Origin of the sequence: Streptomyces sp. DH12, assembly GCF_020873895.1 — a bacterium.
GTDB lineage: Bacteria > Actinomycetota > Actinomycetes > Streptomycetales > Streptomycetaceae > Streptomyces.
Genome location: NZ_JAHWGT010000035.1, coordinates 1 through 56304, shown reverse-complemented (window position 1 = coordinate 56304; position 56304 = coordinate 1). Strand labels below are relative to the sequence as shown.

General features: G+C 70.2%; 52 protein-coding genes, 1 tRNA gene and 1 pseudogene. 36 read left to right on the top strand and 18 right to left on the bottom strand.

Annotated elements, in window-relative coordinates; translation table 11 throughout:
• The first annotated feature begins 108 nt into the window (after window positions 1-108).
• From LPA54_RS26590 to trpA, 12 genes are all read left to right on the top strand, one after another.
• On the top strand, window positions 109-1947 hold the full coding sequence (locus LPA54_RS26590) for an albusnodin/ikarugamycin family macrolactam cyclase (protein WP_228982228.1): 1839 nt from the start codon (window positions 109-111) through the stop codon (window positions 1945-1947).
• Window positions 1931-2227: a PqqD family peptide modification chaperone gene (locus LPA54_RS26585; RefSeq protein ID WP_228982226.1), complete on the top strand. Its 297-nt coding sequence runs from the start codon at window positions 1931-1933 to the stop codon at window positions 2225-2227. The genes LPA54_RS26590 and LPA54_RS26585 overlap by 17 nt, the downstream gene beginning before the upstream one ends.
• A 5-nt stretch (window positions 2228-2232) precedes the next feature.
• A complete protein-coding gene (locus LPA54_RS26580; RefSeq protein ID WP_228982270.1) occupies window positions 2233-2646 on the top strand; it encodes a lasso peptide biosynthesis B2 protein in 414 nt (137 codons plus the stop codon).
• Window positions 2647-2729: 83 nt separating this feature from the next.
• The gene (locus LPA54_RS26575) at window positions 2730-3743 is read left to right on the top strand and encodes a protein-L-isoaspartate O-methyltransferase (RefSeq protein WP_228982224.1); all 1014 of its coding nucleotides are present in this window, start codon (window positions 2730-2732) and stop codon (window positions 3741-3743) included.
• A 3-nt stretch (window positions 3744-3746) separates the two neighbouring features.
• Window positions 3747-4208: an NUDIX hydrolase gene (locus LPA54_RS26570; RefSeq protein WP_228982222.1), complete on the top strand. Its 462-nt coding sequence runs from the start codon at window positions 3747-3749 to the stop codon at window positions 4206-4208.
• Window positions 4201-4545: a DUF6087 family protein gene (locus LPA54_RS26565; RefSeq protein ID WP_228982220.1), complete on the top strand. Its 345-nt coding sequence runs from the start codon at window positions 4201-4203 to the stop codon at window positions 4543-4545. Before LPA54_RS26570 ends, LPA54_RS26565 begins: the two co-directional genes overlap by 8 nt.
• The gene (locus LPA54_RS26560; protein ID WP_228982218.1) at window positions 4542-4700 is read left to right on the top strand and encodes a hypothetical protein; all 159 of its coding nucleotides are present in this window, start codon (window positions 4542-4544) and stop codon (window positions 4698-4700) included. The genes LPA54_RS26565 and LPA54_RS26560 overlap by 4 nt, the downstream gene beginning before the upstream one ends.
• A 1355-nt stretch (window positions 4701-6055) precedes the next feature.
• Window positions 6056-6601 (top strand): hypothetical protein, encoded by a 546-nt coding sequence (locus tag LPA54_RS26555; RefSeq protein ID WP_228982216.1) that lies wholly within the window; start codon window positions 6056-6058, stop codon window positions 6599-6601.
• Window positions 6602-6882: 281 nt separating this feature from the next.
• Window positions 6883-8124 carry an MFS transporter gene (locus LPA54_RS26550; RefSeq protein ID WP_228982214.1) on the top strand — a complete coding sequence of 414 codons (1242 nt, stop codon included), beginning with the start codon at window positions 6883-6885 and terminating at the stop codon, window positions 8122-8124.
• Between the two features lie 61 nt (window positions 8125-8185).
• Window positions 8186-9463, top strand: coding sequence for a hypothetical protein (locus LPA54_RS26545; protein WP_228982212.1), 1278 nt, complete (start codon window positions 8186-8188; stop codon window positions 9461-9463).
• A 65-nt stretch (window positions 9464-9528) separates the two neighbouring features.
• Entirely contained in the window at window positions 9529-10686 is a 1158-nt protein-coding gene (locus LPA54_RS26540) for an MFS transporter (RefSeq protein ID WP_228982211.1), read from the top strand.
• Between the two features lie 232 nt (window positions 10687-10918).
• On the top strand, window positions 10919-11779 hold the full coding sequence (gene trpA, locus LPA54_RS26535; RefSeq protein WP_228982208.1) for a tryptophan synthase subunit alpha: 861 nt from the start codon (window positions 10919-10921) through the stop codon (window positions 11777-11779).
• A 162-nt stretch (window positions 11780-11941) separates the two neighbouring features.
• Here the strand turns inward: trpA and LPA54_RS26530 are convergent, their stop codons facing one another.
• From LPA54_RS26530 to LPA54_RS26510, 5 genes are all read right to left on the bottom strand, one after another.
• On the bottom strand, window positions 11942-12115 hold the full coding sequence (locus LPA54_RS26530; protein ID WP_228982205.1) for a hypothetical protein: 174 nt from the start codon (window positions 12113-12115) through the stop codon (window positions 11942-11944).
• Window positions 12116-12117: 2 nt separating this feature from the next.
• On the bottom strand, window positions 12118-12522 hold the full coding sequence (locus tag LPA54_RS26525; RefSeq protein WP_228982202.1) for a hypothetical protein: 405 nt from the start codon (window positions 12520-12522) through the stop codon (window positions 12118-12120).
• A gap of 12 nt (window positions 12523-12534) precedes the next feature.
• Window positions 12535-12744 carry a hypothetical protein gene (locus LPA54_RS26520; protein ID WP_228982201.1) on the bottom strand — a complete coding sequence of 70 codons (210 nt, stop codon included), beginning with the start codon at window positions 12742-12744 and terminating at the stop codon, window positions 12535-12537.
• Window positions 12745-12802: 58 nt separating this feature from the next.
• Window positions 12803-14119 (bottom strand): DUF1173 family protein, encoded by a 1317-nt coding sequence (locus LPA54_RS26515; RefSeq protein ID WP_228982199.1) that lies wholly within the window; start codon window positions 14117-14119, stop codon window positions 12803-12805.
• Between the two features lie 190 nt (window positions 14120-14309).
• Window positions 14310-14561 (bottom strand): DUF2786 domain-containing protein, encoded by a 252-nt coding sequence (locus tag LPA54_RS26510; RefSeq protein ID WP_228982197.1) that lies wholly within the window; start codon window positions 14559-14561, stop codon window positions 14310-14312.
• A gap of 286 nt (window positions 14562-14847) precedes the next feature.
• Between LPA54_RS26510 and LPA54_RS42480 the strand changes: the two genes are divergently transcribed.
• The 3 genes from LPA54_RS42480 to LPA54_RS26500 all read left to right on the top strand — a co-directional run bounded on the left by LPA54_RS42480 (window position 14848) and on the right by LPA54_RS26500 (window position 17015).
• A complete protein-coding gene (locus LPA54_RS42480) occupies window positions 14848-14976 on the top strand; it encodes a hypothetical protein (RefSeq protein WP_267487652.1) in 129 nt (42 codons plus the stop codon).
• A gap of 11 nt (window positions 14977-14987) precedes the next feature.
• Window positions 14988-15587 (top strand): hypothetical protein, encoded by a 600-nt coding sequence (locus LPA54_RS26505; RefSeq protein WP_228982195.1) that lies wholly within the window; start codon window positions 14988-14990, stop codon window positions 15585-15587.
• Window positions 15588-15815: 228 nt separating this feature from the next.
• On the top strand, window positions 15816-17015 hold the full coding sequence (locus LPA54_RS26500; RefSeq protein WP_228982193.1) for a zinc-ribbon domain-containing protein: 1200 nt from the start codon (window positions 15816-15818) through the stop codon (window positions 17013-17015).
• A 76-nt stretch (window positions 17016-17091) separates the two neighbouring features.
• On the opposite strand, the gene tgmC is transcribed toward LPA54_RS26500, so the two are convergent.
• Genes tgmC through LPA54_RS26485 form a run of 3 tightly spaced genes read right to left on the bottom strand, consistent with a single transcriptional unit; the run spans window position 17092 to window position 19554 of the window.
• On the bottom strand, window positions 17092-18291 hold the full coding sequence (gene tgmC, locus LPA54_RS26495; protein WP_228982192.1) for an ATP-grasp peptide maturase system methyltransferase: 1200 nt from the start codon (window positions 18289-18291) through the stop codon (window positions 17092-17094).
• Entirely contained in the window at window positions 18288-19277 is a 990-nt protein-coding gene (gene tgmB, locus LPA54_RS26490) for an ATP-grasp ribosomal peptide maturase (protein ID WP_228982191.1), read from the bottom strand. Before tgmB ends, tgmC begins: the two co-directional genes overlap by 4 nt.
• A 4-nt stretch (window positions 19278-19281) precedes the next feature.
• The gene (locus LPA54_RS26485; protein ID WP_228982190.1) at window positions 19282-19554 is read right to left on the bottom strand and encodes a putative ATP-grasp-modified RiPP; all 273 of its coding nucleotides are present in this window, start codon (window positions 19552-19554) and stop codon (window positions 19282-19284) included.
• A gap of 159 nt (window positions 19555-19713) precedes the next feature.
• Between LPA54_RS26485 and LPA54_RS26480 the strand changes: the two genes are divergently transcribed.
• From LPA54_RS26480 to LPA54_RS26445, 8 genes are all read left to right on the top strand, one after another.
• Window positions 19714-21078, top strand: coding sequence for a Tat pathway signal protein (locus tag LPA54_RS26480; protein ID WP_228982186.1), 1365 nt, complete (start codon window positions 19714-19716; stop codon window positions 21076-21078).
• Window positions 21079-21091: 13 nt separating this feature from the next.
• The gene (locus LPA54_RS26475; protein ID WP_228982185.1) at window positions 21092-21406 is read left to right on the top strand and encodes a DUF6087 family protein; all 315 of its coding nucleotides are present in this window, start codon (window positions 21092-21094) and stop codon (window positions 21404-21406) included.
• A 357-nt stretch (window positions 21407-21763) separates the two neighbouring features.
• Window positions 21764-22726, top strand: coding sequence for a recombinase family protein (locus tag LPA54_RS26470; protein ID WP_228982184.1), 963 nt, complete (start codon window positions 21764-21766; stop codon window positions 22724-22726).
• Window positions 22723-22875, top strand: coding sequence for a hypothetical protein (locus tag LPA54_RS26465; RefSeq protein WP_228982182.1), 153 nt, complete (start codon window positions 22723-22725; stop codon window positions 22873-22875). The genes LPA54_RS26470 and LPA54_RS26465 overlap by 4 nt, the downstream gene beginning before the upstream one ends.
• 82 nt (window positions 22876-22957) lie before the next feature.
• Window positions 22958-23680 carry a GNAT family N-acetyltransferase gene (locus LPA54_RS26460; RefSeq protein ID WP_228982180.1) on the top strand — a complete coding sequence of 241 codons (723 nt, stop codon included), beginning with the start codon at window positions 22958-22960 and terminating at the stop codon, window positions 23678-23680.
• Between the two features lie 59 nt (window positions 23681-23739).
• Entirely contained in the window at window positions 23740-23934 is a 195-nt protein-coding gene (locus LPA54_RS26455; RefSeq protein WP_228982178.1) for a hypothetical protein, read from the top strand.
• Window positions 23935-24407: 473 nt separating this feature from the next.
• Window positions 24408-24686, top strand: a complete 279-nt coding sequence (locus tag LPA54_RS26450) for a hypothetical protein (protein ID WP_228982176.1) — start codon at window positions 24408-24410, stop codon at window positions 24684-24686.
• Between the two features lie 35 nt (window positions 24687-24721).
• Window positions 24722-25252, top strand: a complete 531-nt coding sequence (locus tag LPA54_RS26445) for a hypothetical protein (RefSeq protein WP_228982174.1) — start codon at window positions 24722-24724, stop codon at window positions 25250-25252.
• Window positions 25253-25348: 96 nt separating this feature from the next.
• Here the strand turns inward: LPA54_RS26445 and LPA54_RS26440 are convergent.
• Window positions 25349-25425, bottom strand: a tRNA-Met gene (locus tag LPA54_RS26440).
• Between the two features lie 294 nt (window positions 25426-25719).
• Here LPA54_RS26440 and LPA54_RS26435 point away from each other — a divergent pair.
• Complete coding sequence (locus LPA54_RS26435) at window positions 25720-26409, top strand: hypothetical protein (RefSeq protein WP_228982168.1); 690 nt, start codon at window positions 25720-25722, stop codon at window positions 26407-26409.
• 70 nt (window positions 26410-26479) lie between these two features.
• Here the strand turns inward: LPA54_RS26435 and LPA54_RS26430 are convergent, their stop codons facing one another.
• Window positions 26480-27760: an integrase gene (locus LPA54_RS26430; protein WP_228982165.1), complete on the bottom strand. Its 1281-nt coding sequence runs from the start codon at window positions 27758-27760 to the stop codon at window positions 26480-26482.
• Complete coding sequence (locus LPA54_RS26425) at window positions 27757-28188, bottom strand: hypothetical protein (protein ID WP_228982163.1); 432 nt, start codon at window positions 28186-28188, stop codon at window positions 27757-27759. Before LPA54_RS26425 ends, LPA54_RS26430 begins: the two co-directional genes overlap by 4 nt.
• 636 nt (window positions 28189-28824) lie before the next feature.
• On the opposite strand from LPA54_RS26425, the gene LPA54_RS26420 reads away from it, so the two are divergent.
• The 4 genes from LPA54_RS26420 to LPA54_RS26405 all read left to right on the top strand — a co-directional run bounded on the left by LPA54_RS26420 (window position 28825) and on the right by LPA54_RS26405 (window position 33272).
• Entirely contained in the window at window positions 28825-29223 is a 399-nt protein-coding gene (locus LPA54_RS26420) for a hypothetical protein (RefSeq protein WP_228982162.1), read from the top strand.
• On the top strand, window positions 29220-29537 hold the full coding sequence (locus LPA54_RS26415) for a ribonuclease E inhibitor RraB (RefSeq protein ID WP_228982160.1): 318 nt from the start codon (window positions 29220-29222) through the stop codon (window positions 29535-29537). Before LPA54_RS26420 ends, LPA54_RS26415 begins: the two co-directional genes overlap by 4 nt.
• The gene (locus LPA54_RS26410; protein ID WP_228982159.1) at window positions 29534-31816 is read left to right on the top strand and encodes a hypothetical protein; all 2283 of its coding nucleotides are present in this window, start codon (window positions 29534-29536) and stop codon (window positions 31814-31816) included. The genes LPA54_RS26415 and LPA54_RS26410 overlap by 4 nt, the downstream gene beginning before the upstream one ends.
• Window positions 31817-32537: 721 nt before the next feature.
• Window positions 32538-33272 (top strand): hypothetical protein, encoded by a 735-nt coding sequence (locus tag LPA54_RS26405; protein WP_228982157.1) that lies wholly within the window; start codon window positions 32538-32540, stop codon window positions 33270-33272.
• A 536-nt stretch (window positions 33273-33808) separates the two neighbouring features.
• On the opposite strand, the gene LPA54_RS26400 is transcribed toward LPA54_RS26405, so the two are convergent.
• From LPA54_RS26400 to LPA54_RS26375, 6 genes and pseudogenes are all read right to left on the bottom strand, one after another.
• Window positions 33809-34963, bottom strand: a complete 1155-nt coding sequence (locus LPA54_RS26400) for a ParB/RepB/Spo0J family partition protein (RefSeq protein WP_228982155.1) — start codon at window positions 34961-34963, stop codon at window positions 33809-33811.
• The gene (locus LPA54_RS26395) at window positions 34960-36135 is read right to left on the bottom strand and encodes a ParA family protein (protein ID WP_228982153.1); all 1176 of its coding nucleotides are present in this window, start codon (window positions 36133-36135) and stop codon (window positions 34960-34962) included. The genes LPA54_RS26400 and LPA54_RS26395 overlap by 4 nt, the downstream gene beginning before the upstream one ends.
• Window positions 36136-36844: 709 nt before the next feature.
• On the bottom strand, window positions 36845-37081 hold the full coding sequence (locus LPA54_RS26390; RefSeq protein WP_228982150.1) for a hypothetical protein: 237 nt from the start codon (window positions 37079-37081) through the stop codon (window positions 36845-36847).
• Window positions 37082-37178: 97 nt separating this feature from the next.
• Window positions 37179-37529, bottom strand: a pseudogene (locus tag LPA54_RS42715) (nucleoside 2-deoxyribosyltransferase domain-containing protein); the annotation flags it as partial.
• 1074 nt (window positions 37530-38603) lie between these two features.
• Complete coding sequence (locus LPA54_RS26380) at window positions 38604-39260, bottom strand: hypothetical protein (protein WP_228982148.1); 657 nt, start codon at window positions 39258-39260, stop codon at window positions 38604-38606.
• 37 nt (window positions 39261-39297) lie between these two features.
• The gene (locus LPA54_RS26375; RefSeq protein WP_228982147.1) at window positions 39298-40392 is read right to left on the bottom strand and encodes a peptidoglycan DD-metalloendopeptidase family protein; all 1095 of its coding nucleotides are present in this window, start codon (window positions 40390-40392) and stop codon (window positions 39298-39300) included.
• 632 nt (window positions 40393-41024) lie between these two features.
• Here LPA54_RS26375 and LPA54_RS26370 point away from each other — a divergent pair.
• From LPA54_RS26370 to LPA54_RS26335, 8 genes are all read left to right on the top strand, one after another.
• Window positions 41025-41648: a hypothetical protein gene (locus LPA54_RS26370; protein ID WP_228982144.1), complete on the top strand. Its 624-nt coding sequence runs from the start codon at window positions 41025-41027 to the stop codon at window positions 41646-41648.
• Window positions 41645-42016 (top strand): hypothetical protein, encoded by a 372-nt coding sequence (locus LPA54_RS26365; RefSeq protein ID WP_228982142.1) that lies wholly within the window; start codon window positions 41645-41647, stop codon window positions 42014-42016. The genes LPA54_RS26370 and LPA54_RS26365 overlap by 4 nt, the downstream gene beginning before the upstream one ends.
• Window positions 42017-42216: 200 nt before the next feature.
• The gene (locus tag LPA54_RS26360; RefSeq protein WP_228982141.1) at window positions 42217-42786 is read left to right on the top strand and encodes a hypothetical protein; all 570 of its coding nucleotides are present in this window, start codon (window positions 42217-42219) and stop codon (window positions 42784-42786) included.
• A gap of 28 nt (window positions 42787-42814) precedes the next feature.
• Window positions 42815-44845: a hypothetical protein gene (locus LPA54_RS26355; RefSeq protein WP_228982138.1), complete on the top strand. Its 2031-nt coding sequence runs from the start codon at window positions 42815-42817 to the stop codon at window positions 44843-44845.
• Window positions 44846-44848: 3 nt separating this feature from the next.
• Window positions 44849-46381: an SCO6880 family protein gene (locus LPA54_RS26350; protein ID WP_228982132.1), complete on the top strand. Its 1533-nt coding sequence runs from the start codon at window positions 44849-44851 to the stop codon at window positions 46379-46381.
• Entirely contained in the window at window positions 46381-47931 is a 1551-nt protein-coding gene (locus tag LPA54_RS26345; protein ID WP_228982130.1) for a type VI secretion protein, read from the top strand. Before LPA54_RS26350 ends, LPA54_RS26345 begins: the two co-directional genes overlap by 1 nt.
• Before the next feature lies 1 nt (window position 47932).
• A complete protein-coding gene (locus LPA54_RS26340) occupies window positions 47933-49651 on the top strand; it encodes a type IV secretory system conjugative DNA transfer family protein (protein WP_228982129.1) in 1719 nt (572 codons plus the stop codon).
• A 109-nt stretch (window positions 49652-49760) separates the two neighbouring features.
• A complete protein-coding gene (locus LPA54_RS26335) occupies window positions 49761-50225 on the top strand; it encodes a hypothetical protein (protein ID WP_228982128.1) in 465 nt (154 codons plus the stop codon).
• Window positions 50226-50301: 76 nt separating this feature from the next.
• On the opposite strand, the gene mobF is transcribed toward LPA54_RS26335, so the two are convergent.
• Window positions 50302-55935, bottom strand: coding sequence for a MobF family relaxase (mobF, locus tag LPA54_RS26330; protein ID WP_228982126.1), 5634 nt, complete (start codon window positions 55933-55935; stop codon window positions 50302-50304).
• Between the last annotated feature and the right edge of the window lie 369 nt (window positions 55936-56304).

Sequence of the window (56304 nt, the reverse complement as noted above, 5' to 3'; positions counted from 1 at the left end):
GACAACAGGCGCCGGGCCTTCCCCCGCGTTCGCCGCGGAGGGCGGGCCCGGCGCCTTCGTCTGTCGACCACGACGTACACGCACAGTGGCAGGGAGAAGGTGGCGTAGATGAGGTGGAGCGCAGGTTTCTGCGGCGGGACCGGGCCCGACCAGCGGCCCGCCGGCGGGCAGGCGGTACGCGGGCTGGAGGCGACCTGGACAAGCGGCTGGCCGGCGGACCGGGTGCGGGCCGTCACGGACGGCCCGCACGTCCTGGCTGTGATCGGTGAGTGCGGCGCCGACGTCCACCACCTGGAGGGCGCGCTGGCGGCGGTGCGAGCCAAGGACTGGCGGGCGCTGACCCGGTGGCCCGGCTCCTACCTGGTCGTCGCACGCAGCGGTGCGACGCTGGCGGTGATCGGGGACCTCGCCGGACAGCACCCGGTGTTCTACCGCCCGGACGCGGCCGGCACGTGGTGGTCGAGCGCCGCGCCCGCCCTGGCGGCACTCGACAACGCCCCCGTCGACGCCACCGCGCTTGCCGCTCATCTCGCCACCGGGCAGCCCGACGTGCTCGCCGACCGCAGCCTCTTCCGCGGAGTCAAGCGGGTGCCGGGCGGCCACCTGCTGATCCTGCGGCCCGAAGCCGCCTGGGTGGAACGCTACGAGCCGCCCGCCTACGACGAGGCCGACTTGCACCAGCAGGGGGCGGTGGTGCGGGCCGCACTCGCCGAGGCGGTCGCCGCCCGGCTCGACCGGCGGCCCGTCAGCTCTGACCTGGCGGGCCTGGACTCCACCACCCTGGGCTGCCTGGCGGCCCAGCACGGCGCGGTGACAGCCGTGACCTTCGCCGACGAGCGGCTGCGCGACGACGACCTCGCGTACGCGACCCGCACCGCGGCCGCCGTGCCGGCCCTCGCCCACCAGGCGGTTCCCGGCGGCGCCGACACCCTCTACTACGCGGGGCTGGACGACCTCAGCCGCCTGCCGGCCACGGCCGCCCCGAACCCCTACGTCGTCACCGCCTCGATCAAGCGGGCCGTCCTCGACGCCGTGGCCGCGCGCGGCCCCGGTCAGGGAGTGCACTTCACGGGGGCCGCCGGCGACGCGGTGCTGTCCGCGCCCAGCTCCTACCTGGCCGACCTGCTGCGCGAACGGCGCCACCGGCCTGCCGCCGCCCACGCACGGCTGCACGCCCGGCTGCGGCACACCTCCACGCTCGCGGTGCTCGGCCGCGCCCGGCCCGCCTCCCGCACCGGCCTGGCCGGAGCCTGGCGGCAGACGGCCGCCGCACTGCGTCAGCCGGCCCGCCCGTGGATCCCGCAGGCCCAGCAGCCCATCGCCTGGACCCCGCTGCTGGCCTCGGCCGACTGGATGACGCCGGACGCCCGCCGCATGCTGGCCGACGCCGTCGACCACGCGGCGGGGGCGCTCACCGACCCTCCGGGGCGACTGGCGGACTGGTCCGACCGCCAAGACCTCGCCCGGCTCGCCGCGGACACCGCGGGCTGGCGCGCCCTGGCGCTCGCCGAGTACGGCACCGAGCTGGCCGCCCCGTTCCTCGACAACGAGGTCATCCGGGCCTGTCTCGCCGTGCCGGCCGACCAGCGCGGCGCCCCCGACCGGTACAAGCCGCTGCTGCACGCGGCGTTCACCGGCCGCGGTGTCGTGCCCGACTTCGTCCTCACCCGCAGGACGAAGGGCGGCTTCAACGCCCTCGCCTACCAAGGGCTGCGCACACACGGCCCGGTCCTGCGGGAACTGCTCGGGCCCGGCTCGCACCTGGCAGCCCTCGGGCTGGTCACCGAGCGCCCGGTCGGCGAGACGCTCGACCGCGCGGCGGCCGGACTGCCCACCGCCCAGGGCGCGCTGCACCTGGTGGTGGCCGCCGAGGTCTGGCTGCGGCAGCTCGCCGCCGCGCGCACGTGCTGGTGGGAGGAGGTGCACGCGCGTGTGGCGGCTGCGTAAGGGCGCCCACCCCGTCCTCACCGACGGCGGCGGCGCGATCCTCAACGAGCACACCGGTCGCTGGACCTACCTCACCCCGACCGCGTCGGCCGCCGTGATGCTCCTGCTCGCCTCCAACACCGAAGCGCAGGCTGTTGACCGCTTCGCCGAGCGGTACTTTCTTCCCCCCGGGCAGGCCGCCGCCGACGTCCACGCCGTCGCGGCGGCCCTGATCGACCAGGGCCTTGCCGCCGACCGCCCGGAACCGGCGCGACGCACACGGTGCAGGGGGCGATCGTGACCAGCATGGAGGCGTACTCCACCGTCCGCACCGGCACCCTGGCCGAGCGCCTCGCCGCCGCGGCCGGCCTCACCCTCGCCCTGGTGCTGCTGCGGCTGCCGTTCCGGCACACGCTGCGCGCCTCGCGCCTCGCCCGCCGCATCGGCCGGCGCAACCTCACCACCGCCCGCGCCGAGGCCCTGGTCGGCGCCGTCCGGCACACCGCCCGCTGGTGGCCCGGACGGGCCGCCTGCATGGAGACCTCCCTCGGCAGTGTGCTCGCCGCCGCGCTGCTCGGCCGCCGGCTCGACTGGTGCCTGGGCGTCCGCTTCGCTCCCCCGCCGGTCGAGTACCACGCCTGGGCCGACCTTCCCGGTCACGGCCCCATCGGCGAGTACACGGACGCCGGATGGCACCACCACACCGCCCTGACCCTCTGACCCGCGTGGCGGGCGCGTGTCCTTCACCCGCCCGGCGCAGTTGTCGCATACGAGTACCACCGAACCCCTCGAAGGAGTGAGCCGTGACCCCGGTCGCCGCCGTCGCCCAGTCCGTCCCCGAGCGCCACTACACCCACCACGAAGGCCGGGGCGCGACCCCGCACCGCTCCAACCCGCTGGTCATCCACCGTGAGATCACCACGCTCGACGTGCGCCAGGGGATGAACGTCATCGAGTTCGGCACCGGCTCCGGCTACTCCGGCGCCCTCCTCGCCGAGCTGGTCGGCCCCGCCGGGCACGTCACCAGCCTGGACATCGACGCCTACCTGGCGCGCTGGGCGGGCCTGATCCACCAGGAGCGCGGTGTGCACCACATCCGCTGCCACGTCGCCGACGGCACCGCCGGTTTCCCCGCGCGGGCCCCCTACGACCGGATGGTGGCCTGGTGCACCCCGCCCCTGCTCCCGCAGGCGTGGGTGGACCAGGTCGCCGACGGCGGGCTGATCGTCGCCCCGCTGCCGATCGCATCGGTGCCGAACATGACCGTCGTCGCCAAGATCCGCGTCCGCGACGGACGGCCGACGGTGGCGCAGGTGTTCACCGGCGGGTACATCGAGGCCACCACTTCCCCCAAGACCGACCTCGACCTGCCCGGGCGGTGGGTGGACTGGGAGAACCGCGTACCCACCCCGTCGTGGATCTCCATCGCCTGGCGGGACGCGGACGACCACGGCAACACCGGCGCCCGCACCGCCCTGGGCCGGCTGCTGAGCAAGGACGCGTACGCCGAGCCGTACGAGGGCGCGGAGCTCGACTGGCCGTCGTGGCGGACCTTCGCCGCCGCCCAGGCCGACGAGCAGCTCACCGCGGCCGGGCTGAGGCCCGACCTGTGGGCGATCGGCCACTCCACCCTCGCCACGGCCGCCGTCGTTCAGCAGGATGGCACTCTCCTCGCCGACCACCCTGACTCGCCCTCCCTCGCCGTCCTGCGTGGCTGGCTCGCCACCTGGGAAGCCGCCGGACGCCCCGCCCCCGAGACCTACACCCCCGTCCTCGACCGCACGGACCGCGGCTGGGCCCTGCGTCTGAGCAGGTGACCGATGACCACCTCCACACCCAGCGGCGCCCGACCGGACGCCTCGATCACCGTCGCCCGCGACGACCAGGACCGCGTCGCGCTGCTGAGCGCCCACTTCCCCGACCACGGCGGTGAGTACCTCTTCCTGCCCGGCGGCCGGATGGAGCCCGGTGAGACGCCGCAGCAGTGCGCGCAGCGTGAACTGGGGGAGGAGGCGGGCGTCACCGCCTCCTCCTGGCGCTCCCTGGGCTCCTACGCCATCACCCTGAACTCCACCGCCCGCGTCCACCTCTTCGAGGCGACCGGTCTCGCTCTCGGGCCCCAGCAGCTCACCCCGAGCGAGGTCGACTTCAAGCTGTCGTGGTGGCCCCTGGATGAGGCGATCGACGCTGCTGCGGCCGGTCGCTTTCTGCTCCCGGCCGGCCCGCTCGCCCTGATGCTCATCCGCAACGCCGACCTGGGAAGGTGTGTCCCGGATGCGTGACGAGCCGCTGGAGGAGTGGGCGGCTCGGCGGGACGCTCAGCGACCCCGGCGGGGCGACCGTCGGGCCATCCCGCTGGGCGACGGCCCCGCCCGCGCCCGGCACGTCGAGCCGCAGGCGCCGCGCGCGGTGAGCGAATGGGACGGACACCAGTGGGCGCCCCAGGGGGTCGCCGCCGACCGGTACGCCGCCGACGCAGCCACACGCGAACACACCCCGCAGACCGCGGAGAACGTCCCCCTGCCGCCGTCCGGCAAGCTCCCACCGATGTGGGAACCGTGGCGGCCGCCAGAGGTATGGCACCGGCCGGACCCGGACTCCTCAGGGAGCAGTGTGTGACGTTCAGGGAGGCGCACTCCACCGTCCGCACCGGCACCCTGGCCGAGCGCCTCGCCGCCGCGGCCGGCCTCACCCGCGCCCTGATGCTGCTGCGGCTGCCGTTCCGGCACACGCTGCGCGCCGCGTGCGGCCGAGTCCAGACCTTCGGCATCTGAATGAGGCCCGGCCGGGCGGTGCACGGTTAGGCGCTGCCGACTCTGCGGTGAGGGGGACCACTGATGCTGGGCGGATTGTGATTCACCGCGTCACATCCTCGGGCATTCTGCACGAATCGGACCCGGACCGGAAATCTGGTTTCCGCTCGCTTGCGGAGCGATCAGAAACCGACATGATGAAACCCGTCGCGGTCAGCACGGTCCAGAAACGGACGGAAGGTGCTTGATGGCGGTTGCCGGTCGGGGGGACCGACCGCAGGTGGAAGGGGGGAGCAGAGTGACACAGGACACTATGCGCGCGAGGCTGGCCGCAGCCCGCAGCCTCAGCTCGTGATTCGAACAGTCACGCTATGACATTGGCGCCCAGCGGATGCTCATCTGCTGGCAGATCGATCGCCACCTAAGCAAGCACTCCTCACGGCTGTTGCAACCAGACCTTGAGCGAGAGTTACCGAACCGAACCGACAACGCAGGACCCTCGCCACGGAACCGCTGCAACCGGACCCGCGACGCGAGAAGCACTACCCACAAAAAAGGTGGCCACCCCTATTCGCGTAGGAGCAGCCACCTCTGACTCGCCCGAGTCAACGCACCACCAGTGATGGAAACCCAACCCAACTCACAGGGGTGCTCTAGCTAGGCGTGTGCAACCACGCCGTGCTACAGGATAGTCATGCCCAGGATCCGTGGGACCACATTCCCGAGATTCGGTTGACTGTTCTGAGCGGTTAGGGCTCCCCGTCATCACAGAGGGGAGTCTTCTGTGCTTGCTCTGCAACGCTCCGGCCTGTCCGCCATCCTCGGCGTGACCGCCGTGACTGTCGTCACCGTACGACCCGCTTGCGCTGTTCCGCCAGCGATACCTACAAGATCGGCGATCACAACGCCCAGGTCGCTGACACCGGCGTGAACCGCTGAGCCAGCCGCTTATCGGCAGGCCAGCGTAGGCATCCTTGCAGCGGCGTCCCGCACACCCGCAGCGAAGGCCCCTGATGCTGCGACAAGCCCTTACCGGCCCGCCTCCTCTCAGGCGTGGACGGATGGGTGCCCGTCGGTATGCGTATGCCGCTCCTCGCTGGCTGACCGCCTTCGCTGCCGAACGTCGGCTTCGACGACGGCCGACCACTCGCGGTCCCCGCACGTCGCGGGCCTGCATCTCGCAGGCCTCACCTACGCACACAGCAGCCCGGCCGACTGCGCCGAGGGCTCCCTCGCGCCCCAGCAGCTCCCGGCCGCAAGCACGCGGAGCACGCCTCAGACAGCACGGCACCGCGTGCAGCCCTTTCAACCAATCCGCAAAGCACACGGCGCTCCGAGACCCACCAACGGCGCCGGACCAGGAAGAAGGAATCCGCATGCCCACCGCTCTCATGCGCCGCTCCGCCGCGGGCATCATCGCAATCGCCGCGGTGGCCGGCACGACGATGTTCTCCGCATCGCCGGCGGCGGCCGCCTCGTACAAGTGCAAGAGCAGCAAGAAGTCGATCGACACGGCAAACTACAACGGACCGTGGGCTGACCAGTGGGAGGTCACCACGACACTGTGCGCCAAGCGGTCCGGCTCGTACGTCTACGCCTACGCGAAGGTGTCGTGGGACGGCCCCGTCTTCGCGGAGATCGACGACTCCCACATCTTCGATGCTGCTCGCTTCCGACTCCAGGTCAAGCGGTCCCAGGCCGGAACCGACCCGGTGAAGGTGTCGAAGGACTTCTACGCCATCGAGGGGCGGCTGGAGAACTCCGACAGCAAGGGCAACTACAACGGCTCCTACACCACCAGCTCGATCAGGTGGCGGGCCGGCACAGCCAAGGGCTACGCCGACGGTGAGCTGCACCTGGACTGGCGCCGCTGCTGCGGCGGATACCACACCCACGGGTTCGCGGCCTCGCCCGTGGTCTGAACCAGAACCCTGGCAGGGGCAAGCCACCGCCCCTCTGCACAGGCTTCGGGCACAGGTCTTCCCCTCCTGTGACCCGGACCGGCCGAGACACCAGCCACTCAACCCCCCGAGTGTGCTGCCCCGGGCCGCGCTCCTTCCTCACGCGCGAGCCCCTCGGCCGCCGGGGGTGCCGTCGTCCCCCGACGGCACCCCCTCCTTCGTCTCCGCCCGATGACGCCCGGCGCCCGGGACCTGTCAGCCGCCGCACCACCGAAGACCCCCACCTCTTCCTGGAGCGCCTTGTGTCCGTTGCCGCCGTTCGCGATGAAGCTGCAATCTCCGCACCCTCTCCCTCACCGCGCCGCGTACCTACCTCGATCAGGGCACTGCTCTGCGGCACATTCCTGGTCCGCGCCGCAGGCTTCACCTATCCGTTTCTCTCCTATCGCCTGGACCAGCTGGACCTCTCCACCAACGTCGTCAGCCGCATCCTGGCCGCCTTCGGCGTCGGCTGGTTCGTCGGCCAGCTGGTGTGCGGTTGGCTTGCCGACCGAGTCGGCCGCAGAACCACGCTCATTGGCGCCATGAGCGTCGCCGCCATGGTGCTGCCGCTTCTCGCCCATCTCGCATCCACGCCCGCGATATTCATCTCCACCGTCATCGCTGGCGCTGTCTACGACGCGCCCCGTCCCATCGTGTCCGCCAGCATCGCCGCACTCATCTCGGCGGAAGAGGAGCGGGCCAGAATCAACGGCTGGAGACACTTCGCAGTCAACGTCTCCGCGGCCCTCACCGGCTTCGCCGGCGGCATGCTCGCCGGATCCATCGGCGTCACCCCGCTGATCTGGACCAACGCGGTGGCCTGCGCCGGCTTCGCACTGCTCGCCTGGCGGTACCTCGACGCCGACCAACCACACCCCCGGATCGCCACCGCCCGAGCCGAGTACCGCGCAGCCCTCGGGGACGTCCGACTGTGGCTGCTGACCCTCGCCAGCCTCGCCGCCCTTGTCTGCGCAGCAGGGATGTTCTGCGCCCTGCCCCTGCTCATGACCGACGACGGCCTGTCCGCCACAGCCTACGGGTGGACCCAGCTCGCCAACTTCGCAGCTGTGGTGACCCTCTCCCCCGTCCTCACCCCGTGGCTCAGCCGACGCGCCGCCACCGCGCCGATGCTCGCCGAGTTCGCCGCAAGCTCGCTGATCCTGGGAGCCGGTATGACTGTCGCCGGGCTGGCCTCGACCACCATCGGTTACAGCCTGGCGGTCGTGCTCCTGGTGCCGGGGGAGATCATCATCTTCATCGCCGCGGGCAACCTCCTCGACCACGTTGCTCCGGCCGAAGCCCGAGGGCTCTACGCCGGCATCTGGGGCTCGACACTGGCTCTCGCGGTCATCCTCGCCCCTCTGCTGACGGGCTGGGCCCTCGACCAGGGCGGTGGCCTCCTGACAGCGGTGGCCTCGCTTGCGGCCGGGCTGCTCGGCGCCACGCTGATCCTTCCCCTTACCGGGCTGATGCGCCGACAGCCTCCTGTACTGCTCGGTTGACGCCGTCCGTCTGATGACCCGGCCCCATCGCCCTTCCACTCTCGCTCTGGAGCTTCCCGTCATGGCTCTCACCTCCACCTCCTCCATGCCTTCCACCGGTTCCCCGCGTGTCGGCGCTGTGGCCGTCGTCGCGCCGTACGGTGAAGCCGGCCGTCATGCTCAGGAGTACGCCCGGCGCGGGTGGAAGATCACCGCCGTCACCCTTCCGGCCCACGCCCTACCCGCGCAGCACCGTGAGGGAACCGACCTCTCCGACTACCCGGACGTCATCGAGCACGTCGGTGGGCTGCGCCGCACCGCCAGGCGGCTCCGTGAGCGCGGCGTCAGCGCCGTCATAGCCGGCAGCGGCATCGGCGTGCCGCTCGCAGACCGGCTCACGAGAGCCCTCGGCCTCGCCGGGAACGATCCGGGCACGACAGCGCTTCGCACCGACCGTGGCGTACAGGCAGCTGCCCTGGCGGACGCCGGCCTGGCCGCTCCGCGGGTCCTTCGCACAGCCAGCCTTGCCGGCGCTCTGCGGTGGGCAGAGTCGAGCCGCTTGCCCGCCTACGTTGTGGCGGTCGCTGACAGCTCGGCGGCGGCGCCGCCGGCCGTGTGCCGCAGCGCCGCCGAGATCAGTACTGCCTGGCGCCGGCTGCGCCGCGCGGCGCACCACCAGACAGGTACTCATGACCTGGTGATCCAGGAGTACCTGCCCGGCCGGCAGTACATCGTCCACACGGTCAGCAGTCCGGCGAGCCAGCATGCGGTCACGGGTGTATGGGCTGAGGAGCGCACGTCCCAGCACGTCCACACACGTTCGGACCTGATGGCCTCACCCAGCCTGCTGGTCCGTTCTTTGTACCTGTACGCCATGCGCGTCTTGGACGCGCTCTGCGTGGAGACGGGTCCCGCCCGCTTTCGAATGGTTCTCACCGGGCGCGGTCCCACGCTGTTGTCCGCCCGGGCGTTCGCAGAGCCTCCGCTAGCCGCTGAGCTCTTCGAACTCACCGCGGGCATCGACCATCTCCGGGAAGCCGTACGAGCGAGCACTACCGGGCTTGTCCGACCGTGGGTCGATGACCAAACCGTCAGCCGTTTCGTCTCTCGCGTCTCCTTGATCGCCCCACGTGAGGGAGTCCTCGATGCACAGCTGCTCCGCACGGTTACGACACTCCCAACAGTCCGCCATGTCGTCGGATCGCTGGTCGCCGGGGCCGCCGTGCGCAAGACGGTGGACCGCCAGTCCTCCCCCGGCGAACTCGTGCTGTCCGCCGTATCGCGACAGGCGATCGAGGAGGACTACCGCGTGATCCGCGCGGTCGAGAGGCTCGGCCTGTACGACGGGGCCGCCCTGTGAGCCTCATGGCCTCGACATCTCCCGGGCAGACCCCGCCGCACCCTGTCGTAGTCGGGTGGCCGTCCGTGCTGCGGCTCCCGCATTGCGCCCGGCTTCTCGGCGGCACACTGGTGGGCCGGATCCCGCTCGGCATGGCTCCGGTCGTCCTGCTGCTCGCCGTGCGGGAGCGGGGCGGCAGCTACACGCTGGGCGCCGCGCTGGCCGGTGCCTTCGGAATCGCGGTCGCGGTCGGTCAGCCCCTGTTGGGGCGCTTGGCCGACCGGATCGGCCAGACCGTCCCCATCGTCGTTGGCGCGCTACTTTCCGCCGTTGCCTTCGTCGTGATCGCGGTCACCGGAACAGGCAACATGCCCGTGGTGCTGACCGCCGCGGTGGTCGCCGGTGTCGCAGCGCCGCCTCTTGAGGCGGCCCTGCGCGCTCTTTGGACACAGGTCGTGCCCTCACCGTCCCACCTGCGAGCCGCCTATTCACTGGACTCCGGCAGCCAGGAGCTTGTCTATGTCGCGGGCCCGCTGCTGGCTACCGCCGTAACTGCTGCGGCAGGTTCCACCGCGGCGCTCCTGGCCACCGGAATCATCGGCCTGACCGGAGCGGCGGCCGTCGCCACTTCATTGCCTTCACGGGCCTGGCGACCGACGGTGAGGAGCAGGGGCGGTGTCCTTGGCGCCCTCGGCTCGGCCGGCCTGCGGCTCCTGCTGTTGGCCCTGATCGCGGTGGGGGCGTCGCTCGGTGCTCTCAACGTCGCGGCCCTGGCGGCCGCCGAGCGCTCCGGTGCCGCCTGGCTCTCGGGGGCGCTTCCCGCCGCGCTCTCGATCGGAGCTCTGATCGGAAGCGCGTTGTATGCTGCCCGCCCTTGGCAGGCGGGCCCTGGTACGCAGCTGGTCATCGCAGGTGCCGGGTTTGCTGCCTCCTGGTGGCCGCTGTGCCTCGATGCGGGGCCGTGCATCAGCCTGGCCCTAGCCGTGGTCCCGGGCGTGTTCTTCGGTCCGCTGCTGACCTCCGCCTACCAGTGCCTCGACCTCCTCGCCCGTCCTGGGATGGTCACCGAGAGCTTCGGCTGGTTGGTCTCCGCCTTCGGCATCGGGACGGCGCTCGGTACGGCCGCAGCGGGCCCGTGGCACGGCTCCTGGGCTGTGCCCTCCCTGGCGGCCGCCGTGGCACTCCCTTTGCTTCAGGTCGTCCGTCGCCGACTCGGCCGTTCGGCATCAAGGAGGATGTCATGAGTGCCGTCACCATCCCGCCTCTCACCAAGGCGGTGACTCGGCTGGGCCAGGCCCTTGCCGCCACAACTCGTCGGCGTGCTGCGGTCACGACCTATCTGCCTGCCGGCTCTCCGACGCTGCCGCAGAGCATGGACGTCCTGCATGCCTCTGCCGCCCGCGCTGACGTTCTCGGACTCGGGGGGCCGGCCTCCTCTTCCGACCACGCGTGTGACGGAGTCGGAGGTGATCTGCGTTGACGTATCGCGTGGATGTACCCGAGGCGGCCAGGGGTACCGGAATGCGTCGGGGCATCGACCTGCTGGCCAGGCAGATGGACAGTCGGCAGCCCGTCCTCGGTGCCTTCTCGTTGGCGGGCTTCCCGGACTACCGCTACGGCGTCGAAGCCCTCGTCGCGTACGCGCACAACGGTGCGACCGTGCTGGAGGTGGGTGTGCCCACGGTGAATCCGTGGCTCGATGGACCGGTGATCGCGGCCGCCCACCGCGACGCAATGCGTGCTGGTCATGGTGTTGGCGCCACGCTGAGGACGGTGGAGCGGGTGTCCGCTCTGACCGGCGAGCCCGTGGTCGTGATGAGCTACTGGGCGACGGTTAAGGCGCACGGCCCTTGGCGCATGGCCCACGAGCTTGCTTCGGCGGGCGCCGCGGGATGCCTCGTTCCTGACGTCCCTGCCGAGCGTGTCCCGGATTGGGCGGCGGCAGCGGCCGACGCAAGGATCAGCGCCCCCCTCCTGGCCAGCCGGGAGGCGTCACCAGCCGAGTTGTCTGCCGCGTGCCGGGCCGCGACGGGGTTCATCTACGCGCCGGCGGCCGCGGGGCAGCGCACGGGCTACCTGTCCGGGATCGACCTCGACAGACTCTCATCGTTCGTCGCCATGGTGAGGCGTGCCGCGCCCAGCACCCCAGTCGTCAGCGGTATCGGCGTCTCCACTCCTGCCATGGCGGCGGCCGTGGTGGAGCAGGCGGACGTGTCCGGCGTGGTCGTCGGCTCACCGCTGGTCCGCGCCTTCAACAAGGGCGGCGTGAGCAGTGCTGCGGCACTCGTTGCGGAGTTCGTTGCCTCGATGGCCCGGCCGAGCGGAGCGGCACGGTGATGCGCGCGGAGGTGAGACGGATTCAAAGGCTGTCGGCGCCCTTTGTCCAAGGGGCGGAGTAGGTCTTGGAGGGGATCGCGGGGCCAGAGGATGAGTGCGGTCCTGTTACCTTGGTCTGCTGATGGCCCAGCCCGCTTTCCTCGGGCTGGGCCATTGACGTATTCAGACGCGGTCGAGGACGACATGGTCATCCTCGATGAGCCGACGCCAGAACGTACCCTCGGTTTCGTGCACAGCGGCGGTCGCCTCGACCGGGTCGCTTGTTTCCAGAATCTGGTACCAGTCGGTTTTGGTTGGATATGTTTTGCTGGTGCCCAGCACCCGGAAGAGGGGCATGATCAGTAGTTGCTCTGGATGGTGCCCTGGCATCCCGGGCAAGTCACGGGGTCGGTCTCGTACAGGTGGTCGACGTTCTCCTCCTCGAACGTCTTGCTGCACGCGGTGCGCATGAGGAGGCCGGAGGCGTAGGTGGCGGCGTGGGTGTGGCGGCCGCGGTGGGGCTTGATGCGGTCGGGATAGGCGCGGCTCTTCAAGACGAGCCCGGCCGGCTTGGGCCCCTGAACGGCGGGAACAGCGGTCTGCTGCTTGCGCCATGAGATACGCAGGTTCCGCATCTCGTCGCAGATGCGGTCGTAGCGCTTTTTGGCCTCGATGTAGGTCTTCCGGGCGATCTCACCTTCGTCTTCAAGCTCCCGCATCCGCCTGTCGTACTCGGCCTGGCTGGCGGGCAAGGCGTTGCTCATTGGCCGTGCTCCTCACTTCTCGATGACGCGGTCGGCGGCGTCGCAGTCATGCAGCAGGTTCTTGGAGGTCCCGCATTCGCACAGATCGGGTCCCCGCTGGTCACCCTGGTAGTTCCCACCGCAGGAGCAGTGCTGTCCCTCGTAGATGTAGCAGTCCACGAAGTGCGGTCCGTCCGGGAGACGGCCGCCGTTCGCGATGGTCTGATGCAACAGGAAGTTCATGTTCGAATCTCCACTTCTCGGTGTCGTTCGGGCCGGACATCTCGCATGGTCACACCCGTCACTTCTCCTGGTGGTGGCGGTTGACGTGAATGTTGACGCTCTCGCGGGCACCCCGGTAGCCGCAGCCAGGGCCGAAGCCCTCGGCATGTCGCCGCACTCCGCCCGCATTGGGCAGGGACAGATCCGGCATAGGCTCGGCCACGTCCCATTCGACCAGAGGGGCCCCTCGGCGCTGGTAGTAGGCCTGCTTGACCTTCTTGCGCTGTTCGTAGGCTTCGCGGCCGCGGATGCCGTACACCTCTACGTAGGCGTGGGGAACGACGTCGGTCAGCACGAAGTCGGGAAAGACGGCGTCCGTACCGTCGTAGCGGACCGGCTTGACGAAGGATCGACCGCCGTCAGCGAGCGCGTTGCCCATCGCGACCTCGTGGCTGGAGTCCGCCGGAATGTAGAGCCGGTTCACCAGCATGACAGCCATGTCGACGACGCTCAGGTGCGCCTTGGGGCTGAGCTCGACGAGGAAGAGGCCTACCCGACGGGCATCCTGCTCGCTGGCGGCCTCGGCAAACGCCGACCGGTAGGAACGGATCACCCGCTGGTGCAGGGCGGCAGACGCGTAAAGCGGGGCGCGCTGGTGAGCGAGCGCGACCCGAACACCGTACTGAGTCGGTGTGACGTTCTTGATCTCCCCAAGCATCAGGCCACGATGCTCCTTGAGCCCGTGCCGCCCCAGACGGGCCCTGAAGCCCTCGAACGCCGCAGTGGTGCGCTCGGCACTCTCCGGGTGAAATGGCGGCACGATGTACAGGGCCATGTTCGCCGGATCCTGGTTGATGGAACAGCCCTCGATCTGTTCGCGCAGCCGCGCGTGACAGATCCACCAGTTGCGGCGCCGCCAACGTGGGTGCCAAGCGGTGAGCTGGGATTCCTCCCACAGCCAGTGAAGCAGGCCCAGCAGCCCCACAGTGCGCCGGGTCCGGCCCTCCTTCTGCTCTCCGGACGTCTTGGCAACAGGCGGCTCTGTGAGGCTCCGCGCGAGAACAGCGTCAAGCCGGATCGAGACGCCGTTCTCGTTCTCACGGATGGCCTCCGCACTGTACGTTTCACGGCCGCTGAGGCCAGGGGCCAGCTTGTGGAACGGGCATGCGGCATCATGGCGCTCCCCCTCCCCCGGCCAACCCGCCAGGTGGTATCGACCAGCGCGGCTGCACCGAATCACAAGACGAAGGGCGGGCGTGCGGCACAAGCACTCCGCGTGGCCGACCGTGGCCTTTGCCCGGCTGAACAGGGGGGCGTACTCGCCCGGATGCTCACGCACGCGTACCAGCGACAAGACTCGCCCACCAAGCCGTACCCGCCCCTCTGCCTCGGTCATCGTCGCCCCCTGGCTACCGGCATGATCCACTTATAAGGACCGTAACCGGTAGGCGCACGGCGCGACCAGATGTCTGGTGCTGTGAGCGCCTTCATTAAGGCACGTTCGGGAGCCTGCCGTGCAGGTCGCGTTTCGCGAGCGGTCGGCGGCGGGGTCCTACGGGGGCGCCGCATCGTTGTCTCGTCCCGGATCAGAGGTGCTTGGGCGCGAGGGCCAGGCGGTGACTGTCCTCCAGCGCGGCGACGGCCTGCGGGGGAACGACGAGGATTCCGTCGAGGAGCTTGCGGGCCTTCGCGTACGCACTCCGCCGCTCGTGCTCACTCCCCGAACCGGTGTCCAGCGCCGTGGCGAGGAGCTTGCGGGCCTGCTCGACCGCGCTCCGCTCGGCAGGAGGAGCTGTCGAAGACCGGCGCGACGGGCGCGGTCGTCCGCCGCCTGCCACGCGGTCCGCAGCACGGCGACGGCCTGCTGATAGCGGTCGAGGTCGTCGCCGAGCCTGGCGTCGTCCGCCGCGGCGAGGGCCTGCACGAGGGTGGCCGTTTCGGGCACGCTCACATCGCTCAGGGACGGCCGGTCCAGCCACTCCAGGACGTCGCTGAGGTAGTCCCCGTACGCGGCGGCCACCGTGTCGTGCGAGGGTCAGCGTCAGCCGGGCCAGCCTCCTGCTGTGCCGCAGCGAGCGGGAGCGGAAGCTGGCCCGGAAATGGCCCTGGCCCTGGACATGCAATTTGTGCGACGACGGATACGGCGCGGGCAAGACCGAGGCTGAGGCCCGCGAGTACGCAGACCAGCACCTCGTCCGGGCCCACCCGGAAGCCGCCCAGGCACTCGACCGCGCCACCGAAGGAGACAGGTGACCGTTTCGCCCATGCTGCGAAGGCCCGCCCCGCAGCCCCTCACCACCGTTCCGGAAAGCAGCATCCACGGGGCTCCGGTCGCCCGCCACGGCGAACTCGCTGCGGCGACCCGGGATGCCAGCTACCTCCGCAGCCCCAACGTCCATGCGGACACCCACCTGCACGTCGCGGTCTTCACGCGGCACTACGCCGTCGGGTCCGGCATGGCCGGCATCGGGGCCGCGTGCGACCCCAGGCACATCCTGCTCGACGAGGGCATGTTCTTCGGCGCGCACGAGCTCCCGAAATCTCACTGCCGCCGCGCCGGGTGCCGCGTGCTGTTCGCGGAGGCGGACCGTCAGCGGCGGGACTTCGCGCACATGAGGTCGTACTACTTGCTGGACGAACGGCCCGGCGCCGCCCTGGGGCTGGCCGCACGGGTCCGTCATCACGGGCGACCGGGAACGGTGATCGACACAGAGGACCGTTACCTCATCGTCCGCCTGGACGACGAACAGCACCCCCGCCGCTGTCACGTCACCAACGGCATGGAGTACGAGCTGGACCCGGGCCAGTGGGTCAAGGCCCGCCCGGTCAGCCGGCCCAGCTCGGCACCTGCGGCCGTGGGGTAGCAGCGGCCCAGCCCGCGACGCAGCAGAAAGGGGGCGGAGACATTCGCGTTGTCTCCGACCCCCTCCTGCCTGTACGGGCGCCCCGGCGGCCGCGGGCGGTCTGGACGAGGACGACGAGCAGCCGTGAGGCTGACACTGGGCGTCTCCATGCGGCCTCGGCGGTCGTTGACCGGGTGAGACGCCGGGCCGGGGAGGGCCCGACCCGTGAGCGTGAGGAGGGGTGTCCAGGTGGCGCGGTCGTTAGGTGTGTCGCTGGCCGAGGCGTATCCGCAGGTCGCCGCGATGTGGCTCCAGGAGCGCAACGGCGGGCTGACGCCGCAGAAGGCGACGCCGAAGATGCAGGTCGCGGTGTGGTGGCGGTGTGCGGCCGGGCACGAGTGGGAGGAGAACATCTCCACCCGCACCGCGCTGCCGAAGTGGAAGAACGGCGACGTCGCCGCCTGCCGCGAATGCGTGGGCTACCGGGTCTCCTACACGTACCCCACCTGCGGGCACACCGCGATGGTGACGCCGGAGGCGGCGGCGAAGAAGCACCCCCGGTGCTGGAAGTGCCAGCAGCAGTGGTGGCGGGAGAACGAGCCGCGGATGAAGGCGGAGCTGTCCGCCGCGGCGAAGGCCGCCGCCGGCCGCGCAGCCGAACTGCTGGACGCCGTGCCCGTGCCCAAGGACGTTCCGGCGCCGCTGGCGACGGAGTGGCGGTGGTGGGCGGCCAAGCACCTCCAGGGCGCCATCGCCGCCGAGGAGGTCATGGGCAAGCAGGGAAGGCGCGAACAGGTCCTGGCGCAGGTCACCCGGGCCGCCGCGACGCTGCTGCCCTCGAAGGAGGCGGCCGGGCGCGCTGCCGCCGGTGAAGGGCAAGGGGTGCTGCGGCTGCTTGACCAGGCGCACTGGGCCGAGGGCTGGCTCCACCACCTCACCGGCCGCCGACCCCGCCGGGTCCAGGCCGAGCACCTGGAACTGGTGGCGTGGCAGCTGGGCGACCTGCTGGCCACCTGGTCCCAGGAGGCCGCCGAAGACGTCGCGGAGGACCGGGCGGAAGGTGGCCGCCCGCCCACCACCGCCGACTTCACACGAAGCCTGACCCGGGTGGCGCTCTCCATGAAGGAGGAGCTGCTGGAGGACAGCGTGCTGGCGCCGTACGCCCGCGCCTACCGGGAGCTGCGGCTGCCCGTGGTGCCGGACGGCAAGGGCCGCTACGGGCGCTTGGACGTGGTGATCTGGATGCCCGGCCTCCCGGACGTCGTGGTGGAGATCGACTCCGCACCGAACGCTGCGTCCGCGCAGAAACTCGCCTTCGCCCGCGACGCCGGCGCCTACCCGCTGTGGGTCCGTTTCGGCTCCGGCGGCATCGAGAAGATCGACGACGTGATGGTCCTGGACATCCGCGACGCCGTACGCGGCGTGTGCGAGGCCGGAAGCGGCGGCTGAGACACAACAAGGCCAGGCGCCCGACCGGAGGTCCGTCACATCCCTCCGCCCGGGCGCCTGGGTCTCGTGAGGCCCGTCAGGGCCTCGGCAGCGGCAGGCCGGGCAGGTGCGGGTGCCGCAGGTGCTGCCCGCCGTCGTAGACGTGCAGGGTGAACGTCTCCGGTCCGGGACGGTCCGCCTCGTCGTACGCGGACAGCACGCGCTCGATCCGCTCCCACAGCCGCACGGGGCCGCCCTCGCGGACCTCCCACCTGTCCTCGATGGGGGTGAGGGTGGCGGCGGAGCCGGTCACGACGTCGACCAGGTGCACGACCTCGCCGACGGTCGTCGTCTGCGCGTCCGGCACGGCGCACTGGGCGAGGAACCGCAGGTGGAACGCCTCCTCGGTCCCGGCCGTGATCCGCTCCGGACTGTGCCGGGCCGCCCGGCCGGTCTCCGGAAGCCCTGCGGCCCAGTGGGCGGGATTGCCGAACGCTGGCGCGGCGTGCGTGCGGGCGGACATGAAGGACACGGTGCCGGGCAGCAGCCGTCCCTCGGCGGTGCCGTCGCCGTTCACGGTGAGCAGGACGCGGGCGTACCCGTACAGCCACCCCGAGAGGGTGAGCAGGATCTTCCCGCCCGGCCGGGCCTGCGCCAGCAGCGCGGGCGGCACCGCGCGGAAGGAGCACGCGGCCACGATCCGGTCGAACTTCGCCTCGGGCCAGTAGCCGTACAGCCCGTCCGCCACCGCCAGCGTCGGCGTGTACCCGCAGCCGTACAGCGCGCTCGCGGCCTGCTCCAGACGGTGGGGGTCGACCTCGATGCTCGTGACGTCGGCCGAGCCGAGGCGTTCGCAGGCCAGCGCGGTGGAGTAGCCGGTGCCGGTGCCGATCTCCAGCACCGTGTGCCCCTCCTGCACGTCGGCATCCGCCCACATCCGTACGACCAGCGACGGCAGCGTGGAGGACGACGTGGGGGCCCCGCCGTGCCGTACGGCAGGCTGCTTCCAGTCCGGTTCGTCGCCGTCGAACTGCGTGATCAGCGTCGTGTCGGAGTACGCGGCGGCCAGCCACCGGCCATAGTCGAGCTCGGCGGTGACCGGCTCCCACACCGTCAGCCCCTGCCCGTCGAGCCCGTCGGCGGGCAGGTAGAAGCCCGGCACGAACCGGTGCCTCGGCACCTTCTCCACGGCCGCCCGCCAGCCGGGATCAGCGAGGACGCCATCCTCGGCGAGGGCCTTCGCCATCGCCTCGCGCAGCCGGGCGGCGTCGGTCTCCAGGTCGGCGGGCATCGTCATCGCGCCCCGCCTCCTTCCGTGCTCGTACTCAGGATGTCGGCGAACGCCGTCGTGATGTCGCCGGCGTCGGGCAGCCAGCCCCACTGGCCGTTGGGGTTGCACTCGATGAACACCCAGTCGCCGGGCTCGCGGCCGTCGCCGGTCAGGGCGAAGTCGAAGCAGCCGAAGGCCAGGCCGAACGCCGACAGGTAGCTGTGCAGCGCAGCCTCGATCGGCATTGGCACGGCGATCGGGGCGTGCAGGAGCTGGTCCCAGTCGCCGCGGCGCCAGTCCAGCGCCCCGTCCGGGGCAGCGATCTGCTGAGCGAACACACGGCGTCCGACCACGGTGACGCGCACGTCGCCGGTCTTCGGGATCTCCGCCTGGAACAGGTGGGCGGTCACCGCGAGCGAGTCGTCGAAGGACTCGGGGTCGACGCGCTGGGCCCAGATCGCGCCGGTGTGCCCGTCCTCGTCGCGGGGCAGGCCGCGGAACGTCTTGTAGATGATCCGCCCGTGGTCGGCGGCAAACTTACGGGCCTGCTCGACGTCGTTGGTGACCAGCGTCGGCGGGATGGCCAGGCCGAGCTGGGCCGCCCGCTGGAGCTGGGCGGGCTTGAAGTCGGCCGCCGTGACCGCGCTGGGGTGGTTGACGTAGCGGGCGCCATGCAGGTGGCCCAGCACCCCGCCCAGCCCGTGCCGGGCCTCGGCGGCGGAGAAGTCGCGCTGCTGGGCCGGGAGGTGGCCGTACCGCGCGGAGTACAGGGTGGGGCGGCGGTAGTACACCGCCGCCACCTCCCCCAGCTCCACCTCTCGGCTGGCCGTACGCAGCCGCCCGCCCCACGATGGCGCCCCGGCGCCGATGCGAGCACCGAAGGACAGACCGGCGCCGATGTCGGCCGGGTCGACGCGGACGACCGGCACCTCACGCTCGTTCAGCGCGCCGATGACCCGGTCCGCGGTGACGTCCTCCAGGGACGTGATGACCAGGACGAGGGGAGCCGTCATCGCGTCAGTCCGACTCGTAGTCGGTGGTGTGGTCGTCCTGCGTCTGCGGCTGCGGGTTCTGCCCGTCACCGCCGCCGGACATCGACGCCGTGCCGGTCGTACGGGACGTGCCGTGCTTGCCCATCTCCACCACCTGGCCGGCGGCGTCGGTGTAGCGGGCGGTCTGCGTGGCCGCGTCGAGCGTCACCGCGGCGTACGACGGCGGGCCGACCGGGAGCCGGTCGGTGACCAGCCGCATCGCCCACGGAGCCTGAGCTGGGGGTGCAAGCGTCGCCATGCGTTCGTCCTTCCCCTTGCCTCATGCGGATAGCCCGGGCGGCTACCGCCTGAGCAGAATCCGCCTCTGGCCAGGGCCGTGACCAGTACCGTGGGTGCCGCGAACCGTGGCGAAACTGCCACGCTCCGTGATGCGCGAGTCGGGGAGGGCGAGACGGCGATGACCGGCAGATCGAGCAATCCGCACCTCGCGCTGTGGCTCGCGGCCACCGGCCTGTCCCACGGCGAGATCGCCCGCCGGATCGCCGCCGAAGCCATCCGCCAAGGTCACCGGCAGATCGCACCCGATGCGACCCGCATCCGCCGCTGGATCGACGGCGAACGCCCCCGCCCGCCGGTCCCGGCCCTGCTCGCGGCCGTCATCTCGGACGCGGTCGGCCAGCCGCTCACGCCGGGTGATTTGGGCCTGACGGCCGCAGGGCCGACGCTGGATAGCATCCAGCTCCCGCTGCTGACCGAGGCAGCCGCCCAGACCCTGGCCGGATGGACGCAGATGGATCTCTTCCTCGACCGCCGCGACACCCTCAAGCTCGCCCTCGGCGCCCCGCTGATCCTGGCCGCCGAGCGGATGCTGGGCGGCACCGCCCGCCGGCTGAACGGCGCGACCAAGGGCTTCGACACGGACACCACGACGGCGCTGGAGGAGGTGACCGCGTTCTTCACGAAGGCCGACGCTTCCAAGGGCGGCGGCCTGTACCGCTCCGCGATCGTCGCCCAGCTCGCCGAAGTCGCCCGCCGCGTCCAGGACGGCGTCCCCGCCTCGCTAAAGGCCCGGGTGTTCGCGGCGACCGCGGACCTGGCGGCGCTGGCCGGGTGGGTCAGCCACGACTGCGGGCGGTACGCCACCGCCCAGCGATACTGGTCGTACGGCATCTACGCCGCCGGTGAGGCCGGGCAGCCGGACCGCGGGGTGGAGATCGCCACCCGCATGTCCCACCAGATGATCTACCTCGGACACCCGGACGACGCCCTCGGCCTCCTCGGCGTCGCCGCGAAGAAGGCAACCATCCCCGCGGCCCGTGCACTGGTCGCCTCCCAGACCGGTCGGGTGCACGCCGCCCTCGGCGACGAGCACAGTGCCGAGCGGCACCTCGGCACCGCTGACGAACTGGTCGCGGACGGCCTCGGCGAGGTGCCGGAGTGGGTGGCGTACTTCGACGCCGCCGAGCACGCCGGCGCCCGCGCGGTCTCCGCCCGCGACCTCACCGGCATCGGCCGGAACCGTCGCGCCAGTGATCACTTCACCGACGCGCTCGCCCTGCGCAGGCCCGGCTTCGACCGCGTGCGCGTCATGGACCGCATCGGGCTGGCTGCCGCGTTGTTCACGGAGAACGAGCCGGAGCAGGGCGCCGCCGCAGCCCACCAGGCGCTGGACGAGGCCGCCCGCATCGACTCCACACTGGTCACCTCCCGCCTGAACACGCTGCTGGACGCCGCCCGGCCGTACCGGACCGCCGCGGTGGACGAGGTCCGCACCCGCGCGGCGGACCTCGCCGCGGCCCGGCCGACCACCGTCGCGGCCTGAGACCATCGACGTCATGGGCAAGCACTCCCGACCCGGACCGCCGAACCAGCCGTCCCGCGCCGTCCCGCGCGTCGACGCCGACGACAGGCTCGCCGCGTACAACAAGCGGCGCCGCCCGCCGCTGGACGTCTACCGCCGGCACCGCCCGCTCCACGGCGGCGGCGGGCACCTCCGCCCCGAGGAGCCACGGGCCCTGGAGGAGTGGAACGGGTTTTCGTACGCGCCGGCGGGCACGGCCGCGAACCTCGCGGAGGCACAGCGGTGGGTGAACGAACAGACGTCCGGCACGACGGGCGGGCCGGTTGAGGAGCATCGGAACAGCGATTAGCGGTAGCGCCCGTTCCGCTTTCGGGCCCCGCTCCCGAAGCTGCGGCCAGGTGCCATGTAGCTGTGCGTGACGATGGTTGCGGACGGTGATTCTCATAAATGAACAGTTGCGAGAGTTCTGCGAGGGCCCCGAAGTGGATCACGTTTCCACAGGTCGCCGTTCGCAGAAGGCCTCTCAAAACCTGCACGTTGTGCGAGACATTTCTGACAGACTTCCGGGGTGGATCTGACGCCCGATCAAGCCGCAATCGCGGTAGAACGAAACGACTGTCCGAAGTGTGAAGCCCCGGCGGGCAGCGCCTGCCGCACCCGCGGCGGGAAGACCGCGACGAAGTACCACACCGCACGCTTCATCCTCGTGCCCGCGCTCCGCGAGGAACTCGACGTCCTCGTGCTGGAGGACCGCGGCCCGGGACGACCATGGAAGCAGGGCCCGCCCGTCGAGGCGGCGCCGGCCGTCGAGGCGGCCAAGCCGATCCGGATTGGGTACGCGCGCTGCTCGACCGCGCAGCAGGAGTTGCAGAGCCAGCTCGATGCGCTCCGGCCGGTCTGCAAGCGGATCTTCTCCGAGAAGATCAGCACGCGGGTGAAGACGCGGCCGAAGCTGGAGGCGGCGCTGAAGCTGGCGTACGACATCAAGGAGGCCGCCCCCGACCAGGAGGTCATCCTCACCGTCCACGAGCTCAAGCGCCTGGCCCGCAACGCCGCCGAGCTGATGACCCTGTCCAACCAGCTCCAGAGGGCCGGCGTCCAGCTCGAACTCCTCACCGGCCCCCTCACCGGCATCTACGACCCCAACGGCATGGGCGCGATGTTCTTCGCCGTGCTGGCCGTCGCCGCCCAGCTCGACCGCAACTACATCCGGGAGAAGACCCTGGAGGGGCAGGTCGCCGCCGCGACCAAGGGCAACCACGGCGGACGACCCAAGGTCATCGACGACGACATGCTGCTGTTCGCCCGCGCGCTCAAGGACAAGGGCGTCCCCGTCCCCGAGATCGCCAAGAAGCTGACCATCAAGACCGGGAAGAACGCCGGACAGCACCCCTCCGTCGCCTCCGTCTACCGCGCGCTCGCCGACGCCGAGGAGACCGGCGCCCCGGCCGGGCCCGAGATCATCGCCCCGCGCCGGCCGACCCGGGTGGACCTCACCGGCCCCGGCAGCGGCACCGACCCCGAGCTGATGGAGCGGCTTACCCGGCAGGTCATGGACGGCACCACGGACGACGTGCTGCACACGCTCGTTGAACAGACCGAAGACGGGACGAACGATGTTGTGGCCGCGCTGCTGGCGCAAGCCCGGCTCGAAGGGGAGGACGCGTGATCCGCACGCCGCACCGTACGAAGGGCCCCGGCGTACTCGGCGCCGAAGGCCCTGGCCGCATCGGGCCGTTCGGCCGCTGGCCCGACGACACCGAGGACGAGGACCAGGGCCAGCCCGTCGAGGAACATCCGACCGGAAACCGGCGGTAGGCCGCCCGGCCGCCGGGACAAGATCCATCTCAGCGCAGGCGGCCGTACGCCGCCTGCAACCACCACCAGGGGGACGAAGACCATGGGCAAGACGACCAAGAAGGCCCGGCAGGCACCGCCGCTGTCCGCCGACCGAGTCCGCACCGGCTGGCAGGGCCCGGCCGGTACGCGCATCCACCTGGCCCGGCCGCAGGACGCCGATGCCGCGGACGCCTTGCTCGCCACCTCCGGCGAGGGCGTTGGGTTCCTGCCCGAACTGCGTACCGCGATCGAGAACGGCACCGTGGCCTCCACCATGCTCGACGGCCTCGGCGGCCCGAAGGCGTACCGCCACGCCGCCTCGTTCGCCTTCACCAGCCAGCCCATGACCGAGGCCCTGACCACCGTCTGCCTGCCCCTGGTCGCCACCGATGAGACGGACCGCACCATCGGAGCGCTGTCCGCGACCGCCCCCGGAACGCTTATCGACATGGCCATGAAGAACGGCTTCGGTCCCGACAAGGCCATGGCCCTGAGCCTGTTCGTCGGCAAGGTCCACGGCCTGGCCGTCGCCGAACACGCCCGCGGCCAGGGCATCGCCGGCACGCTGCTCAAGCGGGCCTGGCAGGTCTACCAGCAGCTGGGCTACTACGTGGTGTACGGCTCCTACGAGGCTGATCGCGATCTCGGCGCCTTCTACACCCGATACGGCTGGACCGTCCACGCCCCCGGAGAGCCCTTCTCCCTCGACCCCATCGCCCTGCCCTTCCGACTCGGGGCAGGCGACGACCAGTGCATGTTCACCCGCTGGCGCCCCCGCCGCTGATGAGCGGGCCCCGAGTGCCGGTGGGTGACCCGGACGGCACAGACGGCGTTGAACCAGGCGTGACCACGACGATGCGGCTCACGCCCGCCATCGGCGTACAGCGCAGCGGAGGCGAAACGGCTCCCCGCCCCGAGCTGGAGCCGATCTTCACCGCGCTCGCCGCACGGTGGGAGACCGACGGCCGGACCGTGCCCGGCCGGGCGGATGAGGAGTGGGCGGTCCTCGCCCGCCGCTATCCCTGGCCCGTACGCTGACCGCGCGGTGCGGGCACGGCCCCCCGCCACCCGCACCGCACCCCCAAGGAGCCCGCCAGCACCGGTACGGCGCCGCGCTCCCAGGGCTGCCGGACCGTCACCGTGGTTGGGCCCCGGTCCGGCAGCCCCACCAGTCCACCATCCCGGCTGGGGGCCGGTTCCGTCTCAGCCTCGGCGGCGCCGGGCCTCCTGGGCCCGGCGGAGCGCCTGGGAGTACCCGTCGGGTGCCTGCTGCGGGGTCTCCGGGCTCGTCGAAGAGGAGACTGCCAGAGATCTTCCCGTTGCCGCAGCATGTCGGTATTCCGAGGATTCGAAGGCACTGCGGCGGGGCCCCGTCTCCGGATCCCAGGCTGCTGCCCGGTCCAGCGATGGGGTTCCCAGCCGGGTCCCGGAAATTGCGCAGCCCTCTGTCAGTGCCGGGTGGGAGGATCGCCAGTGGCCGGGCGTCCGGCCGTAACCGGGCGGGGACGGACATGAGCAGCAAGAGCACATACGAGTGGCCGCGTGGGGCGACACCGTCGGACATGATCCAGCTGGAGGCGTGGCTCGCCCAGCACGGATGGGAAGTCGACCCCACGGTCTACATGGCCGGTGCGGGCGGCGCGGCCGTCCAGGTGCGACGTACGGGCGCGGCCTGGCAGGACGGGGAGGCCGGACTGCTCATCCTGCCCGCAGAGACGGTGCTGTGGGACGGCGCCCGGATGCAGATCGCGCCTAGGGCCGCTGTACCGGCCCGCTGTGCAACCTCGTAGGCTCAGGGTCGGAGATCACGAGGGGTAGGGGCCGGGTGGACATCAACGAGCAGATCGAGGCTTCGCGGTCGTGGGAGCACGGCGACCCGGGGCCGCGTCCGTACGACCCGAACTCCGCCGCGCTGGTGCGCACGGCCGCGTTCCTGGAGCGGATCGCCGGGCTCATCAAGGAGGACCCGGAGGCCTCGGCCCTGGTGCACGCCAGCAACGACCCGGCCGTACTGCTCCCGTTGGCGGAAACGGCACCGGGCCGGGAGCGGCTGCGCCTCGCGTTCGACGAGGACCCCGGCATGGTGCTGTGGCTGGAGTCCAGCGCCGTCGGCCAGGACGTCCTCGCCCGGGTCCAGATGTCCCTGGATGCCCCGGATCCGGAGGTGGCTGCGGAGGCGATACGCACCGCGCCGTCACCGCAGGTCGCCGAGCAGCGGCGCCGCCGGCATGAGGAGAGAGCGCGGGACCACGAGGAGCACCTGCGTTACATGGCAAGCCCTGAACACGCGGCCCGCAGGCAGCAGACGTACGAGGTGATGATGTCAGCCTTCGAGGCGCAGCGCGGCGCGGAGTAGAGGCAAGCACCCGGCTGCGGCGTCGGTGCCTGCGGCGGGCGGGCGCCTACATGCTTCCGGCCCCCTTCGATCCTATGTCGAAGGGGGCCGGTGCGTTGGTAGCGGGGACAGGATATGAACCTGCGACCTCTGGGTTATGAGCCCAGCGAGCTACCGAGCTGCTCCACCCCGCGTCGGTAAGACCACCCTACGCTACTGATCGTCTGCTCCGGACCGAATTCCTCTGGTGCTGCCACTTCACCGACGGCTCATTTCGGTGGGCGTTCACCCGGGCGGGTGGCACGGCCTTGGCCGCCTGAAGGGCTCGGGGCTATGGTCGGGCGCGGCCCTCGTGCGGCCGAAGGTTCCCGTCCCGTCCCATGACCGCGACGTACACGGCCGAAGGTGCTCCGCATCAGCGCGTGTCTCGTCCTGTCCGTGCTGTCCGGCCGGCGGGTCATGGGCCGCGGGCTGTGAAGGACGTACTGATGACGAAGAACCACGCTCGCAAGTCCGCGGCCCGTGCCCGTGCCGCCATGACTGGCCAGCCCTACACGTCCGCGGGCCTCCGGCGCGAGTCCGAGCTCGTCGTGCTGCGACAGTACGGGAACGGCGGCCCCGGCTGCCTCACCCTGGTCGTCGCGAACTGGACGGCTCCGGGGAGCCGGTCCTTGGCTGGCGTCGCGCCGGGAGTGGTGCACCAGTGGCCGAGCTCCGCCGAGCCCGGCAAGCCGCGGGTCGACCCGTACCGGCACATGATCGAGCACGGCTGGTCCGACGGCGCGGATCCCTCCATCGGCGTGGCCCGGTGGGGCGTTGTGTTCGCTACCCCGGACGGCGTCCTGAGCCACATCGCGTGGGACGACTGCCTCCTGTACGCCGAGGCCATGCAGCTCACGCCGACCAACCACGCTGCGCTGGCCTGTGCCCAGGACGGTCTGGTCCGCGTCGTGGTCACCAAGACGGCACAGCCCGCCGACCGCAGCGCCACCCAGGCGTGGGTCCTGAGCTTGCTGTCCACGCCCCGGCTGGCAGTGAAGGCCCTGTTCCAGATCCACGAGTCGCCCTGCCTGCCGGGCGCGTTTGTGGAGCACGTCAACAGCCGGCTGCCCGACGGCGTCGCCCTGGTCTCCCCCGGGTCGGGATTCCTGCCGCCGTGGTTGACCAGCCCGGCGTAGCCCCGACTTCTGCGGCCCGGCGGCCTTTACCGGATGAGGGGGTAGCGCGGCCGCGATGGGCTGATCACGATCAGGCGGCCAGGCCGAGGAAGCGGGTCGGGTTCTCCTTCCAGGGGACCTTCTTGCGGCGGTAGGCGTCGAAGGCGGTACTGCGCAGCGAGTGCCGCGAGTGCAGCGCGACCGTCTCGGGCGGGCTGCCGGCGGCCAGGGCCTGCTGGATCCAGCCACGGCGGAAGCTGTGCCCGGTGATGCGGCGGACGGCGGCGCGGGCGGCGCGCCGGGCGGTGCGCCAGGTCTTGAGGACGGCGTTGGCCTCTTCGGCGGTGGGCGCGGCGTCGGCGGCCGCGAGCGCTTCCTGCCTTGCCCGGGCTGCGACGGCGCGCTCCTCGGGGGTCGGAGTGGGAGTCAGCTCGGCGGCGCGGGCGGTGGCCTTGATGATGTCGTTGACCGTGTCGGCGGTGATGCCGCCGCGGCGGCGGTCGTCCTTGGCCCGCCGTCCGGCGGCCTTGACGCCGATGTTGCCGTGCCGGTCGATGCGGCGCAGCAGCGGGCCGGGGGTGAGCTGGCCGTCGTCGGCGAGGACGTCGAGCCATTCCCGCAGGGCGTGGATGGGGCAGAGCTCCTGATCGGCGGGGGCGAGGATGCGCACTTCCTGCCCGCGCGCGGCCTGGTCGGCCTTGGAGCGACGGATCTTGATGATCAGGGCTTGGTGGGGGCGCTTACGGCCGTCCTCGTCCTCGATCTGCACGGTGCGGATCTTGGCGTCGTGCAGGTTGAGGCGGGCGGGCTCGGAGGCGCGGGCCGCCATCCACCAGGCGATGAGCAGGACGGCGGCGTCCCGCTTCCCGCGCGCCGTGGTGCGGTTCAGCTTGCGCACCATCAGGCGCAGCTCGTCCAGGGTGACGGCGTCGGCCTGAAGGGGGCCGGGTTCCACCAGGGGGTCGTCGGCCTCCTCGCCGGCGCGGTGGCGGATGACGAGCTGGCAGGCCTTGACCTCCCTGTCCGACAGCGGTGTGCCCTGGATGGCGCGCATCGCGCGCAGGGTGCTGAAGTGGGCCTCGATGCTCGTTGCGGGGTGGCCGCGGTCGCCGAGGTCGGAGAGGTAGGACAGCACCGCGTTGGGCTCGTCCTCGGCCCAGTCGTAGGTGGCGCACCACAGGGCGTAGGAACGCCAGCGGCTGGCCCGGGCGTTGTGGGAGTTGCGGGGGACGGAGTCGGTGAGCTTGCGGGCGGCCGAGGCCGAGATCCGCTCGCCGGCCGGAGAGACGATGTCCGGCTCGGCACGGCGCCGGCGCCGGACGGCCGGAGTGCGGCCGGGCCCGGCGGCGGGGACGAGTTCGGTCGACGTCATGACGCGGGCTGCTCCTCGTGCGCGCGGGCAGTGGCTTCGGCGATGTTGCTCGGGCGGGGTTCGCTGCCGGGGAGCGGAGGCTGGCCGGCGGCCTGGCGGCGCTGCACGCTCGCGGTGTGGGATCGCAGGGCGGCGGCGGCCGGGTCGGCGGCGAGGCGCAGCGCGCGCTCGCAGGCCAGGCAGGGGGTGCCGCACAGGGAGCGCTCGAAGTCGTGCGGGCTCACCGGCAGGGTGCCGCAGGCCATGCGCCACCGGCCGGGGCGCTCCTGGCGGGCGGTGTGGTCGAGGCGTCCGCCGTTGACGCGGACGAGCCTGGTCTCCGTCTCCACGGCGGCCAGCACCTCGGTCATCTCGTCGCGGAGGATGCGCGGCGCCCGGGACTGCGCGGTCGGGTGCACCGGCAGGGGGTGCCACATGTCCACCGTCATCTGCTCCCCCGCTCCTCTCCGACCTTCTCACAGAAGTTCTTGTGTGAGCCGGATACCTGCGGACGCTGCTTGTCGTGTCCCCGACGGGCCCTGATTCCGGCTAAGCAGAGAGTATCCGGAATCAGGACCCGGCGCAGGACCGACACCACACCGTGCGGATTTCAACCAGTTGAGCGCCCCGAGGAGCCCGGATTCCGGCGCCACGGCCACAGGAGCCGATCTGAGCACACTACCCCCGCACGGGGTGGGTGGTGCCGGGAATGCACATCATGCCTGAGAGCGGCACACAGAGCATCAGCGCACGTCAGACACAGTTGTGCGTCACGCCTTTATGGCTCAATAATCCTCGCGTTTGAGTTGAGTTGTAAGTTCAAGATCCATGCTCTACGGTGCGGAAGGACCCGGTGACCGCCGGGCGCGAAAACGCGGACCCCGGACGCCGGGAAGCGAGGAGAACCCGTTGAGTCGGCGGCGATGGCGCGGCGGCGGTGACGGTCCGCTCATGGACCTGGTCAACCTGGCCGGCATTTTCGCGCCCGTGCTCCTGGCCGCGGTCCTCCTCGGCCGGCACCTCGGCTGACACCCCACCGCTCACGCGTCAGCCGCCCTCCACCTTCAACCCGAACGGGGAAAGCCATGCCGAGTCCTGCTGAACTGCGCGCAAGGGCAGCCGAGTTGGAGGACCGCATCCCTCCGGCCGACGCCGGTCCCCGCACGGACGACGAGCGGATGTTCGCGGAGAAGGCCACCGCGCTGCGCGAGGAGGCCGACCGCCTGGAGGCCGAGGCGGTCCCCGGCACCACCGGGACCCTCGCCGAGCGCATCAGCGACGTCATCGCCAACGAGGTCCCCGCCGCCTACGCCGATCTGGCGAGCGCGCGGGCGCGGGAGGTCGTCGCGGCGTGGCAGGACGACGCCACACAGACGCTCGACGGCGTCCGGGCATGGTTCGCGCTGTACCGCCCACAGCTTTCCCGCTCAGCGGCCCAGGCACTGGACGCCCTGCTGAACCAGCACGCCGACGAGGAACGATGAGCACGATCCCCTACACGCACTGGGCGTACTTCCCGGACCGGGCCAGCGCCGAGGGATGCGCGAAGGAACTGGCGGACTACGTGACCCGCATCAGCGAGCCGGACCCCGCGATCACGCCGAAGTGGCGGCTCCTGGCCGCACGGGACGTCGAGGTCGGCAGGCTGGTGGAGCGGCACCGGGAGGTCGAGGCGATCGTCACCCGGCACGGGGGCGAGTACGACGGCGGAGAGGCGACGTACGACTCCGGGCGGCCCGTGGCCGACCCGATGATCGTGCAGGGCGACGAGGGCTGGGAGGGCGAGACCCCGCGATGAGGACGACGACCATCCGGCCCGGCCGCGCGGCCGCCGCTGACGAGTGGCTGGCCAAGAAGCTCATGGAGGCCGGTTTCGGCGGCCCGGACTGCGACTACCCCGACTGCACCACCGCCCGGGCCCCGCGCCCCGAGGGCAAGCCCGGTCCGCCGCCCAAGTTCTGCGTGCGGCACAACAACCCGCGCGACCGGCAGATCGCCTACCGGGCACGCAAGGCCCTGGAGAAGGAGCGCGCCACCGCGCCGGAGCCCGTTCCGGTCCAGCAGGCCGTGGCCCAGGGAGCCCGCGAGCAGCAGGTCCTCGCGACGCTGCTGCCCCGGGTGCTGACCGCGCTGGAAGCCGTGCACGCCGGGCAGCAGGCCGGCGCGGACACCGCCGCGGTCGCCGCCCACATCGAGCAGGTCACCAGCGACGCCGGCGAGAAGGTCCGCCAGGCCGAGCAGCGCCGCGAAGAGGCCGTACAGGACGCCGCAGCGGCCCGCGAGGAGGCCGCCCGCAGCGACCAGGCCGCCGAGCAGGCACGCGACGAGCGGCAAGCCGCCCTGCTGGAGGCGGCCTGCGCCCTCGGCGAGGCGGCCGCGGCCGACCAGCGCGCCACCGCCGACCGCGCCGCTCTCGACGAGCTGTCCGAGACCCATCGGCGACTGCGCGACGCCCACCACGAACTCACCGGTACACACACCCAGCTGACGGCGCGGCACGAGGAACTGGAGCGGGCCCACGCGGAACTCACCGGCGAGCACCAGAAGCTCCTCGCGGTGCACGGCCGCCTGCAAGGCGAGAAGGCAGCACTGGACGCGCGCCTTCAGGAGCTGACCGGCGACAAGGCCCGCCTGGAGGAGCAGCAGCGCCGCACGGCCGCCGAGCTCGCCGCCGCCCAGAGCGAGAACACCGGCCTGACCGCCCGCCTCGACGAGCTCCAGGCGCACCGCGAAGAACTCAAGGCGGACAACGACCGCCTGGCGGCCCGGCTGGAGGAGGAACGCGAGCGGCACCGCCGGGTGACGGCCGCCTTGCAGGCGCAGCTGGCCGCGGCCCGGGCGGCGAGCGAGCCAGGCGCGGCCGCCGGCCACGGGGACGAGGCGGCCGCCGAGCCGGAGCCGGCCGACGGCGACGAGGACACGGAGGGAACCGGGGAGGACCGGGAGGCCCCGGTGGCCATCGACGACCTGGGCGTGCACGGCGGGTCGGGCTGGACGCTGGTGCGCTACGAGGACGACCACGGCCGCTGGCGGGTGCTGCGCGACGGCGAGATCGCGGGCAGCATCCAGCCCGAGCACTCCCTGAACGGCACCCTGCTGGGCTGGTCCGCCCGCACCGCCGGCGCCTTCCCGCTGCGGCCGCACGGCCAGAAGCACTTCGCCAACCGCGAGCAGGCCGCCGGCGCGGTCATCCGGGACAGCCTGCGCCGCCCGCCGGGCACTGCGGCGGCGGTGGTGGCCGACGCCTTCACCGCTCTCGGCGAGCCGGAACAGCACGCTCTGGTCGCCGCGGTGATCCCGCTGGCCACCGTCACCCCGGAACCCGGAGGCAAGCTGGCCCGGCTCCCCCAGCCTGTCCGGGACGCCGCCTTGCGCACCGCGCTGCGCGTGCCCAGCGAACCAGACCTCCAGCAGCTCACCGGCCTCGACGCCGCAGCGCTCGGCCGCAGCAAGGAGGCCCGGCACCTGCTCCGCGCCCTCCAGGACCTCGCACCGGCGGATACGCAGGAGGAGACCGGCCCAGTGGACCTTGGCACGATCGGCGACCGCGCCTGGCAGCTGGAGCCCGACCCCGCCAACCTGGGCGGCTACCGCCTGCTCGCTGACGGCACCGTGGTCGGCGCCGTCGCCCCCGTCCGGCGCCGCAAGACCGACACCGTCCGGTGGACGGCCGCACACCGGCGGCGCGCCCTCGGGCGCGGCCCGGCCCACGCCAGCCGGGACGCCGCCGCCCGGGCCGTGATCGCGGCGGAGGACGCCTGGGTGCCGCTGCCCGACCTGGATGACGAGGCCTACCTCCGCATCCCGGCCGGCCTGCGCTCCCACCTGCACGGCGCGGCCCTCCGCATCGACCTGCGGCGCGGCCGGCTCGCCCAGATCCAGCCCGGCGCCTACCGGCAGCAACTCCACGCCGCACTCAGCCAGGCCCGACGCAGCGCGAGCGGCCGGATCCGCGGTCAGCACCTGGTCGTTCTTCTCGACGCCGCCCGTGAAGACCTCGGTGCACCGGGCAGCTCAGCCGCCGATCGGCTGTACGAGGCGATTCAGGGCATCCGCAGCGCCCTCGTCACAGGCTGAAGGGGGGCGGCAAAGCCTTCCTTCTGGTACTGGGGAGAGCAGGACGGAGAAGCTACCCTCTTCGACGACGGGAGGCCCGACCTGGGCGGCCTGGTCCTTCTCCACCTCGCATCGGAATCCGCGACGCGAACGGCCGGGCGGCCCCTGGATGACGAGGACTACCTGCGCATCCCGGCCGGCCTGCGCAGCAACCTGTACGGCGCGGCCGGGCGGGTCGACGTACGGCGTGGCCGGCTCGCCCAGATCCAGCCCGGTGCCTACCGGCATCAACTCCACGCCGCGCTGACCCAGGCCCGGCGCAGTGCCACCGGCCGGATCCGTGGCCAGCACCTGGCACGACACCTGTCGGGAGACTTGACTGTACTTGTCGTCAACCCCCTTCAGGTGGCCGGGCTTACAGGCCTGAGCAGGGCGTTTGCCCAGTTCAAGGCGTTGCACGACAGATGTCGTGCTCAGACGACAAGTACCGTGCTCAGTCTCATGGGATCCATCACCTGAGACCTGGCGTTGGGGAGCATTTACCCCAGCCTCAGGAGGTCATTTCCTACTAGGAATAGGCGCGTAACAGCTAATAGGCTGCACGTGACCACCACACGGATGTCCCGACCCGCTAAAAGGAAAGCGCAGGTCAGAGACGATGCGACACTCCCGCAAGACGCCGCCACCCAATGCCCGCGAAACACGCCCCGCGCGGCAGGCCCCCGAGGAGCCGCCGCACGCGTTGGCCGCCCGGCTGTACGAGCTGCACCGTGACGCCAGTAGCGACGAGGAGTACCTAGAGCTCTGGCCCGGCGACCGCGAGCTGTTTGGCGTGCTCAGCTTCGCCCAAGAACACGGCAACCGGCTCAAGGGTGAGGCGTATCGTGCGGCCGCGGTGCTGCGGATGCAGCTGGCCGAATGGCTGCGCCGTGCCGCAGATCCATTCCAGCTCTCCGCGATCGACGACGCCCGCGCCGGCGGCACCTCATGGAAGGAGTTGGCACTCAAGCTCAAGTACCTCGACCGGAACGGGGAGCCGAACCCCGGCAGCGCGATGAACCTTCGCAAGAGGTTGTACGTTGCGGTCAAGGGCCAGCCCGACGACCGACGCCAGCCGCAGGTCGCCGACCTCATCGACCGGCGAGCGATGGAAGCGCGGCTGGCGGAAGCACGATTCATCGAGTCAGGGGAAGCGCGCTACGCCGAGCTGGACGCGGCCGCGCGGAACCTGCTGAAGCACTACGAGGCGGGTGAGATCCACACCGACCCTGACGACGATGGGTTCTGGTTGGAGCAGCTCGCTGAGGTCGTCGACGACCGACGAGATGCTTCAGAGCGCGCCAACCTGGTGGTGTACGTGCGGGGAGTGATCCGCGAGACGTTCGCGTACGCCAGGAGGAGCGAGCAGGCGCCGGCAACCACGGGCGAGGCGCGGCAGGCCCTGGAAACTGCCGCCGCACTCGTCAGGGCCCTATAACCAGGTCCCTAGAGGTCAAGGCCCGGATTAGAGCTGTTAACCATAGGTCACCAGCAGGATGAAGGCCACCATGAAGGCGGCCATGACCAGAAGCCCAGTAAGGCATGATCGCGCCCCAGCATCGGCGCGCTGGCGTTCGTGCTCCTGGAGCGCGCGCCTCACACCGCGGGTCACGGCCCGCTCGAACTCCCTCTCGTCCAACTCTCCCCCTCCGTAACGACGTCCGACTCCCCCAACAACGGACAGCGGAGTATTACTCCGGGCACTGGGGCTCACGAGCCAAGACAACCCGGAGGTACCACTTCGACGCCCGGGCCCAGGGGAAGGTGGTGGGGCCCGGCCAAGTGCCGGGCCCCACCGGGCGTCCAGACCTGTATCGCGCGATACGGCTTCCTAGGCGTCCATCGCCTGCACGGTGGCGTAGATCCTGTCGGCAATCAGTTTCGCCACGGCCGGGCTCGCCTTCGTTGCCTCGCCAACCCGAGCCGGGTCGAAGGGGACCAGGGAGGGGCAGGCAGGACGACGTGACCGTACGGTCACGCCTGGAGCTCGCGGAATGGGAGGGTTCCTGCTGAGTCCAGCTCGCCGGCCTTCTCCATGGACACCTCGATCCCGCCCGCCTTCTTCATGTGCATCAGGAAGTGGGCGAGGAAGATCACCCGCTGCTCTTGCGACATGCCCGTGAACAGGCGAGCAGCACCCTCTGCGGGGTCATCCGGTGACACCTCGACCGTAGGTGCGGGGCCGGACACGGCCGTACCCTGCGCTACGAGCTGGGAAGCTGTCGGTTGGATCTGCTGTCCCGGTACGTGAAGCGGGCTGGGCTGGAGGTCGGCGGCGGGCCTGGTCGATGCAGCGGTGTCCCGTGTCATTACGCCGTAATGATCGGCGTCTGCCCGAGCCGTCTGGAGGGTGGGGGAGTCAGGTGCAGGACTGACCTGCTGCGTCGAGGGCACGGCAGCCGCGCCGGTCTTCCTCGCGGCCGCCTTCCGGGTCTCCTCCGCCTTCAGCCGGGCGAGGTGCTGCTCCTGCTCCTCGGGCTTCTTGTTGCCGACCCGGCGCAGCAGTTCCGCCTTCTCCTCTCCCGCCTCCAGGCGTGCCTGGAGCTCGGGGGTGAGGTTCAGCAGCGTGAGCCGCTGCGAGACCCATCCCTGCGAGCGGTGCAGGTGCCGGGCGAGGGCGTCTTGGGTTCCGTGGATGTCGAGCAGCTTCTTGAGCGCCTGCGCTTCATCCAGGGGGCTGAGCTGGCGGTGGTGGATGTTGGCGACGAGCGCGGATTCGAGGAGTTCGGCTGAGTTGCCGCCCAGCTCGTCGTCGAGCATCACCTTGATCTCGGTCAGCCCGGCTTTGCGGGCCGCAGCGAGTCGGGAGCTGCCGTCAACAACCACGTAGGTGGTGTCGGGCTCCAGGTCCGCCTCCCGATCGGGGTTGGCCTGGAGGTACGCCTCGCGGCTCATGATGCTGATCGCGGTCTTCTGCCCGTGGTCGCGGAGGCTTCCCGCGAGTTCAGTGAGGTTGCCGAGGTCGGTGCGCGGGTTCTCCGGGTTCAGGCTGATGGCAGTCACCGGCAGCTTGGTGACGACCGTGTCGGTCCGGCCGACGGCTGCGTCGAAGGCGGCGCTGCGGGCGGAGCGCGCGCTGCGGGCGGCCTCGAACGCGTTGGACGCGCCGAGGGCCTTCGCCTTGCTCATTTCCGGCCGCCCTTCTTACGGGCCACGCCGGCGATCTGCCGCATGAGTTCGGCCTGATCCGACCGGGGAGCGTATGTCAGGAGCGGCATCTGCATGCGGACTGCCTCTCGCTGCTCCTTGAGGTCGCCGATGACGGCGAGGACTGGGGGCTCGCCGAGCTCCCGCCACTGCTGCAACGACGAGGTGGCGATGACGCCGCGGCGGCTGTCGTAGAGGTTGACGACGAGACCGATGTAGTCGATGTCGAGTTGGAGGTCGAGGCAGAGGTCTTGGATCTGGCCGGCGAGCATGCCGTACGCGGTGGCGGAGGAGTCCTCGGCGAGGACCGGGATGATGACGCCGGACTTCTTGGCCGCTTCGCCTTGGCGGCGTCGTCCGTAGTGGAGTGCGGCGTCCATGGCGATGCCCAGGCTCGGGGGGCAGTCGATGACGACGACGTCGTAGTCGTTCTCGATGGGGGACAGCGCGCGTTCGAGAGCGGACTCCTTCTGGTAGCCGCGTGCCTGGGCGGCCTTGATGGCGACCTTCGCGTCGAGTAGGAAGCCGTCGAAGCAGGAGGGGAGGATGTCCAGGCGCTTGCCGTACTGCTCGCCGTCGAGGGTGACGAGGAGGTCGCGCAGATCCTGGTCGCTCTCGCCGCACATGTGGGAGACGAGGCTGTCGTGTCCGGGCTCGATCTGGGCGATGCCGAGCTGGTCGGAGAGGTGGCCTTGCGGGTCGTAGTCGACGAGGAGGACGCGCTTGCCGGCTTCGGCGTATGCCTGGGCGATGCCGGCGGCGATGGCGGTCTTGCCGACGCCGCCCTTCTGGTTGCAGACGATCTTTCGCTCGGGGATGCCGCCCGCGGGCCGGCTGGCGGGGGAGGGGTTGGCGTCCAGCCAGCGGCGGATGGCCTGGGCGAGGCCCTGGACGTACGAGATGCCGCGTTCGGTGCACGTCTCCTTGAAGTCCTCGTACATGCCTGCGGGCAGCCAGGTGCTGAAGGAGTCGGCGCCGGTGGTGTCGACGCTTCCTGTAGCCGGGTTCTGGCGCCAGTTGGTGACGGCCGCAGTGACGGCGTCCTGGATGTCCAGGCTGTACTCGGCTGCCCGGATTTTCAGCTCTTGTCGGAGAGTGGTCGGCAGCTTCGACGCTACCTTTTCCCGGTCTCCCTGAGGGTATGGTGATGCCATGAAGTCACTTTACTGACTCCGCAGGGGATATGACCCCTCCGGGTGCGTCTTTCGCACGACTTCACCTGGACGGATGCTCTCTCATTACGGCGTAATGCGGCGCATGCTGTGACCTGGATTGAGCAGCACCCCGGCTCTCACTGTTCATTACGGCGTAATGCCGTCGGCGCCCGGGGTCCTGGCTCGGTGTACCGCGCGGGTCCGGCGTCGTGCCCCAGATGCACGTCGTTCTCACGTCCCTGGGCCTCCTCGTGGCCGGGCTGAACCCATAGGGCACGACGGAACGACTCGTCGGGACTCGCCCCTCGGGGCCAAGCCCCCCTCCTGTCGGCGTGGTCGACGGTGCGGTGTCGCGCTTGTGCTCACGGTGGACGGCGAAGCGGCGACATAGCCGGGGTATCGCCGGACCCGGTCGGGCACCTGGGGAGCGGGAGCACCGCGAAGCCCGCACCGCTCCCCACCGACGCATCAACGCCCGGCTCTCAACGAGGGCCGGGCGTTGATGCGTGGGCGCTACTCGCGGAGGGGCGGCACCCTGATCGTGGGCCGGGCGGCGTACGGGTAGAGCGGGGCGACGTCGGTGGTCCAGAGGGCTGATCGCGCACGGCTGGTAGAACCCTTCCGGTGTGTCGCGGAGGAGCCTTGCACGTAGGGCCAAACCGCAGAGCGCCCGCCCTCGCGGTGAGGGCGGGCGCTCCAGTCGGAGGGTTCAGCCGGACACCTTGGGGACGTCGTCCCACGTGAGGTGATCACCCGACGTGGGCCACTCGTCGAAGGGGACGGGGGGAAGTCCCACGGCATCCCTCACGGCCTCGTCGACCGCGCACGGCCCGCAGATCGTCACGTCCCGTTCGATGACGATGCGGGAGCCGCCGCCGAGGTCCCCGTCGAACTGCGCGATCGGCCCGTCACAGCGGGGGCATTCGGTGTAAGAGGCTTGGCTCATTGGGGGTTGCTGCCTTTCTCTGATCGTCGAGCAAGCGTGGCAGGCCGGGACGTCGGATGTCGTTCGGTTGCCGAAGTAGCCCACTCCCGACCGGGTTCTATCGGTGGCCCAGGAGTGCGAGGGCGGCGGCGGTGGTGTCGTACAGGGTGGTGCAGACGGGCACACCGTGGCGGCGGGCGACGTAGATCAAGTACCTGTTGCGTTCGGGGTTGGGGCAGTCGGGCGGGCAGCCGAGGACCGCGCGGCCGGTGGCGACGTCGAGGCCGAACTCGACGTTGGTCGTGAAGCCGGGAAGCGTCGTGAGGTCGCGGGGAATCCAGAAGAGGACCGCGCCGGCGGCGGCGCGGGCGGCGGTCTCCCAGTCGACTTGGTCCTCGTACCGGGCGGCGCGCTTGCCGTCGCGGGACTCGGGGCTCAGGACGGTGAGCGGCTGCGTGCCGGTCCACTGGGCCGGCTACCCTCACCAACTCCGCGTATCTCATGTCTCACTCCGTCACCGATACGACGTACGTTGATCGCTGTCGCTCCGAGACGGGCCGCGGTGGTTCTGGAGATGCGCAGCGGGGTCTGGGACGCGGCGGCGGAAGCGATTCGCTCTGAGCTGCGTGAGCAGGCTGCTGTGCACCGGCGGCCGACCGATGGCCCGTCTACCGGAACGACGCTCGCAGAGCACAGGGAAATCTGGAACGAGCAATCAGCGCGTGTGTCTGTCTGACCCATGCTGAGGCGCCCGGGGGCTGGCGGTATCGGTGCTTGCTGCCCGCACCCCCAGCGCGGCGCGGCTGAGGCCGTTGGGCGCCGTATTACGCCGTAATGAGCAGCACCCAACCAGGTGCCCGACCGGGTCCGGCGATACCCCGGCTATGTCGCCGCTTCGCCGTCCACCGTGAGCACAAGCGCGACACCGCACCGTCGACCACGCCGACAGGAGGGGGGCTTGGCCCCGAGGGGCGAGTCCCGACGAGTCGTTCCGTCGTGCCCTATGGGTTCAGCCCGGCCACGAGGAGGCCCAGGGACGTGAGAACGACGTGCATCTGGGGCACGACGCCGGACCCGCGCGGTACACCGAGCCAGGACCCCGGGCGCCGACGGCATTACGCCGTAATGAACAACGCGAGCCGGTGCTGCTCAATCCAGGTCCAGCATGCGCGCGTGTCCCGTCTCAGCGAACCGAGTCGACCGCGGTTCGTCTCAGCGCACTGAGTCGTCGCAGGCTGGAGGGCCGCCGGCAGCGACTTCGCTCCGAAGGCGGCTGTCTCAACGAAGTTCGTCGCGCTGGTCAGGAGTTCGGGATCGACTGCGTTCGTTGAGACGGGGATGCGTTCGCCGAGCTACTGCTGGCAGCGCGTGTCTCGTGAGCTCTGCCGCCAGCCGGTCCCGTCAGCGCGGGGATGACCGGCGTGTACGGGAGCTGGTGACGACCACAGGCCTGGCGGCCCTGGTCTACGGGCAGCGGGCCCGTGGACCAGAGCCGCCACCCGATGGGAAGGAAACCCCACGGCTGACGGGAGGTGGGCGGCTGTCAGCTGGCCAGCGCGTCGCGGGAGGAGACCGCGCTCTTCATCCTCTGCCGGAGCAACTGCACAACCTTGCTGCCTTCACCGTCGATGGCGACGGCCATCGCCAGGACCGCGGGCGCGAGGGATGCGGCTGCTGAAGGATCGGTGATGGCGAGCCACGTAGTGACGCCCCTCCTCGCTGAGTCGCGTGTGCGCTGATCACCATTGCCAAGGAGCGCCGAGAGCAATCCCGCAGTGTGCAAGTACCAGGCGGCGGCGACAGCATTGTGTCCCATCAGGTGCGCCAACCACCCCCTCATCTCGCGGACACTGATTGTGCGTACGTCTCGCTCCCCGTATTCGGCCGTCATCGCCTCATTGAGCCGTTCAGCCTCCACTACGGCACGCTGGAGTGTCTCGGGGTCCTTCGACGAGAAGGTGGAGGTCACGAACAGGATGCCGTCTCGGTATGCCTCCGGTATGTCTGGCGCAGTGTTCGCGGCAGTTAGTTCGGTTGCGTCCCCGGGCGAGTGCTCGGGCTTTGGCGCCGCCTTGGGCACTTGCACTGTCGTCGTCGGCACGCGTGTGCTTCTCGGTTGGACGTCGACGAGGCTACCGGGACGATCCCAAAACGTGGCGCTTACGCGGCCCCACGGCTGGTAGAGCGGCTCGTTCTGCATGGTGCTCCTCGTGCTTGGAATAGGACCCGCTGGGCGGTCAGACGTTCACGCCTCTGGTACGGAGGTAGGCGATCGGGCTGATGTCGGATCCGTAGCCGGGTCCGGTACGCACCTCAAAGTGCAGGTGTGGTCCGAAGGTGTTGCCGGACTCGCCGGACACGCCGATCTGCTGCCCACCCTCGACCTTCTGGCCGGCCTTGACCAGGGGTGTACCTGCCATGTGGGCGTACTGGCTGTACTTGCCGTCATCGTGCTTGATGACGACCTCGTTTCCGTACGCGCCGGCCCAGCCCGCGGAATGAACGACCCCCGGTCCTGCGGCCCTGATCTCGGTACCCGTCGGTACGGGGAAGTCGATGCCGGTGTGGTACCCGCTCGACCAGGCGGAGCCTTTCTGCCGGTACGGAGTCCCGAGTACCCCATTGACTGGCAGTGTCCAACCTGCTGATGAGAGCTTGCCGCCATCAGCGTCCGGCATGGTCAGCTTCGATGCGTTGGCCATGATGCTCCTGACGTAGTGGTGCGTCTGGCCCTTGGCGAAGCGTTCGGGAGGGACACCCTTGTAGTAGTCCACCCAGCCCCAGCCCGCGTTGTAGCCGGACAGAGCCAGCTCGATGGGGCTGCCTTTGTAGTGCGGGTACCTCTTTGCCTTCTTGACGAGGTTGCACATCATGCGGCCCTGTGACGGAATCGCGTCTTCGGGGTCCCGCACGTTTTTGATCCCGTCGCCGTTGCCGTCGATGCCCTGGGAAGCCCAGGTGGAGTCAATGAACTGCGATATGCCCTTAGCGAGAGGAGTCCTGACGGTGACACCGCTCGCGTCCCTTTTGTACTCGTATGACGTGGCGTCGGGCCTGAAGTTGCTCTCCGCCTGGATCTGAGCCGCGAGGATCCCCGGCGATAGGCCCTGGTCGCAGTCCGCGGCGGCCTTCTCAATCAGGCCGGCGTACTTGGCAGGCACATAGCCATCTCCGATTCGGAGTTTGCCGCCGGCCACGACCGTGCCACCAGCTCCATCTCCGCCGCCTCCGCCCTCTCCACCGGAGGCGGCGAACACGATGCCGACACCGAAGACCAGCGGGACGCCGAATCCAACGCCTGCCGCAACGGATATGCCCTTCTTCAGACTCATCGAGACCACTCCCCCGTTTCTGGTGTCGCCCCCGTTCTCTAAGGGGCGCTGCGCGTGGCTCCTCCCGGACACAGCCTCCTTGATCGTTGCGCCGACAAGAAGGCCGCTGTGACACAGCGCTTACAAATCTGCGCCGCAACTCGGGTTGATTTACGGCTAATTGGGGCGAAGTTTCATCAATCGGGCCGCCATGATGGCAACTTGCCCGACATCACGTCGCACGAGCCTCAATAGAACCATGTAGGCGAAGTTAGACTCACGTCCAAGCCTGCGGACTTGAGCGTTAGCGTCCGTAAATTCGATTGCGTTACGGGGGATGAATGGCTAGGAAGGACCAGCCCGCCGTCCCGCCTCTGCCGGACGGCGCCCGCCTGGTGGTGCCGGTCATGGGGCCGGGCACCGGCGGCAGCGGACGGTCCACCGTGGCAGGCCTGGTGGCCAGCGCCATGGCTTCGGCCGGACCAGCGGTTGTCCTGGATCTGGGACTGCGGCTCGTCTCGCCATGGTCGGCCTGGTGCACCGAGCGTGGCCGGGGCCTCGCCTCCATACCGCCGGACCAGCCCCTCCGTCGTAGCGATGTGCTTGCGGCCGCCGCTTACTGCGGAAGCCCACCGCTGCCCACATGGCAGGTCTTGACCGACCATCAAGACTGGGCCGCGCCGCCCCTCACCCTCCCAAGCGATCCAGCAGCCTGGTACCAGCTCTCAGCGCTCGGCGGCTGGCGGACCGTCGTGGCTGACACAGCACACCCGATCACTCACGACATCGTCTCCGCTCGGAGCCGGGGTACCGGCGGCATCACTGCCGCTTGGTCCTCACTCCCGTTCGCGGTGCCGATCCTCTGCGCCGCTGCAACCGGCGTCGGAGTGCACGCAATGCAACAGGCGGTCCATGCGTTGGAAGCTGAAAGCTTTCCGCTGAAACGCCTGGTCATTGCGCTGGTCGATCAGGCCAACGACCGCCAGCCCCCCGTGGTCAAGGCCGCTTCGACGATGCTGGCGCCGCGCGTGGCCGCCGTCGTTCCCATCCCGTACGACTCTGCCCTGCGAACTGTCGGCTTGCGGGAAATGACCCGGCTGCGTCCACGCACCACCCATGCGGCAGCCGCGTTGGCGCGCGCCGTCTTCCAGACCGCCCAGACGACATGGGGCGCGTCCCTGGGCACCGCAGAACAGCCCGCCCCGTACAACCGCTCGCCCGAGCAAACGCACCACCGAACAGCCCATCAGTCCACTCACGCAGAGGTACCCGCATGAGCCAGATAATCGAGGCCCTCAACAGCCTGCCGGTCGACCACGTCCTCCTTGCAGCCGAAGGGGATGACAAGAAGGGCGGTGGTGACGGTGGCATCATCCCCGCGTTCACCCCGGCCCTGCCCGACGCTCTGAAAAGCATCACCGGACAGGTCCTCGCCTGGGCTGCCGGGATCGGCATCGCCCTCGCCGTCCTGGGTCAGCTTCTCGGGTGGTCCATGATCGGTTTCGGTCACACCACCGAACGCGCCGGCCTCGCCACCCGCGGCAAGCAGTCCGTGACCTGGAGCCTGGTCGGAGGCATGGGCCTCGCTGTCGCCAGCAGCCTCGTCATGCTGTTCTACAACGCCGCTAAGGGCGGCGGAAACTGATGGACACCCACGACCGCAAAGCCCGTCGCGCCCAGGCGCGGCTGGTCGGCATCGCCGTGTTCACGGTAGGCATCCTCACTGCTGGCGGCTACCTCGCGGTGAGCGTCCTGACGGACGACTCCACCACCCCAGTCGGAGGGAGGCCCTCTGCCCACCCACCCGCGCCTTCCGCCTCGGCGGCCACCGGCGGGCAGATACGCATGACGCCGGGTAAGGCTCGCGCCGTACCGCTGCTGAAGCCCACGAAGAGCCAGGAGGGCGCCCCCCTCGGCTTCCCGAAGAACGGCATGGGCGCCATCTCGGCGGCCGTCGCCTACTGGGAGGAATACGCCTGGCTCGATGACGCCATGGCACGCCGGCAGCTCCAGGTACTCGTCTCACCAGACTCGCCCCAGACCATCGACAAACAGGTCAGCGAGGTCCGCCGCATCCGTGAAGGCGTAGGCCTGCCCCCGTCGGGACCCGCGCCCGCTGGGGTCACCTTCACCACCGTCGTCAAAGCCGTCAGGGGCACCTCCTTGACGAAGGACGGCAGCGTGGTGCAGATCTGGCTGGAGTACGACCGATACGGCACCAAGCCGGCGGGCGGCGGCGATGACGATCCGCTCAAGGACCAGGCGATCGACGTCATCATGAAGTGGCAGAACGGTGAGTGGCGCCTCACGGAGGAGCCCCAGTACGTCCAGCTGCGCACCTTCCCGGTCACCTACGACCCCAACAGCGTGCCAGCTCGCAAGGACGGTTGGCTGCGGGTAGACCATGCGCACTAACTGTCTTACCCGCGGGCTCTTCCTGGTCTTGGCGCTGCTGCTCACCTTGGGAGTCAGCAGCGCGGGAGCGCCCGCCGTCTACGCAGACGACGACGTCCCCGCCAACGCCAAGGTCGTCAACTGGGGACCGCCCAAAGACCCGCCGAAGGCGTGGGAAGAGGGGGGGCAGGCATGGGGCCTCACCGCGGAGGGCAACTACTGCATCCTCGACGAGCATGACGGCTGCAACCTCGTGGCCGGCGAGAAGCCGGGCACCCCAAGGATCTGCGAAGCCCCCGACGGTATGGCGAGTGACGCCTGTTCCAAGGAGGAGAAGCAAAAGTTCGAAGAGGAGGCACTCGCCAAGTGGCAGAAGAGCGCCAAGAAGGACGGCTCCGGTGGTGACTACCAGAAACAGCTTGAGTACCTGACCAAGTGTGTCAAGAAGGAGCACAAGCCCTTCAAGCTGTGCCTCCACCTAGGCAACCGAGACCACGCCGACATCTTCGCGCAGCCAGCCACGACGCCCCTGGACTGGGTCGGCGGCAAGATCTCCGAAATGGCGTCCGACGCTCTCAAGGAAGCCGCCCGGTACATCGGCGAATCCGTGGTGTGGCTGCTGGAGGCTTTCGCCAACGCCTTCAACTCCTGGTCGACGATCGACCTGGTCGACACCGGCATCAGCAACATGCTGGGCATCTCGCTCTCCCTCTCGGTGGTTATCGCGGCGTTCCTGCTGATCATCCAGTCCGGGAAGGTCGCCATAAGCCAGGACGGCGGTCCGTTCGTCACTGCGGCATCAGGGCTCGTGAAGTGGGCCGCGATCCTCGCGGTGTACACCACGGCGACGCAAGTCGCACTGGACTGGTCCGACGAGCTGTCCACCTGGATCATCAATTACACATTCGAAGGGGGCGGCTCCGGCGAACGTGATGCGCAGAAGGCGATGTCCACGCAGCTGGGGAAGCTATTCTCCGGCCTGACCGTTGGCGGCTCCGCTGCGGCCGCGGGCGGCGCGATGGTCGGCGGTTCCGGGTTCCTGGCCAGTGCCGTCGGCGTGGTCATCGTGATCGGCATCCTGTGCATCCTGGCCATCGCCGCCCTGTGGGTGGAGATGATGATGCGCCAAGCGGCCATCATGATCCTGGTCGTCTCCATGCCGATCGTGCTGGCCGGTCAGATGGCGGACTCCACTCGCGACTGGTGGCCCAAGGCGCGCAACGCCCTGATCGCCACCATCCTCGCGAAGCCGGTCATCGTGATGTGCTTCGGGATCGGCTTCGGCGCCATGACCGACGCGAGCGGTGTAAGGAACGTCCTCGTGGGTTTCATGGTCTTCGTGCTGGCCGGGATCGCCTGGCCCGTCCTGGCGCGGTTCATGATCTTCACCAGCAACGGTGACGGCAACTCCGCAGCCAGCGGCATCATCAGCTCGGTCGGCAGTTCCCTATCCAGCGCGTTCGGCGGCTACCAGCCTGCCCCCAGCGGGGCGGGCGTCGTCGGCGGGGGCGCTGGCTACACCCGGGCTCTGGAGGACGACAACACGAGCGTCGCCACCAGCGGATCCAACGGTGCCAGCGGTGGGAGCTTCTGGGGCAAGGCCTCAGCCAGTGTGAAGTCGTTCGGCGGTGCGGTCGCCGGGCCGGTCGGACTCGGGTTCCAGGTTGCAGCGGTCGGCAAGGACACCCTCGAATCCACGGGCCAGAGCACCGCAGCGCATGCGGGTCTCGGCCCTGCCGCAAGCGGCGGCCGCCACGTCGTAGTCCCACCCCGCCGCTCAGGCGGCGCTCAGGAAAGCGAACCGGAGCGGCTGGGGATGCCCGCAGCAGGCGACGAAGGCAGTGACAGTATCCCGGCTCCCGAGCCGGCACCAGCAGGTGAGGCGGGACCACCAGCGACGTCATGGGACAGCGGATCGGCACCTGCCGCTGGTTCGCCCCCGCTCACACCGGCGCCTGCGCGGGCACCATCCCCCGGCACTCCGGCGCTCGCACCCGAGCCGTCCGCAATCGATCCGGGCGCTGCCAACTGGAACGGGCCCCGTCCCCGAGAACCCGAGCCCGACACCGAAGGGAGCTGACCGATGTCCACCACCTCTGAACGACCCGCCACATACGGCGGCTGGCAGGCCGAGCGCATGGGCGTCATCGGCAACCTCTCGGGTGTCGGATTCGCGCTGGTGGCGACGGCCGCCGTCATCTCGCTGGCGCCGATATACCAGCGCAGCTGGTCAGCACTCCTGATCGCTCTGCCCCTGTCCGCGCTCCTCCTGGCCCTCGCCTACGGGCGGGTACTGGGACTGACGGCTGACGAGTGGCTCCTCCTCGCAGTAAGGCACCAGATCTCCGTGGCGACGAAGAAGAACCTGTTCCTCTCGGGCGCTTTCGCGCCCCGCAACCCCAAGACCGGCGACCAGCCGATGGATCTGCCGGGCCCGCTGGCCCGGCTGCGTATTCTCGATGCCGCCGACGGCCAGGGCGGCCAGCTCGGCGTCGTGTTCGACCCGACCGCCAACACCTACACAGCGGTCGCGCGCGTGACCTTCCCAGGCTTGGCTCTCATTGACAACGAGCGTCAGAACGCGCGCGTGGGCGGATGGGCCGCCTTCCTCCGCTCCCAGTGCAAAGAGGACTCCCCCATCGTCCGTATCGCGGTGCATCAGCGGTCGCTGCCCGATGACGGAGCGGCTCTGCGGGCGTTCACCGCACGGCACACCGTCGAGGAGGCCCCGGCCGTCGCGAGGGAGTCCCTGGCCGAACTGATGATGACGGCCGGCCCCGTGGCGACGATCCGGGAGACCTACCTCGCGATATCTCTGTCGGCCAGTCGTGCGCGCCTGGCCATCAAGGGCGCGGGCGGTGGTCAGATCGGTGCCGCCGCGGTGCTGGTACGCGAGCTCCACGCCATGCAGGGATCCTTGAGCTCGGCGGGCCTCCAGGTCACCGAGTGGCTGACTCCCCGCAAGGTGGCACAGGTCATCCGTACCGCCTACGACCCTCACTCCCAGCTTGAGTTCGCCGACCGTAACGCCGCAGCCAGGGACGCCGACTGGCAGGGCACCCCCTCGGGCGTCGACCCGGCCCTGGCCGGTCCGTCGGCGGCTGAGACGGGATGGAGCGTCTACCGGCACGACGGCGCGTACACCGTCTCCTACCAGGTGCGTAACTGGCCTCAGAGCGAGGTCTTCGCGACGTTCATGCAGCCGTTGCTCCGGCCCCGACAGAACGCGCGTCGCAGCCTCTCGCTGGTCTTCGAGCCGATCGGGCCGTCCTTGGCTCGACGGGAACTGGCGAAGGAGAAGACCAAGCGCGACACGGCACGCAAGGTCAGGGCGAAAACCGGCCGGGCCGAGAGCGAGGACGAGCGTCGCGAGGCTGTGACCGCTCGGGAGCAGGACCGCGCGCGGGCGGCAGGTCATGGCGTGGCCCGCTTCACCGGGCTGATCGCGGTGACGGTCACCGACTACGAGCAGCTGGAGACGGCGTGTGCCGAGCTTCAGGCAGACGCGTCGGCCGCCGGCATCGAGGTGCGCCGGATGTGGGGCGGAATGGACGCCGGGTTCGCCGCGGCGGCGCTCCCCCTGGCCATCGGCCTTCCCGAGCGGAGGATCTTCTGATGGCCCTGTTCCCCCTGCGCCGCCGACGCGAAGACACCGTGCTCGAAGCGGCTCCGCTCAGCGAGCTGCTCGACCTGGACCAGAGCCAGCCTCCGGCCGGACCGCAGCTCAGTGGCCGCGAGTTGCGGCGCTCCCGACTGCTCGAAGACCCCACCACCGTGATGCGGGTCGCCCCCAGGCTCGGGTGGAACAAGCCCTACGCCGGCCGCGCTGCCTCGCCCGTGAAGGCGGAGGCGTTCCGCGCCCATACCGGAGCGGCGGCGGGAGTCTTCCCCTTCCTTCACGGGGCCAGCCTCCCGCCCATCGGGGTGTACATCGGCTGGGACACCATGACCATGCAGGCCTTCAGCGCCCACCCCTCGGGCTGGGTGAAGGAAGGCCTGACCACCAACCCAAACATCATGATCACCGGCGTACCGGGCTCCGGGAAGTCCGCGCATATCAAGGCGCTCGGCTTCCGGTTGATGGTCCTGGGGATGCGGATGCTGATCGCCGGTGACGTCAAAGGCGAGTACGCCCAGCTCTGCGAGCACCTGGGCGTGGAACCGGTTCGGCTCGGTCCCGGCCTGTCGGGTCGGCTCAATCCTCTGGACGCCGGCCCGCTGGGCGCGGACCTCGACAAGATCTCGAACCCGGCGGAGCTGACGGCACGCCTGAAGGAGATCCACCGCCGTCGGCTCACCCTGCTGAAGGCGTTGCTCGAACTCCAGCTGAAACGATTCCTCATCCCGCAGGAAGAGGAGTGCCTGGACATCGCGGTGAGGGAGGTCACCGGGGAGCTGTATGGCCAGAGCACCCTCACAACACCGACCCTCCCGATGGTCTACGCGAAGCTCAAGGACCCCTCTGAGGCCATGGCCCGGGAGCTTCGCGTGCGCGGCGACGACGTGCAGACGGCCCGGGAGCACATGGCTCCCATCAGGGCCGCCCTAGGCACCATGATCCACGGCCATCTGGGCGGTCTGTTCGACGAGCAGACCAGCGTTCAGCTGGACTGGGAGGCGCCGATTCAGTCGATCGACATCGCGTCCCTCCAGCACTACGGCGACGAGACGGTAGCCATGGTCCTGACATGCGTCTCGTCATGGGCACAGGCCGCGATCGACCGTCCCGGACGGCCGTGGATCGTCGTGCGCGACGAGATGTGGCGCCAGATCCAGAGCGGCGGCGCCGCGATGGTCAGGAAAATCGACGCGGACCTCCGCCTCAGCCGAGCGTCCGGCACCATCCAGCTCCTGGCTACCCACTCGCTCGCCGACTTCGAGGCCCTCGGCGCTGCGGGCGAGGAAGCGTCCGCCATCGCCAAGGAACTGATCGCCAAATGTGACACCAGGATCCAGCTGGCCCAGGACACCAAACCGCTGAGCCTTACCAAGGAGGCCATCGGTCTCACCGAGGCCGAATGCGCCCTGATCGGCGGCTGGGGCGCCGGGCAGAGAGGCCGGGCCCTGTGGAAAGTCGGCCGCGCGGGTGGAAGCCACGCCGTTCAGCTGCTCCTGTCCAGAACAGAGAAGCGCCTGTTCGAAACCGACGAACGAATGGTGATGTGACATGGCGAAGCAGGACAGCGCCGGCGGGCTCGACGACGGCACATGGCTCGCGGCTGTAGGCCTGGGTGCAGTCCTCGGGCTCAGCGCCGTCGTGCTCGTGGCCGCCCAGCTGGCCGGTCTCCTCTCTGGGAACGGATGGCCCGCGCCCACCCGGAGCCTGCCCGAGACGGTCGTCTGGTCGGTCGTCTCGGGCCCCGGCTCCGCCTACGAGCCCGCTCCTCCCGGCTGGCTCTTCTGGATCTTCGTCGTGCTGCTGGCCTCTCTCCTCGTCACCGCCGTCGTCGCCCTCGTGATCCGCTTCGGCGGCCGCAAGGACAGCGGCGGCGCCAAGTGGGGCGGCAAGAAGACCGAGAAGGTGATGGCCGCACCCGAGAAGCCGGAGGAGCGTCCGGACCGGATGACGGCCGGGCGCGGGCAGCTGACAAACAAGATCCTGGCCGTCACCGAGCGTGCCGCGTCGGTGGTCGCCTTCGGCCCGCCCGGCAGCGCCAAAACGACCGGTCTCCTCCTGGGCAACGCCGCCGAATGGCAGGGCCCAGCCGTGATCACCACGACCAAGGCCGCCGACCTCAAGGCCATCTACGCCAGCCGCCAGGCCCTCGGGCCGGTATACGTGATCGCACCGGCCGGCCTCCCCGGTGTACAGACCCACCACTGGTCGCCGGTGGACTACGCGACCGATCCTGAGTCGGCGGAGCGTATGGCCGAGTGGATGGCGGAGGCTGCCCAAAAGGCATACGACCCGCGGGCCGAACCGTGGATCGCACAGGCCCGCGCCATCCTGGCCGGGCTGCTGCTGGCCGCGAACCTCTCCGGTGGCGGCATCAACCGCTTCCGCGAGTGGCTCGCCCTAGGCCGCGACGCCGTCGACCACGTCCGGGCAATCCTCGAACCGACGTACCCGGAAGTCGCTCTCGACTACGCCCAGCCGTGGCTCCAGCTGCACAAGGACGGCGCCGGCAGCGTGCAGTTCACCTTGAACGTCATCGCAGCCGTCTACCGGTCCCAGCAGATCCGGGACGTCTCCGCCTCCACGGACTTCACCGCCGAGCAGGTCCTGGACGGCAACGGCACGATCATCCTCGTCGCCTCGCCCACCAACGCGGAGCGCTTCGCCCCCCTCTTCACGTCGATCATCGCGTCCGTCATTCACGCCGGCGAGAACCGGTTCGAGCAGACCGGTGAGCCCCTCAGCCGCGCCCTGGGGCTGTTCGTCGATGAAGCGGGCAACGTATTGCGGTATCCCAAGCTGCCGACCATCCTCACCACCGGCCGCGGCATGGGCATCGCGCTGATGACGATCTGGCACGACCTGTCTCAGCTGGCTTCGCGGGTGGGATCCGAGGGCGCCAAGACGGTGGTGTCGGCGTCCCACCTTCGGATGCTCCTGCCGGGGCTCGCCGACGATGACACGATCCGCTACTTCAACTACCTGCTCGGCAAGGAACACGCGGAGCGCACCTCCCTCTCCTCCGGCGGCTCCGGTCGGGCCTCCACATCGACGAGCGTCGTGGAGACCGACCTGGTGCCCGTGCACGAGCTGCGTGAGATCCCGAAGCTCACGGCCATCGCCGTGTACTTCAACGAGCGGCCCCTGCGCGTCAACATGCGCCTGACCTATCGCGATGCCGATCTGAAGGCATGGCTGGCCCGTCCGGCCGGTTCGGTCTCCCTGTCGAAGGACGACGTCCCTACTGCCTTGGAGGCCCCCGTTGGCTGAGGACACCGACACCATCCAGGCGGCTTGGGAGGAAGTCGCCGCACAAGAGACACCCGAGGATCCGCCCGAAGAGCAGCCGGACGCTCCTCAGCGCTGGGTGTGGGCCGACATGGACCCGGCAGACCGCGAGCAGCGCCTTGAGGAACTGGTGACGTGGGTCGACTGGCTCGTGGAGACATTCGATCTGCGCGGCCAGGTAGCCCGCTGCTGGTACCGGCACCCCCGGCTCATCGAGCACTTCAGCGCCGTCTTCATCGGCTGGGTCCGCACCTACGCGGGTGATCCGACCAAGCTGAGCACCCGCGCTGAGCTCGACTGGATCAAGGAGCTGTACGCCCTGCTCCCCCGCCTGAACAGTGCGAGCTGCCAGACCAAGCACATCGACCCGCCGCCTCAGCCCTACTCTATGGCGGAGGCCTTCGACCAGTGGCTCGGCGAGGCGGACCGCCCGTTCCTCGACTCGCCTCGTTCCCATCCGGCGAAGGAGCAGGTCGGCCGGATGGCGAAAGCGAAGCGCGTGGAGGACGCGGCGAAGGCGAAAGCCAAGGAAGCCGGCACCGCCAAGAACGCCTGACGCGACCGCCGCAGAGGCACAACCAGAGGGCGGGCCCGGATCACTCCGGGCCCGCCCTCTGTTCTTGTGCCGGTCCCTATCGCTTGGGCCCGCTGCGATTCTGCTGATCCTCCCGACCGGGCTGCTGAGCCGACTGCTGCGCCTGCTGCTGAAGGGCTGCCGCCTGCTGCACCTGGATCCGTCGGGCCTCGTCCGCCACCCGCTGTTCGTACGGCTGGGCATCCCGGTGGTTGAGCTCCTTGCGCACCGCCGCGGCCGCCTTGTCCAGCTGCGTCACCTCACCGCGTGCCGCAGACGCCTGAGCCACAGCCGCGTCGGCCCGGCGCTGACGCACCGCCCGGGTGCGCTCCAGCACTTCTTCACGAGAGCCGCCGCTGCGCTGCCAGGAAGCCAGGACCTCATCGTGCTCAGCGGGGTTCCCGGCCTTCTGGGCATTCGTTTCCTGCTGCTGGCGGGCGGCGACAAGCTGCTCGCGCGTGGTCTCAGCTTCGGCGCGAAGGTTCAGCAGCCGCTCCTCCAGCTGCGTGCGGTCATCCCCGCGGACGGCGGGACGGCCGAACCGGCCGGTCTCCGCCAGCTGCTGCTCGATCGCTGCGGCGGCGCGCTGCTGCCGGTCCTGGCGGGTATCCAGCTCGCTGACCCGGGTCGCCGCCGCTCGCAGATCCTGGATCGCCTGCACGCGGGCAGCGCGTTCGTCCACGCTCCGCTCCACGGCGCCGCCAGGCTCCAAAGCGGCGACCAGCTCTGCGGCCTTGGCCTGCTGGGCCGCAGCGTGCTCCTGAGCCGACGCGGCGGCCTCCACGTAGTACGCCAGCGTCTCGGACAGGTCCGCATCGGGGAGGTCAGCGTAGGGACGGGCCTCGCTCGCGGGCTCGACCTCACCGGCCTGCTTGCCCGCCTTGCGGGCGTCCGGCTCCTCAGCACGAACAGCCGGGGCCTCCGCTGCCACCGCTTCCGTACGGTCCTGTTCCTCGACGATGTCGCGGCTTTCCGGCAGAACACGGTCGACGTCCTCGCCGCGCTCGTCCCGCCGGTCAACGGGCTCGGCGCTCTGAGCGTCGCGGCCCTGGTCAAGGTCTACAGCCAGTTCCGGCTCAGGCTCGGGGTGCTCGATCTCCCGCGCGACTTCCTCGGTGATCGGCGGGGTCTCGACGAAGACCTCGACGTCCTGCTCGGCAGTGAGCGTCGTCATCGCGTTCTCCTCGGCAGCGACCTCCTGTTCGGCCTCGACCTCCTCCTCTCGGGTCGGGGTGCTCTCCGCTCGCTGGTCGACGGCCAGGGCCAGCGGCTCGGTCTCGTCCCGACGAGTCGGTGCCTGCTGGAAGGCGCCGGCCGCGGCCAGCTCCTCACCACGGCGCGCTGCGACCTGGGTGGCACGTGAGCGGCGCCCCACCTCAGCCACCTGGCCGCGCAGTGCTTCCCATGCGGCAGCGTCCTCGTCACGCGCCGGGCGCGGACCGATGCCCGGCTCGGTGCCCGGCACGCGGCGCTGCTCGCGCCATGCGTCGGCGAGAGCAGCGGTCCTCTCCCACTCCGCGCGCAGTTCGGAGCCACCCTCGGGCACCGGCCCAAGAGCCTGGGCCCAGCGAGGCGGCTCGTCCGCGAGGATCTGGCCCGTCATGATCAGCCGCTGCTCGATCACCTCACGCCGGGCGCGCAGATGCTCGATCCAGGCGGCCGGGGTGTGCTGGTCGCGCTCGGCCGCCCGGGCGGCGAGCCACTCGGGCACTGCGGCGGTGAAGTCGGGAACGGGCGCGGTGGCGTCGGGAAGCATCACGCGCAGCCGTTGTTCGGCCTTGACGCGCTGGTCGACAACCTCGGCACGCTGGAGCCGCTGCTTGGCTTCCTCCAGCTCCAGCAGGTTCGCCCGCATCTCCGTCGCCACGCTCGCGCCGTCCATGCCAGCGGTGTGGGCCGCGGCCGGCCCGGGCTCGCGCTGCCACTCCTCGCGGGCGCGGTCCACCCAGGGCATCTCGGCGCGCAGACGCTGCTCACGGCGCAGCGCCATCAGCCGCTCGACGGCGGCGCGCTCGTCGCTGCGGGCCTGCTCGGCCACTGTCCCCAGCTCGACGGTCAGCCTGTGTTCATGCCCGGCGGTGCGCAGCCACTCCACGGCGCGCGGGTCGCCTTCACGGGCCCGGACGGTCGCCCTGAGCACTTGGGCCTTCAGTTCACGCTGTTCCTGCTGGGCGTACGCGATCTGCGCGGCGGCCGTGCGGCCCTCTCGCCGGGCCTCGGCGATGGCCTGGGAGAGTTCGCTGGTGGTGAGGTCGCCGTACGTACGACCGGGCCAGGCCGGCACAGGCAGGCCCTCCACGACCAGAGTGCGCGGCTGGCTGGCCACGCGAGCGTCGGCCTGGCGCAGGGAGTCCAGTGCCTGACGGCGGCGCTCTCCGGCCCGCTCGGCGAGCCGGTCGAGCTGCGTATCGGTCAGGTCGGCGAGCGGACGGCTCGATGCGCTCGCGGACAGCTCGGCCATCTTGCGCCGGGCCTCTGCGACCTGGCGGTCAATGCGCCAGCCCAACACGTCTGCCCGGTCTTCTGCGTCCTGGAAGTCCCGCTCGAAGAAGGCGCTCTTGAGGATGCGTTCCGGGGTGAAGCCCGCAGCTTCGGCACGTCGAAGGGCGCCCTCCACGCTCCGCCGCCAGCCCTCGGACGCGATGAGTGCCTCGGCGTCGTAGTGCAGGACGTTGCGGGCCATGGACTGATAGCGCAGCGACAGCGCGCGGTCGTGCACGTCGGTGTACTCGGCGGACAGCTGCGGGATGCCCCAGGCGCGCTCCTGCTCGGCCTGAATGGACTCGGTGGCCGACAGCGACGCCTGGACGTTGCGGGCGATCGACTCCAGCACGTCGTGCATCGTCTGGCCTTCTTCGACGATGACGTACAGCCTGTTCTTCTCGCGGCCACGCGTGAGCTGCACGTAGGCGCCCTCACGGGTGGTTCGCCGGGTGACCAGGCCGCTGCCGGTGGCCACCGTGGCACCCTGCCCGCGGTGTCCGGTGGAGGCGTAACCGAGCTCGACGAACCGCTCGACATAGTCCGCCGCCAGCAAGGTGCGGCCACCGTGATCGGCGTGACGGACAACCAGGTCGCCCTCGTCGGTGATGCGTTCGACGACCCACTGGTCACCGTTCTTGACGAAGTCCTTGCCGCCTCGGACGACGTTGCGGCGGTCATTGTCGCGGGTGACGATGAGGTCGCCACGGTGGGCCTGGAGGCCGTCGTGAAGGTCCGCGGTCTGGCTGCGGTCGAGCTGACCGGCGCCCATCCTGTACGCCTGGGCGAGGGCGTTCAGCTCGCTCACGGTGGCCCGGTCGTCGGCCATCATCATGGCCGACTTGCCCGCATCGGAGTCCCGCTGCCAGTCCGCGAAGATCTGCGCCTGCATCTGCTCGCGGGTGCCCGCGACGATCCGCCCGTTATCGATGTACCAGGCCCACGCCTTCTCAGGTTCTCCGTTACGGAGCATGAGGGACGCGGCCGCTTCGCCGGCGGCGCGGAAGCGGTGAACAGTCTCCAGCTCGACAACCGGCACCGAGTTGGCCAGCAGGCGCAGAGCGCCACCGGATTCGACGGAGGCGAGCTGCGCGGGGTCACCGATCAGCCGGACGACAGCTCCGGCTTCCTGTGCCTCGGCGACGACCCCGGCGATGCGCTTACTGCCCGCCATCCCCGCCTCGTCGATGATGATCAGATCGCCTGGGCCCAGCTCGAACTCGGGCCGCAGACGCTGCCCCTGGCGGTGTCGCTCGCGCGCGCCAAGCCACTCGTGGAGGACGTACGCCGGTGCTTCGATACCGCTGGACAGTTCGCTCGCGGCACGCGCGGAGGGCCCCAGTCCGATGACGCGTCCACCGGCCGCACGGACCGCGTCCGCGGCCACCTTCATCGCGGTGGTCTTGCCCGCACCGGCCGGTCCGATACCGGCGATGACAAGCTTCTCACCGGTCGCAAAGGCCTGGGCCAGGGCGCGCTGGCCGGCGTCGAGCTGCCTGGTGGGGTTCGCCTGCTGGTACGCCTCTTCCACCCGCTTGTAGGTGGGGACGGAGACAGCCGGAATGACGCTGGTACGGGCTGCCGCGACGATCCTGTCCTCCGCCGCGAGGACCGCTGTGCTGGTGAACAGCTCGGTTTCAAGCCGCCGGTAGATGCTCGAACCGTCGGCGCGGGTGAGCGGTTCAAAGCGCGGATTGAGGTCCGCAGGAGTGATGTTGATGGCCTCCACGTTCAGCACTCGCTCGGTGATCCGGTCGGCCAGATCACCGCCCATGACGGTGCCCTTGGTGGCGGTCATGACCCAGCGCCGTGCCTCGGCGAGGACTTGCCGCCGCCCCCAGACACTGCGGTAGTCGTCCACTGTGGTGAGGACTTCCCGGGCGGCCTTCTCGATGTCTATACGTGCCAGAGCAGCTGGGTGCGGCCGGTTGGTTGCGGCTGCGGCCCTGGCGTCTTCGAGCAGGCCATCCACTCTCTGGATGCCGAACTTCTCGACGGCGCTGCGGCGCCAGTCGGCGCGCATCTCCGCCAGAGGACGGGCCGCCTGCTTCTCGGTTCGAGTGTCGAGAGTCGCCTGCTGGGTCAGCGCAATCAGAGTCTTCTGGGACGGCTCGTAGCCGTGCTTCTGCCGGTACTGCTCGACCAGCTCGGCGGTCCGCTCCTTGATGGACATTGAGCGCCCGGAGTGAGCCTCGATCAGGTCGTATCCGACCCCGGCGATCTCCATCACGGGTCGCTTCCCGGGTGTCACCTCACGGGGCTCGGCGCGCAGATCAAGGCGGGCGCAGACCTCCTCGACGACCCGCTGGTTGTACAGCTCGGAAGCCGGCACGTTCTGCGCGTACAGCAGTGCACCGTCGAGGGTTCTCCACTTGCCGTCCAGGCCCATGACCTTGTTACTGACCACGACGTGGTCATGCAGCATCGGCTCCGAGTGCCTGTTGTCGAAGTGCCGGAACCGAGTGGCGATCAGGCCGCGGTGCACATCCTCCTGGGCGATACCGCTGACCCCAGTACGCGTCATGGTGGCGTTCTGTTCGAGCCACTGCACCGTGTCGCTGATGGCCTGCAAGTGAGCCTGCTCGACCGTCTTTCGCAGCTGCTCATCACCCAGTGCCCAGAGCACTGACACGCTCTTGGGCGCGGAGAAGACGAGGTCGAAACCTGCTACCGCATTCCTAGACTTCGTCCCCTCCTGCTGCTTGATGAACTTGCCGAGCTCCTCCTTCGACTCGGGGCTTCGCCCGTACTCCTCCCGGAAGAGAACAGCCCCGACCTTGCCGCGCATCGCTGCCCGCTCGGCTGCGGTGGCCGCACGGCTCTCGGTACGAGCATGGCGCTCAAGCTCCTCCTTGAAGCGCTTCCCGAAGACCGTCTCGGCATCATTGAACTGCATGTATGCACGGCCCATTCGGGCTGCCTTCACTGCCTGCTTCGCGGTAGCGCCAGCCGCGATGCGCTCAGCGATGATGCGGTCTGCATCGGGGTGCAGCCCTTCGCCGAACAGGGCTCGCATCTGCTCTTCGGAGACCACACCGGAAACGCCCAGAAGCTCGATCCCGGAGCCCATCCAGATCCCAGGAGGGTTGCCTGAAGCAGCGTAGTAATCGCCAAGCTCCTGGCCTGCTTCACGAACCTGGTCGGCGCTGGCAGTCTCGCGGATGTAGTAGGCATAGCCGTCCCCAGCGCTGAGCTTGTGGACGGTCATCATGCAGTGGATCTTACCCGCTCCGGAACGACTTAGGAGCTAATACAATACCTGGTACAATCGTAGTGCATGAGGTGTGGAGAGATGATCTTGTAGCGCGTCGCGCGTTCAGACAGATGTGGAGGAGCTTGCGACGATCACGATGGCTGGACGGCGAAGCGCTACAAGATCATCTCGCCACACACGCATGTGTGGCGGCTTTCCACAGTCAGGCTCACCGAGCATGGCTGTGGAAAGCCGTAGAGGCATCCGGACCTGGGGACAACTCTGAAGCCGGGACCCACTCGCGGCCCCGTCTTGAGCCTGCGGGTTCACCACTGTGGTCGGCGCAGAGGGCCACCGCATCCCCGCCGCCCCTGCACCGGGCCCGCC

Excerpts from the sequence above, each read along its gene's own strand:
- LPA54_RS26590 (WP_228982228.1), top strand. The coding sequence starts at position 109 with ATGAGGTGGAGCGCAGGTTTCTGCGGCGGGACCGGGCCCGACCAGCGG.
- LPA54_RS26580 (WP_228982270.1), top strand. The coding sequence starts at position 2,233 with ATGGAGGCGTACTCCACCGTCCGCACCGGCACCCTGGCCGAGCGCCTC.
- LPA54_RS26570 (WP_228982222.1), top strand. The coding sequence starts at position 3,747 with ATGACCACCTCCACACCCAGCGGCGCCCGACCGGACGCCTCGATCACC.
- LPA54_RS26565 (WP_228982220.1), top strand. The coding sequence starts at position 4,201 with ATGCGTGACGAGCCGCTGGAGGAGTGGGCGGCTCGGCGGGACGCTCAG.
- LPA54_RS26555 (WP_228982216.1), top strand. The coding sequence starts at position 6,056 with ATGCCCACCGCTCTCATGCGCCGCTCCGCCGCGGGCATCATCGCAATC.
- LPA54_RS26545 (WP_228982212.1), top strand. The coding sequence starts at position 8,186 with ATGGCTCTCACCTCCACCTCCTCCATGCCTTCCACCGGTTCCCCGCGT.
- LPA54_RS26530 (WP_228982205.1), bottom strand. The coding sequence starts at position 12,115 with ATGCCCCTCTTCCGGGTGCTGGGCACCAGCAAAACATATCCAACCAAA.
- LPA54_RS26525 (WP_228982202.1), bottom strand. The coding sequence starts at position 12,522 with ATGAGCAACGCCTTGCCCGCCAGCCAGGCCGAGTACGACAGGCGGATG.
- LPA54_RS26520 (WP_228982201.1), bottom strand. The coding sequence starts at position 12,744 with ATGAACTTCCTGTTGCATCAGACCATCGCGAACGGCGGCCGTCTCCCG.
- LPA54_RS26515 (WP_228982199.1), bottom strand. The coding sequence starts at position 14,119 with ATGACCGAGGCAGAGGGGCGGGTACGGCTTGGTGGGCGAGTCTTGTCG.
- LPA54_RS26505 (WP_228982195.1), top strand. The coding sequence starts at position 14,988 with ATGCTGCGAAGGCCCGCCCCGCAGCCCCTCACCACCGTTCCGGAAAGC.
- tgmC (WP_228982192.1), bottom strand. The coding sequence starts at position 18,291 with ATGACGATGCCCGCCGACCTGGAGACCGACGCCGCCCGGCTGCGCGAG.
- tgmB (WP_228982191.1), bottom strand. The coding sequence starts at position 19,277 with ATGACGGCTCCCCTCGTCCTGGTCATCACGTCCCTGGAGGACGTCACC.
- LPA54_RS26485 (WP_228982190.1), bottom strand. The coding sequence starts at position 19,554 with ATGGCGACGCTTGCACCCCCAGCTCAGGCTCCGTGGGCGATGCGGCTG.
- LPA54_RS26480 (WP_228982186.1), top strand. The coding sequence starts at position 19,714 with ATGACCGGCAGATCGAGCAATCCGCACCTCGCGCTGTGGCTCGCGGCC.
- LPA54_RS26475 (WP_228982185.1), top strand. The coding sequence starts at position 21,092 with ATGGGCAAGCACTCCCGACCCGGACCGCCGAACCAGCCGTCCCGCGCC.
- LPA54_RS26460 (WP_228982180.1), top strand. The coding sequence starts at position 22,958 with ATGGGCAAGACGACCAAGAAGGCCCGGCAGGCACCGCCGCTGTCCGCC.
- LPA54_RS26450 (WP_228982176.1), top strand. The coding sequence starts at position 24,408 with ATGAGCAGCAAGAGCACATACGAGTGGCCGCGTGGGGCGACACCGTCG.
- LPA54_RS26435 (WP_228982168.1), top strand. The coding sequence starts at position 25,720 with ATGACGAAGAACCACGCTCGCAAGTCCGCGGCCCGTGCCCGTGCCGCC.
- LPA54_RS26430 (WP_228982165.1), bottom strand. The coding sequence starts at position 27,760 with ATGACGTCGACCGAACTCGTCCCCGCCGCCGGGCCCGGCCGCACTCCG.
- LPA54_RS26425 (WP_228982163.1), bottom strand. The coding sequence starts at position 28,188 with ATGACGGTGGACATGTGGCACCCCCTGCCGGTGCACCCGACCGCGCAG.
- LPA54_RS26420 (WP_228982162.1), top strand. The coding sequence starts at position 28,825 with ATGCCGAGTCCTGCTGAACTGCGCGCAAGGGCAGCCGAGTTGGAGGAC.
- LPA54_RS26415 (WP_228982160.1), top strand. The coding sequence starts at position 29,220 with ATGAGCACGATCCCCTACACGCACTGGGCGTACTTCCCGGACCGGGCC.
- LPA54_RS26410 (WP_228982159.1), top strand. The coding sequence starts at position 29,534 with ATGAGGACGACGACCATCCGGCCCGGCCGCGCGGCCGCCGCTGACGAG.
- LPA54_RS26400 (WP_228982155.1), bottom strand. The coding sequence starts at position 34,963 with ATGAGCAAGGCGAAGGCCCTCGGCGCGTCCAACGCGTTCGAGGCCGCC.
- LPA54_RS26395 (WP_228982153.1), bottom strand. The coding sequence starts at position 36,135 with ATGGCATCACCATACCCTCAGGGAGACCGGGAAAAGGTAGCGTCGAAG.
- LPA54_RS26390 (WP_228982150.1), bottom strand. The coding sequence starts at position 37,081 with ATGAGCCAAGCCTCTTACACCGAATGCCCCCGCTGTGACGGGCCGATC.
- LPA54_RS26380 (WP_228982148.1), bottom strand. The coding sequence starts at position 39,260 with ATGCAGAACGAGCCGCTCTACCAGCCGTGGGGCCGCGTAAGCGCCACG.
- LPA54_RS26375 (WP_228982147.1), bottom strand. The coding sequence starts at position 40,392 with ATGAGTCTGAAGAAGGGCATATCCGTTGCGGCAGGCGTTGGATTCGGC.
- LPA54_RS26365 (WP_228982142.1), top strand. The coding sequence starts at position 41,645 with ATGAGCCAGATAATCGAGGCCCTCAACAGCCTGCCGGTCGACCACGTC.
- LPA54_RS26360 (WP_228982141.1), top strand. The coding sequence starts at position 42,217 with ATGACGCCGGGTAAGGCTCGCGCCGTACCGCTGCTGAAGCCCACGAAG.
- LPA54_RS26350 (WP_228982132.1), top strand. The coding sequence starts at position 44,849 with ATGTCCACCACCTCTGAACGACCCGCCACATACGGCGGCTGGCAGGCC.
- LPA54_RS26345 (WP_228982130.1), top strand. The coding sequence starts at position 46,381 with ATGGCCCTGTTCCCCCTGCGCCGCCGACGCGAAGACACCGTGCTCGAA.
- LPA54_RS26340 (WP_228982129.1), top strand. The coding sequence starts at position 47,933 with ATGGCGAAGCAGGACAGCGCCGGCGGGCTCGACGACGGCACATGGCTC.
- LPA54_RS26335 (WP_228982128.1), top strand. The coding sequence starts at position 49,761 with ATGGACCCGGCAGACCGCGAGCAGCGCCTTGAGGAACTGGTGACGTGG.
- mobF (WP_228982126.1), bottom strand. The coding sequence starts at position 55,935 with ATGATGACCGTCCACAAGCTCAGCGCTGGGGACGGCTATGCCTACTAC.